We start from the raw sequence: 57,421 nt of genomic DNA on the forward strand, positions 1-57,421 counted from the left end.
ATGCCGACAGCGTGAAGAACCCGGACAAGTTCTGGGGCAAGCACGGCAAGCGCATCGACTGGTTCAAGCCTTTCACCAAGGTCAAGAACACCTCGTTCGACGGCAAGGTCTCGATCAAGTGGTTCGAGGACGGCCAGACCAATGTCTCCTACAACTGCATCGACCGGCACCTGAAGAAGCGCGGCGACCAGACCGCGATCATCTGGGAGGGCGACAACCCTTACGACGACAGGAAGATCACCTATAACGAGCTCCACGCGCATGTCTGCCGCTTCGCCAATGTCTTGAAGAAGCAAGGCGTCAAGAAGGGCGACCGCGTCACCATCTACATGCCGATGATCCCGGAAACGGCCTATGCTATGCTTGCCTGCACGCGCATCGGCGCCATCCATTCGGTCGTCTTCGGCGGCTTCTCGCCCGACGCTCTCGCCGGCCGCATCGACGACTGCAAGTCGACCGTCGTCGTCACCGCCGACGAGGGCCTGCGCGGCGGCAAGCCGATCCCGCTCAAGGACAACACCGACAAGGCGGTCGACATCGCCGCAAAGGCCGGCACCAAGGTCGAGAAGGTCGTGGTGGTGCGCCGCACCGGCGGCAAGACCGGTTGGGTGCCGGGGCGCGACGTCTGGTACCATGACGAGGCGGCAACCGTTAAGGCCGAGTGCAAGCCGGAGAAGATGAAGGCGGAGGACCCGCTGTTCATCCTCTACACCTCGGGCTCGACCGGCAAGCCGAAAGGGGTGCTGCACACCACCGCCGGCTATCTCGTCTATGTCTCGATGACGCACCAATATGTGTTCGATTACCATGACGGCGACATCTACTGGTGCACCGCCGATGTCGGCTGGGTCACGGGCCACAGCTATATCGTCTACGGGCCTCTGGCCAACGGCGCCACGACGCTGATGTTCGAAGGCGTGCCGAACTACCCGTCGCAGTCGCGTTTCTGGGAAGTCATCGACAAGCACAACGTCAACATTTTCTACACCGCGCCGACGGCGCTGCGCGCGCTGATGGGCGCCGGCGACCAGCATGTGAAAAAGACCTCGCGCAAATCGCTGCGCGTGCTGGGCACGGTCGGCGAACCGATCAATCCGGAAGCCTGGGAGTGGTATTTCAACGTCGTCGGCAACGGTAAGAGGCCGATCGTCGATACCTGGTGGCAGACCGAGACCGGCGGCATCCTGATCACGCCGCTGCCCGGCGCCACGGACCTGAAACCCGGTTCCGCCACGCGGCCCTTCTTCGGCGTTCAGCCGCAGCTGGTCGATGGCGAAGGCAAGGTGCTGGAAGGTGCCACCGACGGCAATCTCTGCATAACCGATTCCTGGCCGGGCCAGATGCGCACCGTCTATGGCGACCACGAGCGGTTCGTGCAGACCTATTTCTCGACCTACAAGGGCAAGTACTTCACCGGCGACGGCTGCCGCCGCGACGCCGACGGCTATTACTGGATCACCGGCCGCGTCGACGACGTCATCAACGTCTCCGGCCACCGCATGGGCACGGCCGAGGTCGAGTCGGCGCTGGTCAGCCACGACAAGGTTTCCGAGGCCGCGGTCGTCGGCTATCCGCACGACATCAAGGGGCAGGGGATCTACTGCTACGTCACGCTGATGGCCGGCGAGGCAGGCGGCGAGGACCTGCGCAAGGAGCTCGTCGCCCATGTCCGCAAGGAAATCGGCGCCATCGCCACGCCGGACAAGATCCAGTTCGCGCCCGGCCTGCCCAAGACCCGTTCCGGCAAGATCATGCGCCGCATCCTGCGCAAGATCGCCGAGGACGATTTCGGTTCGCTCGGCGACACCTCGACGCTTGCCGATCCGGCCGTGGTCGACGACCTCGTTGCCAACCGCCAGAACAAGAAGGGCTGATGGCCGGCGAGCTCGGCACCGTCAGCCAGCTCTGGCGCTATCCGGCGAGCTCGCTCGCCGGCGAGCGGCTTGATGCCATCTCCGTCGGCCTGAAGACCGTCGACGGCGACCGGCTGTTCGGACTGGTTGACGCTTCCGACGGCGAGATCGCCCGCCCGGATCGCGAAGCCAGATGGCACAAGGTGCCGCTGATCCGCACCCGGCTTACCGGAGACCGGCGGCTGGAAGTGGCGGTGCCCGGCGGCGGCTGGCTGCCGGCGCCCGATCCGGAAAGCGACCGGGCGGTTTCAGCCTTCCTTGGCTTCGAGGCCTCCATCCGTCCATTCGGCGCCGAGAACGCGGCGCCCGGCTACGCCGGCCCGCTGACCGATGCCCGCTATGCCAAGACGCCGATCCATCTGCTCACCACCGCTTCGCTGGCCAGGTTGAAGGCGTTGCATCCCGACGGCACACCCGATCCGCGCCGCTTCCGGCCCAACATCGTCGTTGACATGGCGCCGGTCGAAGGCGCCTTCCCTGAGACGGAATGGATCGGCAGGAAGCTCGTCGTCGGCGATCTCGAGCTCACCGTCTCCGAACCCTGCCGCCGCTGCGGCTTCACCATCATCGCCCAGGACGGCTTCGACACCGACCCCGGCATCCTGCGCAATCTGGTGCGCCACAACGCCCACAATCTCGGCGTCTACTGCACCATCGACCGGCCGGCGCGCGTCGGGATCGGCGCGCCGATGCGCTTCCTCTAACCCACCCCTTGTCTTTTGCTGCAACGCACCCCATCATTGGGGTGTGTTCAACAAACCGAAAGGAGGTGATCCGATGTCGAGTGATTTCGTTTTCCATAACGTGAGCTCAGCGGATTGCACTTCCGGGAAGCAGTCTTCCCGTTAAGGCGCGAGACGCGCGGCAGGTAGCCCGAAGGGGTTGCCGCCAGGAGCCGCGTCATGGACGGAAACACGGAAGGCCGCCGGCTTCTTGAAGAAGCGGCGGCCTTTTCCGTTTGGAGGCGGCTTTCGGTCGGCGTGACGCGCCGCTACCTAGTCACCGTGAGCTTGTCGATATTGCGCACGATATCCTGGAAGGCCTGGTTGAGCTCGGTCCCGTTGGCGGCCTGGTAGAAATGCTTGCTGGTGCCGGTGTCGGGACTGGCGCAGGACTGCAGCGTCGACTTGGCGTTCGTCTCGGTCAGCGCAAAGCCGACAGTGAATATCTCGATGCCCTGGTCGCGCATTGCCGCGCAGAGCGTTGTCGCCGCGGTTCGCGTCTGCACCTTGCCGGCGCCGTTATAGACCTGATCCGGACCGCTGGCGTCGAAATAGGACAGGTTGAATTCGCCGTCGGTCATCAGGATCACGTATTTCGCCACCTTCTTCGGATCCATCTTGGCCGGCCGTTGCGAGGCCCCCATCACGCTACCCCAGTTCTCCGAAAGCATGTACCAGGCCCATTGCACGCCGATATGGCCGGCGGTGCCGCCAGAGGCGACAAGGTCCTTGATGACATTGTTCAGGGTAGACGCATTCGCGGTCAGCGGCTGAACCGTGGCAACGGGGCAGGCTGCTGTGTTGGTCTGCTGGGCGAAGGCCGACAAATAGAGGTCGCGATTGACCATGCTGACATCCGGGCCGGCATCCGAATATTGATAGGCGCCCTTGCGCTCGGTCGCGCAATTGTCCGGCCGTGTCGACGCCGAGACATATTTCGGATCGTCATTGGCGGGCGCCTGCTTGCGCTCGCTGGGCTTGGTCTCGACAAAGACCGTGCTAGCGGCAAGCGAGCCGACATTGACCGAATTGGCATAAGGCACGATCGCCACCCGCACGCGCGGATTGGTGGCACTCTGGCCGGTCAGGAAGGAATTGACCGCGTTGCTCGCCGCCGTCCTCAAGTCCTTGATCTTCTGGCCCCCCATCGAACCGGTGACGTCGAGCATCATAGCCACCTCGACGGTCTTGTCCGAATAAAGCGCCGTGGTCGAAGCGGTCACGCGCCGCATGCTGTCGGTGCTGAACAGCGGAAAGAAGAGGCCGACATCGGCATGCGCATCCGCCTGTACGGTGTTGGCCGTCTTGTCGACCGTGAGCTTGTCCAGCACGATCTGGTTGGCCTGCAGGATGCCGGCGGTGCTGTTGGCGTCGAGGAATGCCTGCACCGTTTTGTCGGCGTCGGCTTCTGTGATGATGCCGAGGGTGAGATCGCGGGCCGTCGAGGTCACGGCGGCGTCGACGACGCCCTGCAGGCTCGACCTCGCATTGTAGAGCTGCGAGATATTGACCGCGAATCCCACCCCCAGCGCGAGGACAGATACGGCAGCTCCGAACAGAACCGCGAAATTGCCTTCGCGATTGCGGGTAAAGTCGTCCACCCCACGAACGACGCCTCTGAACTGCCGCATCCCTTCCGCCTCCATTCTATGCGGCGCCGCGCCGCTCGGCAAAGGCGTTGCAGGATTTTGGCCAGACCTGGAGAGTCCGCCGCCGAAAGATGCTTAACAGGCAGTTAACGCATTGTTTTTACTGGCGTTCGGTAGATTTATAGGTGAACCGGAAGTAAACAAAAATGCGCCGGCGAAGCGAGCTTCATGAAGCGCTTACCATGATCTCGACAGCTGCCGCGGCCGTTCTCTCTTCGGCACAATCGAACTGTGCCGAAGTGGGTCAGCAGCAGCCATGAGCCGTGATGAACGGGTGCCACGCCGGGTCGGTCGAGATTCAGATCGGGCCGAGTCGAGAATGGTGGTTTCCGAGAACTTAAAGTACGTGAGCACCGGAAGCGCAGGAAGCCTCCATTCGCAGGCCGGCCTCACCTGAATATCACCGACCTCAAGCCAGCATCTGCGCGCTGACCGTCCTGTCAACGCCGTGGTGCGGAGGATTGAAGCGGTTGCCTTCCTGCTCGTAGGTCCACACCTTGAACAGGGCGAGCCGGTGCGGACCGAAACTGTGCAGCAGCGGCACGTCGGTGGCATCGCGGCCGCGCGCGATGACGACGCGGCCGATGCGCGGCCGGTTGTGGCGCGGATCGAACGTGTACCATTTGCCGTCGAGGAAGACTTCCATCCAGGCAGAGAAATCCATCGGCGCCGGATCGACCGGCACGCCGATGTCGCCGAGATAGCCGTTCACGTAGCGCGCCGGAATGTTCATGCATCGGCAAAGCGTGATCGCTAGATGCGCGAAATCGCGGCAGACCCCGACGCGCTCCTCATGCGCCTGGGCCGCCGTGCGGTTGGCGCGCGCATAGCCGTAGCCGAAGGACAGCCGGCTGTTGACATAGTCGACGATTGCCTGGACCCGCGCCCAGCCGGGCGGCAGCTGGCCGAAACGCTGCCAGGCGACGTCGCTGAGATGATCGGTCTCGCAATAGCGGCTGCCGAGCAGGTAGACCAGCACGTCGTCGGGCAGTTCCGCGACCGGCGTTTCCCGCGCCAGCGTGTTGACCTCGTCGGTCTCGCCGCTGTCCTCGATCACTGCATCGTAGAGGATGCGGAAGCCTCCGGCCGGCGCTGTGAAGCGACGGCAGATATTGCCATAGCGGTCATGATAGGTCCGGGTCGGCACCGACGGCGAGGTCAGGACCCGCGTCTGCCGCTTGATGTCGGCATGCCGGTCGCGATGGATGTCGAGAAGCGAGATGATCGGTGTCGCCGCCGCGCATTCGATGGCAATTTCGTAGCCGAGCCGGATCAGCATCGCATGCCCCCTTTGGTGATTTTGGAAAGACAGCCCCTTCAACGCAACGAACCGGAGGTTGTTCCCGCGCGGAATCGAAATGCGCGCATCTCGCCTTCTCAGCCACCGATGGCCGGTCTAAACTGGGTACCACGTTTCGCCCTCCCCGAAAACAATTCTCCAGGAAAACCCGATGTTCGCAGGCTCAAAGTTCGCTGCCTTCCTGTTCGACATGGACGGCACGGTGCTCAACTCGATCGCGGCGGCGGAACGGGTGTGGACGAAATGGGCGGAACGCCACGGCCTCGATGTGGCAAGCTTCCTGCCGACGATCCACGGCAAGCGGGCGATCGAGACGATCGCTGGATTGAGGCTTGCGGGCGTCGATGCGGTTGCGGAGGCCGATGCGCTGCTCAAGGCCGAGGCGGACGACCTCGAAGGCATCGTCCCGATCCCCGGCGCCGTCGCCTTCCTGGAATCGCTGCCGGCGGAGCGCTGGGCCATCGTCACCTCGGCGCCGCGCGAGTTGGCGCTGCTGCGCATCCAAGCGGCCGGCATCCCGGTTCCCGCCATGATGGTGACGGCGGAAGACGTGACCCATGGCAAGCCGGCGCCGGATTGTTTTCTCCTGGCGGCAAAGCGTCTTGGCGTCGAGGCGCGCGACTGCCTGGTCTTCGAGGATGCGCCGGCAGGCATCGCGGCCGGCGAGGCTTCCGGCGCCTCGGTGATGGTGATCAGCGCCACGCACGTCCACCCGCTCGTCACACCGCACCCGACGATCCGTTCCTATGATGAAATCGGCATTGCGGTCGATGATACCGGTTTCATCGTTTTGTCGCCAACCCAGGCAGCAGCCTGAGGATGCAGGCCGGCCTGGCCTGAATATCAGCACATCCGGCTAGAAGTCGCTGGTGAGGCCCTTCACCTCCCAGTCGCCGTAGCGCCCGGGCTCCTTGCCGCCGCGGCCGCCGATTTCCTTCGGCAATTTCGCCTCGGCCTCGCGATATTCCCTGCGCCTGGCCTCGGCCTCCGCCAGCGCCCGCTGCGCTTCCGGCGTCAGCATCTTTCGCGGCCCGTCGCCTTCGCCCGCGGTTTCGGTCTTGTTGGTCAGTTCGGTCATGCGATATTCCCTGCCGATTGAAACGGGGCCCGGCCTTTCCCATCATATAGCCATGACCACGAAAGGATCGACCCCAATTCTCCATCGCCCCGGACGGATGACACGATGAACACGCTTCGCACCGCCATGCTTCTTGCCGCGATGACGGCGCTGTTCATGGGCGTCGGCTATCTGATCGGCGGCTCGGGCGGCATGGTCATCGCGCTTCTGATCGCCGCCGGCACCAACCTGTTCAGCTACTGGAACGCCGACAAAATGGTGCTGTCGATGAACCGCGCGGTCGAGGTCGACGAGAAGAATGCGCCCGAATATTACGCGATCGTCCAGGCGCTGGCCAAGCAGGCCGGCCTGCCGATGCCGAAGACCTATCTGATCGACAACCCGCAGCCCAACGCTTTCGCCACCGGCCGCAATCCGGAGAATGCCGCCGTGGCCGCGTCCGCCGGCCTGCTCGAGCGGCTCTCCCATGAAGAGGTCGCGGCGGTGATGGCGCATGAGCTTGCCCATGTCCAGCATCGCGACACGCTGACCATGACGATCGTGGCGACGCTCGCCGGCGCCATCTCGATGCTCGGCAATTTCGCCTTCTTCCTCGGCGGCAGCCGCGAGAACAACAACCCGTTCGGCTTCGTCGGCGTGCTGGTAGCCATGCTGGTGGCGCCCTTCGCCGCCATGATCGTGCAGATGGCGGTGAGCCGCACGCGTGAATACGAGGCCGACCGGCGCGGCGCCGAGATCTGCGGCAATCCGCTGTGGCTGGCCTCGGCGCTGAACAAGATCGCGCGTGGCGCCGAGCAGATCCCCAATGAGGACGCTGAGCGCAACCCGGCAATGGCGCATCTTTTCATCATCAATCCTCTGCATGGCGAGCGCATGGACAATCTGTTCTCGACCCATCCGAGCACCGAGAACCGCATCGCCGCGCTGCAAGAGATGGCACGCTCGATGGGCGGCCCAGCGCCAGCCAGCCGGCGACAGGCTTCGCCGCCACCCATTCAGCCCGAGGAGGCGCCGTCCGGTCCATGGGGCAAGCCGGCGCAGCCCGCGCCGCCTGCCGAACCGCCGCAGCCGAGACCCAATCCCTGGGGCCGCAACCCGACCGGACCCCGCAACGCCGGGCGCAGGGGTCCCTGGTCGTGACGCCGCCGAGGCGCGGACATTCAGGCAATCCGCAACGCAAGGCCGGTGATGAGATAGCCGGCCTTGCCGCGCGCAAGGCGGCGGCCCGGCTGCTGGCTGCCGTCATCGATGCGCGCACGCCACTGGATGGCTTGACCGACAACGAACACGGCCACCCGCAATACAAGGCGCTGGACGGGCGCGACCGCGCGCTGGTGCGCGCCATCCTGGTGACCGCGCTGCGCCATCGCATGACCATTGCCGGCCTGCTGTCGAAGCGGCTGGAAAAGCCGCTGCCGCCCAATGCCACGGCGCTCTCGCACATCTTGCACGTCGCCGCCGCGCAGATCCTGTTCCTCGATGTTCCCGACAGCGCCGCCGTCGACCTTGCCGTCACCCACGCCAAGTCCGATCCACGCACGCTGCGTTTCTCCGGCCTCGTCAACGGCGTGCTACGTTCGCTTGCCCGCGCCAAGGAGGTCGAGCTTGACCCAGCGCTTGCCGCCACCAGCGAGGCGCCGCAATGGTTCTCCGAGCGGCTGACCGCCGCTTACGGCGCCGACAAGGCGCGTGCCATCCTTGCCGCGCATCGCAACGAGGCGCCCGTCGATTTCACCGTCAAGGCCGATCCGGTGCTCTGGGCCGAGCGTCTAAGCGGCATCGTTCTGCCGACCAGCACGGTGCGTGTCGAAAAGCTGTCGGCCAACGTCATCGACCTGCCCGGTTTCGCCGAAGGCGCCTGGTGGGTGCAGGATACCGCGGCCAGCCTGCCGGCGCGGCTGTTCGGCGACATAAGTGGACAACGCGTCGCCGATCTGTGCGCCGCGCCCGGCGGCAAGACGGCGCAGCTTATCCTCGCCGGCGCCAGCGTCACCGCGGTCGACACCTCGAAGAACCGGCTGGCGCGGCTGAAGCAGAATCTCGACCGCCTCGGCCTGACGGCCGAACTGGTCCAGACCGACCTCCTCGACTACCGGCCGGCGCAATCGTTCGACGCCGTGCTGCTCGACGCGCCCTGCTCTTCGACCGGCACGGTGCGCCGTCACCCCGATGTGCCGTGGACCAAGACCATGGCCGATGTCGAGAAGCTCGCCGCCCTCCAGCGCACGCTGCTTGCCCACGCCTTCACGCTGGTCAGGCCCGGCGGCCGCATCGTCTTTTCCAACTGCTCGCTCGACCCGATCGAAGGCGAGGAACTTTACCGCGCCTTCCTTGCCGAAATCCCAGGGGTGATCGATGACCCGATCCGCCCGGGCGAGTTCGCCGACATCGATCCGTTCCTTACATCCGCGGGCACGCTGCGCACGACGCCCGCCGACCTGACGCTTGAATCGCGAGGGATTTCCGGTCTGGACGGCTTCTTCGCGGCACGGATGAGACGGGCCGGTTGAATCGTTATCTCGCAAAAACTTGCTGACTTTTTTAGGGATCGGTACCGGCAAAGCGGCGTGAAGCGGTTCACTTAGGCGAATTCCGCCTTCGCATAAGTTCTTGAATCGCATAAGCTTGTGCTTGGGTTACGGGACATCAGGAGGGCTTTTGGCACTTGTTGCCGGCAACACGACGCGTCTATGGACGCTCGTCGCGAAGGAGTTCTGGCGCAAGACGCGCCGGCGTTTGCGCGCCGGTCCGGTCTATCGCTGGCGCTATTCCGGCCGCACGCCTGAACGCGTCCTGATCGCCCCGCCGGATTTGCGGCTCGCCGATCCGCAAATCGCGCTGGAGATCTATTACGGCCGCTACCCGCTGTCCGGCCATCTGGTCGAGACCGGCGGCACCTCCCCCTTTCAGCTCGACGTGCCCAATCGCGGCTGGCAGAAGTCGCTGCATGGCTTCCGCTGGCTGCGCCATATGCGCGCCGCCGGCACCGAGCTCGCCGCCGCCAATGCGAGAGCCCTGGTGACCGACTGGATTGCCATGCACGGCAACCAGATTTCCGGCGTCGCCTGGGAGCCGGGAACGACGGCCAAGCGGGTCATCGCCTGGCTGCAGCATTCCTCGGTGGTGCTGCAGGGCGCGGAATTCCCGTTCTATCGCGCCTTCCTCAAATCGCTCGCCGTGCAGATCCGCTACCTGCGCTCGATGGCGCGTGAGATGCCGGATGGCGAGGCCAGGCTGCGCGCCCGCATCGCGCTCGCCTTCGCCGCGCTGTCCCTGCCGGCGCCGGCCTCGGCGCTGCGTTCCGCGACGCGCAACCTGGCTGAGGAGCTGGAGCATCAGATCCTGCCCGATGGCGGCCACATCTCGCGCAAACCGATGGCGGTGCTGGAGCTGCTGGCCGATCTCCTGCCGCTGCGCCAGACCTATGCCAACCAGGCCGAGGCGCCGCCGGCGGCTTTGATCGGCGCCATCGACCGCATGTTGCCGGCGCTGCGCTTCTTCCGCCACCAGGACGGCAGCCTTGCCCGCTTCAACGGCATGGGCGCGACCATCCATGACCGCATTGCCACCATCATGCGCCATGACGACACGGTGGGCGCGCCGCTGCTGCACGCGCCGCATTCCGGCTATGAGCGCCTTTCGATGGGCGGCGTGACGGTGATCGCCGACACCGGCCTGCCGCCGCCGATCGATGTCTCCAACGCCGCGCATGCCGGCTGTCTCGCCTTCGAGCTCTCGTCCGGTCGCCAGCACTTCATCGTCAATGCCGGCATCGACACGTACGGCGCCCCGGAATTCCGGCCGCTCGCGCGCGCCACCGCCGCGCATTCGACCGCGACGATCAACGATACCTCGTCGGCGCGCTTCAGCCATTCGCTGCGGGTCAGCGACCTTTTGGGCTCGCCGCTGATCGGCGGCCCGCAGCACGTGCCCTGCAAGCGCCTCGACCAGAAGGGCATGCAGGGGTTTGTCGCCCGCCATGACGGCTATGTCCAGCAATTCGGCTTCCTGCATGAGCGCGAGCTGAAGCTCGACACGAACGGCAACGTGCTTGCCGGCCGCGACCGGTTCCTGCGCCCGGGCAATGCCGCGATCCGCAACAATGGCCGCGACTTCGTCACGGTGCGCTTCCATGTCCACCCCGACATCACCCTTCTGCAGGATGACCACGACCGGCTGACGCTTGCCGCCGCGCAGGGCGACAGCTGGGTCTTCACCTGCGCCGAAGTGGTACCGGAGGTCGAGGAATCGATCTACTTCGCCGGCCTGAGCGGCCCGCGCCGCAGCCGGCAGATCGTGCTCGCCTTCAAGGCCTCGGAGATTGCCGAGGTCCACTGGCAGCTGACCCGCACCGATATCGCCGGCTATCCCGAAAACAACTGAGCCTGCCTGGCAAACGCGGCTGAGCGCCTGACCCCGGATTCACTTGATTTCCGGGGCTCATATGCTAGGGCCGGCCAACGTCCCTTCCAACAGCTCTGAAAGGCCGCCCGCCATGGCCGTGCCCACAAAAAACATTCCGGCGCCGGATCTCGTTCCGGTGCGCCGCGCCCTGCTTTCCGTCTTCGATAAGACCGGGCTGGTCGACTTTGCCAAGGCGCTCGCCGCCGCCGGCGTCGAACTGGTTTCGACGGGCGGCACGGCAAAGACCATCGCCGAGGCCGGCCTTGCGGTGCGCGATGTTTCCGAGCTCACCGGCTTTCCCGAGATCATGGACGGCCGGGTAAAGACCTTGCATCCTTCCGTGCATGGCGCGCTGCTCGGCATCCGCGACGATGCCGAGCATGCCAAGGCCATGCGCGATCATCACATCGAGCCGATCGACCTCGTCGTCTCGAACCTCTACCCGTTCGAGGAGGTCCGCCGCTCCGGCGCCGGCTATGCCTCGATCGTCGAGAACATCGACATCGGCGGTCCGGCGATGATCCGCGCGTCGGCCAAGAACCACGCTTACGTCGCCATCGTCACCGACCCGGCCGACTATGCTCCCGTCATCAACGCGCTGGAGATGAATCTCGGCTCGCTGTCGCTCGATTTCCGCAAGAAGCTAGCGGCCAAGGCCTTTGCCCGCACCGCAACTTACGACGCGGCGATCTCCAGTTGGTTCGCCGAGGAACTCCAGATCGAGCACCCGACATGGCGCGCTTTCGGCGGCCGTCTCGACCAGGTGATGCGCTATGGCGAGAACCCGCATCAGAATGCGGGCTTCTATCTCTCGGGCGACAAGCGGCCGGGTGTCGCCACCGCCAGGCAATTGCAGGGCAAGCAGCTCTCCTACAACAACATCAACGACACCGATGCCGCCTTCGAGTTGGTCGGCGAGTTCGATCCGGCCCGCTCGGCGGCGATCGCCATCATCAAGCACGCCAACCCTTGCGGTGTCGCCGAAGGCTCGTCGCTGAAGGCAGCCTACGCCAAGGCGCTGGCCTGCGACCCGGTCTCGGCCTTCGGCGGCATCGTCGCCATGAACCGCATCCTCGACGCCGAGGCGGCGGAGGAGATCGTGAAAACCTTCACCGAGGTGATCATCGCGCCGGACGCCACCGACGAAGCCGCCGCCATCGTCGCGGCCAAGAAGAATTTGCGACTGCTGGTCACCGGCGGCCTGCCCGACCCGCGCGCCGCCGGCACGACGGTGAAGTCGGTCGCCGGCGGATTGCTTGTGCAAAGCCGCGACAATGCTGTGGTCGACGACCTCGAATTGAAAGTGGTGACCAAGCGCGCGCCGACATCGGCCGAACTGGCCGATCTCAAATTTGCCTTCCGCGTCGCCAAGCACGTGAAGTCCAACGCCATCGTCTATGCCAGGGACGGCGCAACGGTCGGCATCGGCGCCGGCCAGATGAGCCGCGTCGATTCCTCGCGCATCGCCGCCCGCAAGGCGCTCGACGCGGCGGAAGCGGCGGGCCTCGCCGAACCACTGACCAAGGGTTCGGTGGTTGCCTCGGACGCCTTCTTCCCCTTCGCCGACGGGCTGTTGTCGGCGATCGAGGCCGGCGCCACGGCTGTCATCCAGCCCGGCGGCTCTATGCGCGACGACGACGTCATCGCCGCCGCCGACGAGCATGGCATCGCCATGGTGTTCACCGGAGTCAGGCATTTCAGGCATTGATGCTCGACACGGAGATGCTTCAAGAATTCGCTCCGCTGAGTCGATTGGTGCGGTTTTCGAGAACCGGAGCGGAGCGGACATTCAGTCCGTGAGCACCGGAAGCGCAGAAAACCGCGGCAAGCGGCCGGCGGAGTAGAATTATCGAAGCATCTCCTTCGGCTTGTCCGCCGGGTAAGGCGTCCCTGCCAGGATCGCCATGCCGATACCGAGGAACAGGATGATCGCCGCCATGCCGAGCCGTGGCGAATCGCTCATCGTGGTGATGGTCGCCACCATGAACGGCGCCAGGAAGCTGGTCGCCCGCCCCGCCAGCGCATAGATGCCGAAATAGCGCCCCGACTCCGCGGCGGTGACGCTGCGCGCCATGTAGGAGCGCGACGAGGCCTGCACCGGTCCGAAGGCGAGGCCGATCAGCAAGCCATAGAGGATGTAGGCCTTTTCCGCCGCGGTGCCGAACAGTCCGCCGGAATCCGCTGTCGGCAGCGGGATCAGGCCGAGCAGCGTGAAGCCCGGGCCGGTCGAGACGACGCCGATCGTGGCGACCGACAGCATCACCAGCGAGATCATCACGACATGCTTCGAGCCAAACGCCGTGTCCAGCCGGGCTGCGATCCAGCAGCCGAAGATGGCGACGATGTTGAGGATGATGCCGAACAGGCCGATCTCGGTGATCGACCATTGGAACATGCCGGCTGCGAAGGTGCCGCCGAGCGCCAGCAGCGCATTGACGCCGTCCTGATAGATCATCCGGGCCAAAAGGAAGCGCAGGATGCCGCCGCGCTGGCGCACTTCGGCAAGCGTCGACTTCAGCTCCGACAGGCCCTCGCGCACCGCCGGTCCGATCGGGATGCCCTTGGTGGCGTCGGGCGTGAAGAAGAACATCGGCAGGATGAACAGGAAATACCAGCCGGCCGACATCGGCCCGGTGAAGCGCGCGTCCTCGCCGAGCTTCGGGTCGAGCCCGAACAATGGGTCAAGGCCGATGAGCGTCTTGCCGGTTTCCAGATTGCCGGCCAGGAACAGCACGACGAAGATCAGCGCCACCATGCCGCCTAGATAGCCGAGCCCCCAGGCAACGTTGGAAATGCGGCCGATCTCTTCCTTCGGCACCAGCCGCGGCATCATGGAATCGTTGAACACGGTCGAAAATTCCGCCGCCACCGAAGCCAGCGAGAACAACAGCACAACCAGGAACAGATTCGAGCCGGGTGCGGCGAACCACAGCAAGGTGAGGCTGACGATCTTGATCGTCGCGAAGAAGGCGATCCATGGCTTGCGCGGCCCGGTCTGGTCAGCGATCGAGCCGAGCACCGGTGACAGTACCGCGATGACCAGGCCCGCCGCGGCAATGCCGTAACCCCAGGCAGCCTGTCCGGCGGTCGGGTCGCTCGCCATGCGCGAGACGAAATAGGGGCCGAAGATGAAGGTGGTGACGACGGTGAAGAAAGGCTGCGCCGCCCAGTCGAAGAACATCCAGCCCCAGATGCCGCGCCCCGATGCCCGTTGCACTGTCTCTACTGCCGCCATGCTGATTCCCTCGGGCCGTCCGCGTCGGGCGTCATGTCTGCATGTTTTGAGGCAGCGATGCAAATGAACAAGCGCTAGCCGGCGCGCCTGGGTTCCTCGCCCCACGAAGTGGGGAGAGGTGGCTCGGCGAAGCCGAGACGGAGAGGGGAATGCGGCGACCTCCGGCAGACCGGTCAAAGAAGGTCTCCGCCCTACGAAGTCCCCTCTCCGGCCGCTTCGCGGCCACCTCTCCCCAGTCTGTACACCTTGGCGGGGCGAGGAACCCAAGCGTATTCACATCCCCGTCAGGTCGGTCATCAGGCCGGACGCCACCGACAGCCGCGACACGGTGATGTCGCCGCCTTCGGTCAGCGCCTGAAGCCGCTCGCGGATGCGGGCGACGCGCTCGCCACCGGCCTCCAGCCACGCCGCGACCGGATCCGCCGCCGTGCCGTGTGCGGTCAGAGCCGCCACCGCGATGCCGCGCCGCGCGACGCCGATCGTGTCGGTGGCGCGCGACAGCGCCAGCTGGTCGTAATAGTCGGGCGGCATGATCGAGCGCGCAGCTTCCTCGACGCGCGGGATGCGGAAGGCATCGCTGACGGCGAAGAAGGCCTTGGCGGCGCTGACGATGTCGGCGTTGGCGGTGCGCGCGGTGAGCGCGACGTCGGGGATCAACTCGGCCACCTCGGCCAGGGCAAGTTGCCCGGCGAGCTTCTCCGGCGCGCCGCCCTTGAACAGGCCGTGCCGCCGCTCCTCGATCCGCTCGCGCGAGAAAGCCGGCAGCAGCGAGGCCAGCTTCGGTTCCAGCGCCTTGCGGGCCTCCTGCAGCTCGGCGATGCGCTGGCCGAGCGGCTCGGCGCCGGCTTCGTTCTTCAGGTACCAGCCGCTGGTCACAAAGATGAGCCGGCTGACGGATTGGTAGAGATCGAGCTGGGTCTGCCCGTCGATCTGGTTGTCGAGCGCGTCGATCTCGCGATAAAGCGCGGGCAACGCAAAGCCGTCGCGGACCACGGCGAAGGTGCGCACGACATCGGCCGCCGGCCGCCCGGTGGCTTCCTGCAGCCGGTTGACGAAGGATGGTCCACCGCGATTGACGAGATCGTTGGCGACGACCCGCGCGATGATCTCGCGCCGCAGCCTGTGGTCGCGGATCTCGCCGCCAAATTTCTTGGCCATGCGCTCCGGGAAATAGCCCATCAGGTCGCGGTCGAAATGCGGATCGTCCGGCACGTCGCTGGCGACGATGTCGGAGAACAGCACGATCTTGGCATAGGCGAGCAGCACGCCGAGCTCGGCCCTGGTCAGCGGCTCGCCGCGCGCCTCGCGCTCGGCAAGCGCCGCCGGCGAAGGCAGCGTCTCGACGGCGCGGTCGAGCAGGCCGCGCGCCTCCAGCGCCGTCATGAAGCGGGCCTGGTGCGCGATGTCAGCCAGCCCCCGCTTGCGCGCCAGCGACAGCGCCAGCGTCTGCTGGTAGTTGTTGGAGAGCACCAGCGCGCTCACCTCGTCGGTCATCTCGGCCAGCAGCTTGTTGCGCGCCGGCCGCGTCAGCGAGCCTTTGCGCATCGCCGAGGCCAGCGCGATCTTGATGTTGACCTCGACGTCGGAGCAGTTGACGCCGCCGGAATTGTCGATGGCGTCGGAGTTGCAGCGACCGCCATTCAGGCCGAACTCGATGCGCGCCCGCTGCGTGACGCCGAGATTGGCGCCCTCGCCGATCACCTTCGCGCGCACATCGAGTGCGGTGACGCGGATGGCGTCGTTGGCGCGGTCGCCGACATCCTGATTGCTTTCGCCGGAAGCCCGCACATAGGTGCCGATCCCGCCGAACCACAGGAGGTCGACCGGGGCCTTCAGGATGGCGTTCATGATCTCGACCGGCGTCGCCGTGGTCTTGGATAAGCCGATCGCGGCGGCGGCCGCTTGGGGCAGCGTGATCGATTTCTGGCTGCGCGAGACGATGACGCCGCCTTCCGACAGCTTCGACTTGTCATAGTCCTGCCAGGACGAGCGCGGCAGCGCGAACATGCGCTGGCGCTCCGCCATCGAAGCGGCCATGTCCGGATCGGGATCGATGAAGATGTCGCGATGGTCGAAGGCGGCGATCAGCCTGGTGGCCGGCGACAACAGCATGCCGTTGCCGAAAACGTCGCCCGACATGTCGCCGACGCCGACCACGCTGAAGGGCGTGGTCTGGATGTCGCGGTTGATCTCGCGGAAATGCCGCTTCACCGCTTCCCAGGCGCCCTTGGCGGTGATGCCCATCTTCTTGTGGTCGTAGCCCGCCGAGCCGCCGCTGGCGAAGGCGTCGTCCAGCCAGAAGTGGTGCTTCTCGGAAATCGCGTTGGCCGTGTCGGAGAAGGTCGCCGTGCCCTTGTCGGCGGCGACGACGAAATAGGGATCATCAGGATCGCGCCGCACCACGCCGGCCGGCGGGATGACCCCGTCGACTCCGATATTGTCGGTGATCGAAAGCAGGCTGGAGACGAAGTTCTTGTAGGCCGAGGTGCCGGCCTCGAAGATGGCGTCGCGGCTGCCGCCGGCCGGCAGGCGCTTCGGGAAGAAGCCACCCTTGGCGCCGACAGGCACGATGACCGCGTTCTTGACCTGCTGCGCCTTCACCAGCCCCAGCACCTCGGTACGGTAGTCCTGGGCGCGGTCCGACCAGCGCAGGCCGCCGCGCGCCACCGGGCCGAAGCGCAGATGCACGCCCTCGACCTCTGAGCCATAGACGAAGATCTCGCGCCATGGCCGCGGCGCCGGCAGGCCTTCGACACCTTGCGAGTCCAGCTTGATCGCCAGCGACTGCCCCTTTGCTTTCGTATCGGCTACGAAATGATTGGTGCGCAGCGAGGCTTCGATGAGGTTGAGGTAGCGGCGGATGATGGTGTCGTCATCGATATTGGGCACCTCTTCCAGCGCATCCTTGATCTTGGCCTTGAGGTGCTTGGCCGCGACCGCGCCGTCGCCTTCCGCCGTCGGCCCGAGCCGGGCGACGAAGAGCGAATGCAGGCCGCGCGCGATCTCCGGATAGCGGTTGAGCGCCGCGGCGATGAAATCCTGGCTCTGTGGAATGCCGGCCTGCTGCAGATAGCGGCCATAGGCGCGCAGGATGGTGATCTCGGCCGACCAGAGGCCGGCGGTCTGCGCCAGGACGTTATAGCCGTCATTGTCGACATCGCCGCGCCAGACGGAGAGGAAGGCGTCCTCGAACAGCGCCCCACCATCGGCGAGGTTGATTGCGGTGCCGTAGCTGTTCTCCAGCTCCATGTCGTGAATGAACACCCGATCGGCCGGATCGCCGCTGACCTCGAAGGTGCGCTCGCTGATGACGCGGAAGCCGATATTCTCCAGCACCGGCACGCGCCGCGACAGCGCCACCGGGCTGCCATGGTGGTAGATCTTCAGCGCCGCCTGGTTCGTCTTCTGCCCGGCATGGCGGTAATAGTCGATCGCGATCGGATTATCCGCGCTGATCTTGGCGATGCGCCCGGCATCGGCCAGCGCCACGGCGGCGGAGAAGGTGTCGCGATAGCTTTCGGGGAACCGCGCCGCGATCGCCTTCAGCGCCGGATCGCTGCCGGCCGCTTCCGCGGCTTCGGACAGTGCGTCCTCCCAGGTCCGCACGATGTCGCGGATCGCCGCCTCGATCGTCGACTGCTCGACCTTCGGCGTTTTGCCGCCGGAGCGGCCGATGATGAAATGCACGCGCGCCAGCCCGCCTTCCGGGAAGGCCGGGTAATAGGCCGACAGCCGGCCCTCGAACACGGTCTTGAGATAGGCGCCGATCTTCTCGCGCACGACGCTGTCATAGCGGTCGCGCGGCACGAAGACGAGGATCGAAACGAAACGATCGAACTGGTCGACGCGCACCAGCGCCCTGATCCGCGGCCGCTCGACCAGGCCGAGGATGGCGTTGGCATGCTTTCTGAGGACCGGCACCGGAACCTGGAAGAACTCATCGCGCGGATAGCTTTCCAGCACATTGATCAGCGCCTTGCCCGAATGGTCGTTCGGATTGAAACCCGACTTGGCAATGATCGTCTCGGCCTTTGAGCGCAGATAGGGGATCTTCATCACCGAGCGCGTGTACGCGGTCGAGGTGAACAGGCCGACGATGCGCAGTTCGCCCGCGAGCGCGCCTTTTGGCGTGTAGGTCTTGATGCCGACATAGTCGAGATAGATGCGGCGGTGCACCAGCGACTTGGCGTTCGCCTTGGTGACGATCAACGGCTCCGGTCCGTGCAGGAAGGCGCGGATCTCCGGCGTCGTCGTCACCGCCTCGGTGCCGCGCCGCAACACCAGCACATCGGGATCCGACAGGATGCCGAGGCCCGGCTTGTCGGCGCGCTCCAGCGTGCCGCTCTCCTCGCCGCCGACATATTTGAACTCGCGCATGCCGAGGAAGGTGAAATTGTCGTCGCGCAGCCATTCGAGGAAGGCGATCGCCTCGGCAACGCTCTTCTTGTCGAGCGGCACCGCGGAATAGCGGAACTCGGAAATCGCCTGGTCGAGGCGGGCGAGCATACGCTTCCAGTCGACGACCGCGGCCCGGACCTGGGAGAGCATCTTGCGCAGCCGCTCGGTAAGGCTCTTCGCCTCTTCGGCGGTCAGCCTTGGAATGTGGACGTGGACGACGCTCAGCCTGTCGTGCTCGTCATCCTCCTTGCCGCCATCGCCAAGCACCTCGACCACACCGTTCTTGCCGTGGCGTACGGTAACGATCGGATGGGTGACCAGCGTCGGCTCGCCGCTTGTCTCGGTGATCTCGCCGAGGATGGAATCGAACAGGAACGGCATGTTGTCGTTGACGACGGTGACGACGGTGACCGGCCGGCCGTCGCAGGCAACGCCCGAATCGGCCTCGACGGCGACGACGCTTTCGCCCTTCCTGTGCCTGGCCACCGCTTGGGCGGCGAGCGCGCCGGCGCGTTCCAGGTCGGCCGCGTCATAGGCCGCGATATCCTCGGCGGGTGCCCGCGCAAGCAGATAGTCGGCAAGCCTTGCGGGCTTCTCCTCCGCTTTCGCGGCGGCTGCCGCTTTCTTCCTCGGCTTGGATTTCACGCTGGCCATGACGCTTATTCCTCCCGTCTTATGCTTTTGCGGCTATCGTAGCAGATGACCGCCGTTTCGCGACAAAGGTTTGACGACGCATTAAAAAATTCGAACCGACGCCGTTGGCTTGCAAGGAGAAACCATATGACCGGCAAAATAACCGCGCTCGACCTCGTCCAGGCGGAGCTCAGCGAGGCGACGAAAGCCTATTTCGCCAAGTGCGAAGAGAAGCTCGGTCTCGTGCCCAACGTGCTGCTCGCCTACGCCTTCGACGAGAAGAAACTGCGTGCCTTCACCGACATGTACAACGATCTGATGCTGGGCGATTCGGGCCTGTCCAAGCTGGAGCGCGAGATGATCGCGGTCGCCGTCTCCTCGATCAACCATTGCTATTATTGCCTGACCGCGCATGGCGCGGCGGTGCGTCAGCTGTCGGGCGAGCCGGCGCTGGGCGAGATGATGGTGATGAATTTCCGCGCCGCCGACTTGTCGGACCGCCAGCGCGCCATGCTCGAATTCGCGGTCAAGCTGACGGAAGAGCCGGCCAGGATCGTGGAAGCCGACCGCGCCACCTTGCGCCAGGCCGGCTTTTCGGACCGCGATATCTGGGACATCGCCGCGACCGCCGCCTTCTTCAACATGTCCAATCGCGTGGCCGCCGCCGTCGACATGCGGCCCAACGCGGAATACCACGCCATGGCAAGGTGACGGCCACGATTATATTAGCGAGTTCGAATTTTTCGTTGCCGACCCCGCCTTTTGGTCCGATGATCAACGATTGCGGCGCGGCCGCATGCCGGTTCGACGCTGCCGACAAGGGAGAGAGAACATGGCGAAATTTCTCTATGTCTATCATGGCTCCGGCAAGATGCCGACCGATGAGGCCGAACGGAAAGCGGCTATGGATGCCTGGACCGGCTGGTACGGCAAGCTCGGCTCGGCCGTGGTCGATGGCGGCAATCCGGTCGGTATGTCGAAGACTGTGCTGCCGAGCGGCAAGGTCGAGAACAATGGCGGCAGCAATCCGACAGCCGGCTACACCGTCGTCGAAGCCAGGGACATCGACGACGCCGTCGCCAAGGCCAAGGACTGCCCGATCCTGATGGACCCCGCCTTCAGCGTCGAGATCGCGCCGATCATCGAAATGATGTGAGGTAAGAGGTTCAGGCCGCCCGCGCGCGGGCACCCTGACCTGAACATCAACTACCGAGCGGCGATCGCCGCCGCGGCGCCCGCCATCGTCGTGGCGCTGACGCGGTTGGCGATCTTCATGGCGCGCTTGCTCTTCAAGAGCCGGCGCGCCTGGGAAGCGGCCAGCACCCAGGCAAGATCGATGACCACCAGCACGATCGCCATCGTGAGCGTCAGTTCGACCCAGCCGAACACACTGACCGAGGCAAGATCGATGATGGTCGGCAGCAGCGCCAGGTAGAACATCATGATCTTCGGGTTGCCTAATGTCACCGCCATGCCGGCAAAGAATAGCTTCACGGGCGAATCTTCGCGCGGCATCTCGCCTTCCTTGGCCTCGACCGGCGCCGTCCACATTTTGAACGCCAGATAGGTGAGATAGGCAACGCCGACCCATTTCACGACGACGAAGGCGTAGTGAAAGGTCTGCGCCACGACGGCCAGCCCGAATACCGCCAGCGACAGCCAGATCGCCTCGCCGATCCACATCGCCAGCAGGAACGGGAAGACGTCGCGAAACCCCTTTGAGATCACCCGTGCCACGAGTGCGGCGATCGACGGCCCGGGCGAGCCGGCGGCGACGAACAAAGCGGCGGCGAAGATCAGCAGCGAGGCGAGATGCATGGGGGCGTTTCCTACGGGATAGAAAGAAACGATAGCCGATCGGAGTAGATTTGGCACGCCCAGCAAGGCGCGATCATCGATCAAGGCGACAATAACTGCCAACGCCGGCGCCGCCCCTCATCCGCCCTTGTCCCCGTAAACGGGGCGAAGGACACTCTCATGGCTGCTTTCGCCAATCGCCACCGTTGCAAGAAAGCGCCGGCGTCGCGGCCAGCCTTCTTCTCCCCGTTCACGGGGAGAAGGTGCCGGCAGGCGGATGAGGGGCAGCGCCAACGCCGACAATTGCTGCTCTTGCCGTTCCCTTGAGCCTTGGCTAGAAGATCCGCCCGACATCTATTTTCGAGCATCGCTTTGCCTCAGTAACCGCCGGTCTCGCCAACTCCTCCGAATGCATCGCAGGCGCAGCTTTAGCGGCCCTGCATCTATTCACGTGTTCTTCAGGCGGCGGTTCGAGACCGGTTTGGCATTGCTGAGCCGCCGCGCGTAATCCGCGCCGACGCCTGACTTCCGAACAGAACAGTCTTCGCCACGCCGTGCCCATGAAGGGCATCTCGGACATTGCCGGCCTGACGGACTTCCCGGCGGGAAGGGCCTACCGGCATGTCTTCTACCTTGCGTGTCCGCTGGACGATCGCACCCGCAATCGCGCCACGACCTCTGATCAACTGCAACCGTTGCGGCGACATCAAACCCTATCGATGCAGCGAAAAATTCCGCGTCAATGCCAATGGCAAGCGCATCGACGTCTGGTTGATCTATCGCTGCGTGAGCTGCGACAACTCCTGGAATTTCACCATCCTGGAACGGCGAAACCGCCGCGATATCGAGCCGGCGCTGCTGACGGCGCTTGAAAGCAACGATCCGGCGCTTGCTCGCTGCTTTGCCTTCGATGCCGCCGCGTTGCGCAACCGGGCCGGGCGGGTCGAGGAATCTCCTGATGTCACGGTCCGAAAGAGGCTGATGGACGGAGAGCCGGGACACGCCGACGCGCTCGCGCTCGAGCTTCGGCTGGAGGGGACGACGCCTTTGCGGCTGGACCGCCTGCTTGCCGGCGAGCTGGGCCTTTCGCGGTCAAGGCTCCAGACCCTGGACGACCGAGGGCTACTGACCATCGAACCGGATGGCGCGAAAGCCTTGCGCAAGCCGGTTCGCGACGGCCTGGCGGTGCGCATCGATCTGGCCGAGGAGGCGGATTGCCCCGCTATCCTGTCGGCAGCGTGCCGCTAGATCGTGATGGCGTTTCGTTGAATCGCCATCACGATCCAGCTCTTTGTTGGAGCATGATCTTTGTCCGAAAACCGGTTCCCAAGTTTCGCCGACGCGGACCTTCGGTTCGGGATCATGCTCTGAAACGAAAAGAGGGAGCCGATGCTCCCTCTTTTGAACCCTTGGCTGAAAAGCTTACGCCGCGCCCATGACCTTGGCGGCCTTCTCGAAACGCTTGCGCTCGTTCGGGTCGAGATAGAGCTTGCGGAGCCGAATGGTCTTGGGCGTCACCTCGACCAGCTCGTCGTCCTGGATCCAGGCCAGCGCCCGCTCCAGCGTCATGCGGATCGGCGGCGTCAGCTTCACCGCCTCGTCCTTGCCGGCGGCGCGGATGTTGGTGAGCTTCTTGCCCTTGAGCACATTCACTTCGAGGTCGTTGTCGCGGCTATGGATGCCGATGATCATGCCCTGATACACCTTGACGCCCGGATCGATGATCATCGGGCCGCGGTCTTCCAGGTTCCACATGGCGTAGGCCACCGACTCGCCCTGCTCGTTGGAGATCAAGACGCCATTGGTGCGGCCGGGCAACTCGCCTTTGTAAGGCTCATAGGCGAAGAACAGCCGGTTCATCACTGCGGTGCCGCGCGTGTCGGTCAAAAGCTCCGACTGGTAGCCGATCAGGCCGCGCGTCGGCGCATGGAAGACGAGGCGCTGGCGATTGCCGCCGGACGGACGCAGCTCGACCATCTCGGCCTTGCGCTCCGACATTTTCTGCACGACGACGCCGGCATGCTCCTCGTCGACGTCGATGACGACTTCCTCCACCGGCTCGAGCAGCTGGCCGTCATCGCCCTTCTGCATGACGACGCGCGGACGCGACACGGCAAGCTCGAAACCCTCGCGGCGCATCGTCTCGATCAGCACCGCAAGCTGCAATTCGCCGCGGCCGGAGACGAAGAAGGAGTCCTTTTCGGCCGATTCCTCGATCTTCAGCGCGACATTGCCTTCGGCCTCGCGCAGCAGGCGATCGCGGATGACGCGGCTGGTCACCTTGTCGCCCTCGGTGCCGGCAAGCGGGCTGTCATTGACGAGGAAGGACATGGTGACCGTCGGCGGGTCGATCGGCTGCGCGTGCAGCGGCTCGTTCACCGCCGGGTCGCAGAACGTGTCGGCGACCGTGCCCTTCGACAGGCCGGCGATCGCCACGATGTCGCCCGCCTGGGCCTCGTCGATCGGCTGGCGCTCGAGGCCGCGGAAAGCGAGGATTTTGGAGACGCGGCCGGTCTCGATCTGGGTGCCGTCATGGTGCAGCACCTTGACCGCCTGATTGGCCTTCAGCGTGCCGGACTCGATGCGGCCGGTGATGATGCGGCCGAGGAACGGATTGGCTTCCAGGATGGTGCCGATCATGCGGAACGGGCCGGGATGCACCGTCGGCGCCGGCACATGCTTGACGACGAGGTCGAACAGCGGCGCCAGGCCCTGGTCCTTCGGACCTTCGGGATTCTCGGAAACCCAGCCGTCGCGGCCCGAGCCGTAGAGGATCGGGAAGTCGAGCTGCTCGTCGGTGGCGTCAAGCGCGGCGAAGAGGTCGAACACCTCGTTGACCACCTCGACATGGCGGGCGTCCGGACGGTCGATCTTGTTGATGACGACGATGGGCCGCAAGCCCACCTTCAGCGCCTTGCCGACGACGAACTTGGTCTGCGGCATCGGGCCTTCGGCGGCATCGACGAGCACGATCGCCGAATCCACCATCGACAGGATGCGCTCGACCTCGCCGCCGAAATCGGCGTGTCCGGGGGTGTCGACGATGTTGATGCGGGTGCCGTGCCAGTCGACCGAGGTCGCCTTGGCCAGGATGGTGATGCCGCGCTCTTTTTCGAGGTCGTTGGAATCCATGGCGCGTTCGGCCACGCGCTGGTTGTCGCGGAAGGCGCCGGACTGTTTCAGAAGCTGGTCGACCAGCGTGGTTTTGCCATGGTCGACGTGCGCGATGATCGCGATATTGCGGAGGTTCATTTTTCTGGTCTCGGGAACGTTGCAGGCAGCAGGCTTAAAAAGCGCCGCCTTTTTCGGTTGCGCGGCTCATACAAGGTTTTTCGCAATTGCGAAAGGGGAGGCCCGACCCCAAATAAATGGTCACTGATTCTTAAACGTCTTGGTGTGAAATGATTCTGTTAACCAAGGCGGAACCTTTGAGGGGCCGGGCGATTTGATGTTTATGACCGATCAGATGTCCAGATTGCGTCCGGTTTTCGCGTGGGCGGCGCTTGGACTGCTCGTCGCGGCGGGCGCCGCGCAGTCGGCGGCCGCGCTCAGGCAAGCCGATCCGATCTCGCCGCCCGATGCCCAAACGGCGCAGCAGATGTTCGCCGATGCCCCCGATGGCGTCGACCCGATCGTCACCGGCCCGGTCAGCGCTGCCTTCAAGCAGCGCCAGAAGGATGCCAACTGCGACGCTGCGGTTTGGCCGAACATTCCCCGGGCTTGCTATCCGGACTGACGCCCTTCATCGCATTCCGAATTAAGATCGCCACGGCGCTTGACGCCACGGGATGTATCGACGCGGGCCGGCGGCCCAGGGTGCGTTGAGATTCAGGTCAGGCCGAGCCGAGAACGCTGGTTGCCGAGAACCGGAGCGGAGCGTACTCGAAGTACGTGAGCACCGGAAGCGCAGGAAACCAGCGTTCGGAGGCCGGCGTCACCTGAATATTAACGCAGCCTAAGCCGATCGCACCGGATCCAGCGTCACCTTGTAAAGCTCATTATCGTCGCGATCCATCAGCCGCACCGTCAGCTGTTCCGTGGCACCCGAAATATCGACCAGCCCGAAAAACTGCAGGCCTGCCGACGGCGGCAGGTTCTGGCCCTGCTCGGCGGTCGGCGCCTTGATGAACTTCAGCTCCGGCCCGAAGGTCATGTCGAGGTCGTTCGGGCCGAACGTGCCGGCATGGATCGGGCCGGAGACGAATTCCCAGAACGGGTTGAAATCCTGGAACTGCGCCTTGTCGGGGTTGTAGTAATGCGCCGCCGTGTAGTGCACGTCGGCGGTGAGCCACACCGTGTTGGTGATGCCGGCAGTCTTGATGAAGCGCAGCACATCGGCGAATTCGAGCTCGCGCCCCTTCGGCTTGCCGTTGTCGTTGTTGCTGACGGCCTCGAAGCCGACCTTCTTCGCCGCATCGTCCCATACGACGAGGCTGAGCGGCATGTCGGCGGCGATGATCTTCCAGGTCGCCTTGGAGTTCGCCAGCTCCCGCTTCAGCCACTTCGACTGCTCTTCGCCGATCATGCGCGACCTCGGCGTCAGCGTTTCATCCAGGTTGGCGCCGTTCGGGCCGCGATAGGAGCGCATGTCGAGGAAGAACACGTCGAGCAGCGGCCCATGCGAGATCTTGCGGTAGACACGGCCCGGCTCCGACGGCTCGTAGCGGATGGTGGTCATCTCATGGAAGGCGCGCGCGGCCCTGGCCGCCAGCACATGGATGGACTTTTCCTTGTAGCGGTCGTCCTTGCTGAGGTCCTTCGAGTCCGACCAGTTGTTCAGCACCTCGTGGTCGTCCCACTGGTAGAAGGTCGGGCAGATGGCGGAGAGGGCAAGCACATGCTTGTCCATCATGTTGTATTTCCACTGGTCGCGATACTCGTCCAGAGTCTCGGCGACCTTGCGCTTGCCGTCGAGCATGACGACGTTCTTCCACTTGCCGCCGCCAGGCAGGTCGACCTCGTCCTTCAAGGCGCCGTCAGCATAGATCGTGTCGCCGGAATGCAGGAAGAAGTCCGGCGTGTGCTTGGCGATGGTCGAATAGGTCTTCATGCCGGTCTCGTCGATGCCCCAGCCCTGGCCGGCGGTGTCGCCCGACCAGGCGAAGCGCACGTCGCGCTTCGACGACGGCGCGGTGCGGAAACGCCCGACGATCGGCTCGGAGACGGCATTGATGTCGGAAAGATCGGCCGCGACCATGCGGTAGAAGATGTCCTGGTCGGAGGCGAGATCGGTGAGCAGCCGCTTCGCCGTGTAGTCGCTGGCCGGCGAGGTATCGAGCGCAGCCAGCCTTGTGGCGTTTGCAAAACTTTCGGTGGTCGACACTTCATACATCACGCGCGCCGGCCGGTCGGTACGCGTCCACACCATGCCGGAGGTGGCGTCGACATCCCCGGACTGCACGCCATGGGTGAAGGCCGGCCGCTGGCTGGCGCGGGAATAATAGGGCAGCGCCAGACCGGAGGCGCCGACAAGGCCGAAGGCGCTGGCCGAGGTGACGAAAGCGCGGCGGGTGAAGGAAAGCTTGTTCATGGCTGTCTCCGGATGGCATTGAACGGGACCGCCAAGCTCTCGCCTCAATGTTTCAGGCGTGTCTCGGAACCATGAAGTTTTGATAACAGGTGCACAGCGGAACTGCTGATCTCCCCCCTTGTGGGGGAGATTGGCAGCTCAGACCATCTGCGGCTCCGGCTCGAACGCCGGCTTGGTCGTGTTGATCAACAGCGAAATACAGGCCGCCGCGATGCCCGTCATGCCGGCGATGAGGAAGGCGAGCTCATAATTGCCCTGCAGCTCGCGCATCGTTCCGCCAAAGGCAGCGGCCGCCGCGGCGCCTACCTGGTGGCCGGCGACGATCCAGCCGAACACGATCGGCCCGCTGCGGTCACCGAAGGCCTCGTTGGCAAGCCTGAGCGTCGGCGGCACGGTGGCGATCCAGTCCAGTCCGTAGAGCACGGCAAAGATGATCAGGCTGATTCCCGAAAAGCCGGAATAGGGCAGGTAGATCAGCGACAGGCCACGGATGGCATAGTAGACGCCGAGCAGCTTGCGCGGATCGAAGCGGTCGGTGAGCCAGCCGGACAACGTCGTGCCGATCAGGTCGAAGATGCCCATCAGCGACAGCAGACCGGCCGCCTGGACTTCGGGAATGCCCATGTCGCCGCAAAACGCGATGAGATGCGTGCCGACGAGACCGTTGGTGGTGAAGCCGCAGATGAAGAAAGTGGCGAACAGGTACCAGAACACCCTGGTGCCGGCGGCGCGGCGCAGCGTGGAGAGCGTATGCGCCAGGAAATTGCCCTGCGATGCCGGCGACACCGGCGGCACGTCGTCGGCATCGGCGCCGTAGCGCACCTGGCCGATCGAGGCCGGACGCTCCGGCACCATCAAATACACCAGCGGGATCAACGCGGCGGTGGCGATCGCGATAGCGATGGCGACAGGCTTCCAGCCGCCCGCTTGAGCGAGCGAAGCGAGCAGCGGTAGGAACACCAGCAGACCGGTTGCGCTGGAGGCCGACATCAGCCCCATCACGAGCCCGCGATTGGTCTTGAACCAGCGGTTGACGATGGTCGCGCCGAGCACGGTTGCGACGGCGCCCGAGCCAATGCCGGAAAACACACCCCACGTGATCAGCAGATGCCACGGCTTGGTCATCAGCAGGCTGAGCGCGGTCGAACCCGACATCACCAGCAGTGACGCAAGCAAGGTGCGGCGCAGACCGATCCGCTCCATCAGCGCTGCGGCAAACGGGCCCGTCAGGCCATACAGGAAGATACCGATCGCGGCAGCGAGCGAGACGACGTCGCGACGCCAGCCGAAGCTCTCTTCCAGCGGCAGCATCATGACGGAGGGCGCGGAGCGCAGCCCGGCGGCGATCAGCAGGCAGAGAAAAATGACGGCGACGACGACGAAGGCGTAGCGCTGGCCAAACGGACGGGATTGAGCTATCATGTTACTGACCGGTACGTTGCAATGGGATCGCGCCATACATACGTACCGGTCAGTAACATTGTCAAGCGAGTTGTTTGCATGCCGTCGGACAAAAAAATTGAAACGTCGATCAGCGAGACCCCGGCTCCAAGGGCGGCGGACAAGATCCTCGACGTGGCGCGCGACCTTTTTTATCGCGAGGGCATCAGGGCGATCGGCGTCGACGAGATCGTCAGGCGCGCCGGCGTCACCAAGCCCAGCCTCTACCGCAGCTTCCCGTCCAAGGATGAGCTCGCCGCCTCCTATCTGCGCAAATACGACCTGGAATTCTGGGAACGCTTCGACGAGGCTGTCGACGCGCATCCGGGCAATCCGCGCGCGCAGATCGTCGCCTTCCTGACCCGTGTCGGCAAACGCACGCAGAAGCCGGATTACCGCGGTTGCGGCATGACCAACGCCGCTGTGGAATATCCCGAGCGCGGGCATCCCGCGCGCATCGTCAGCGAGAACAACAAGCAGGAATTGCGCCGGCGCCTGCGCGCCATGGCCGCCGCGATGGGCGCCAGCGATTCCGACACGCTGGGCGACGGCCTGCTGCTCCTCATCGAGGGCGCCTATATCAGCGGCCAGCTTTTCGGCCGTGGCGGACCGGCGGCGGCGGTCGCCCGCAACGCCGACCTCTTGATCGAAGCCAGCTTGAAGAAATAGCGAGCGGCGTTACGCTTCCGGCAACTCGAAACGGAGTTGCCCGCGATGCGTGCCCTTCTGATCCCGTTTGCCCTCGCCGGTTTCTGCCAGGCGGCCCAGGCCGGCGAAATCTCCAGCGCCTACACCGATCTCGACTCGAAGAAGGACTGCGTGACCTATGCGCAGGCCGCGGAAGGCGACGGCGACTGGGCGGACCTCGTCTGCTCCGGCTATCGCGGCTACCCGGTGCTTATCGGCTACGACGACGCTCGCGAATCCGTCTATTACGGCTTTCCGTCGGACGACATGACCGCGATCTGGGAGAGCTTCACCGCCTTCAACGGATCCGGCCCGAAAGTGGAATGGCGCATCGAGACCAATGGCGACATCGCAATCCCCTTCGCCGCCATCCATCGCCGCTCCGTCAGCAATCCCGAGGACGACAAGAAATCGACCGATGTGCTGGTTGTCGCCAAGGTCGCGCAACCGGAAGAGCATCAGGGCTGCACCGTCGGCCTGGTTTTGGCCACCGGCAACCCACAGGCCAACGATCAGGCGCGCAAGCTGGCAGATGAGAAAGCCAAGACCTTCGTCTGCGGCAAGGACAAGCGCGAAGTGATCGGCGACGTGCCTCCCTTCGGCCGGGTGGATAACTGACAGGCGGCCAATCATTGGGCCAACACCGGATTGGGTTCCCATTCGCCGGCGTGGCTAGTAAACCCTTGCGCGGTCGCAGGTTTTCGGGAGGTCCGCTTGTCCAGTTCTGTCAGCGTCGCGAACGACAACGGCGTGGCGGTGGTCACCATCGACAACCCGCCAGTCAACGCGCTGAGCTTTCATGTCCGCAAGCCGCTTTACGAGGCGCTCACCGCTTTGCGCGACGATCCCGCCGCCAGAGCGATCGTTATCGCCTGCGCCGGGCGGACTTTCGTGGCCGGCGCCGACATCACCGAATTCGGCAAGCCTGTAGAGCAGCCGGAACTGCGAGCCATTATCGCTTTGCTTGAAACCATCGCCAAGCCGACGGTCGCCGCCATTCACGGCACGGCGCTGGGTGGTGGGCTGGAGCTGGCATTGGGCTGCCATTTTCGCGTCGCGGAAAAGAGCGCCAAGCTCGGCCTGCCGGAAGTTAAGCTCGGCCTCTTGCCGGGCGGCGGTGGCACGGTGCGCTTGCCACGCTTGGTCAGCGCCGCGAAGGCGCTCGCCATGATCGTTTCCGGCACGCCGATCTCGGCCGGCGAGGCGAAGGCGGCCGGTCTTGTCGACGATGTTGTCGACAGTGACCTCTTAGTGGAGGCAGTTCGTTTCGCCAGCGAAATGGCCGACCGAGGCGGGCCGTTCGTGCCGGTGCGCGACCGCAATGACCGCCTTGCCGGAACGGATCTCGCCGCCTTCGACGCCCAGGCGGCCGATCTGGCCAAAAAGGTGCGCGGACTGGAAGCGCCGCTTGCCTGCGCCGAAGCCGTGCGCAACGCTATCACCTTGCCCTTCGACGAGGCGCTGGCCGCCGAGCGGCAGCTTTTCCTGAAACTCGTTTCGGGCGACCAGTCGCGGGCGCAGCGGCATCTGTTCTTCGCCGAGCGCGAGGCGGCAAAAATTCCTGGCAAGGACCTGCAGAAGCGCCAAATCGCCCGGGTCGGCATCATCGGCGCCGGCACGATGGGTGGCGGCATCGCCATGGCCTTCGCCAATGGCGGCCTTCCGGTGACGTTGCTCGAGACCAGCGAGGAAGCGCTGCGGCGCGGGCTGGCGACAATCGAAAAGAACTATGCGGTCTCCGTTAGCCGCGGTTCGTTGACGGAGGAGGCCAGGCGGAAGCGCCTCGAACTGTTCAAGGGCAGCACCGACTATGCCGACCTTGCCGGTTGCGACCTTATCATCGAGGCCGTGTTCGAGGATATGGCGGTGAAGAAGGACGTCTTCGGTAGGCTCGACGCAGTCGCCAGGCCCGGCGCCATCCTCGCCACCAACACCTCCTATCTCGACGTGAACGAAATCGCCGCCTCGACCTCGCGGCCGCAAGACGTGCTCGGCATGCATTTCTTTTCGCCGGCAAACGTCATGAAGCTCCTGGAAATCGTGCGCGCCGAAAAGACCGCGCCGGAGGTGCTGGCGACGGTCACCGATCTCGCCCGGCGCATCGGCAAGGTGGCGGTCGTCGTCGGCGTCTGCCACGGTTTTGTTGGCAACCGGATGCTCTCCGCGCGGGGCGCCGAAAACGAGGCGCTCTTGCTTGAAGGTGCCACTCCTGCCCAGGTCGACAAGGCGTTTACCGATTTCGGCTGGCCGATGGGACCGTTCCAGATGGGCGACCTCGCCGGCCTCGACATCGGCTGGCGCAACCGCAAGGCGCGCGGCCAGACAGCCCTGATCGCCGACAAACTGTGCGAACAGGGTCATTTCGGCCAGAAGACCGGAAGTGGGTGGTACCGCTATGAGAGCGGCGCGAGAGAGCCGATCGCCGACCCGGAAGTCGAGGCGCTGATCCGCGCTAAGGCGGCGGAACTCGGAATCGCCCGGCGTGAGATCGGCGCGGAGGAAATCATCGAGCGCACGCTCTATCCGTTGGTCAACGAAGGCGCGAAGATCCTCGCTGAGGGCATCGCCGCGCGGGCTTCCGACATCGATGTCGTCTGGGTCAACGGCTACGGCTTTCCCATCGGCAAGGGCGGACCGATGTTCTGGGCCGGGCTTGCGGGCGCGGGCAAGATCGTCGAGCGGCTGGAGTATTGGCACCGGCGGACCGGACGGGCGATTTTCGAGCCGGCGCCGGCGTTGAGGCGGTTTGCGGAGACTGGAGCTTGGGAAGGCGCGGGCGGTGCCCCGTAACTTCGTCATTCCAGGGCGAAGCGAAGCGTAGACCCTGGAATCCATGCCGTAACTTCAAGCGAAGAATGCCACGGTGCAGAACAGGCATTGGCGCAGCCGTTGCTGGTTCTGCACCGTTGAGGAGCGTCGAGGTCACGGCATGGATCCTCGGGTCTGCGCGCGTCGCTTCGCTCCTTGCTCCGCCCGTGGATGACGAACACGGTAGCGACAAGCCAAATTTGACCATGTGGACAAAACTCAGACGCCGTTCCATAGTCCTCAGCGTCTGACATTTTTGGAACGGCCGGCTCGACACGGCTGTCGAACAGAGGGGCACTTCAATGGAAAACGACCGTAGCAAAACGCAACGCGCCGGCCTGTCGCGGCGCAACCTGCTGGAGCTTGGCGCGCTCGGCCTCGCGGCCACCGTGCTGCCCGGCGCGGCCTTCGCCAAGGACAAGAAGCTGAAGGTGGCGGCGATCTTCGCCACGCCGATCGAGGAGCCGTGGGACAACCAGATCCATGTCGCGCTGCAGAAAGCCGAGAAGGAACTGGGCATCGAATACAAATGGTCGGAAAAGGTGCAGACCGCCGACTTCAGCCGCGTCATGCGCGAATATGCGCAAGGCGGCTACCAGCTGGTGCTGGGCGACGCCTTCGCCGCCGAGCGCGAATCGCGAAAGACCGCCAAGCAGTTCCCCAAGACGGCCTTCCTGTTCGGCTCCGGCGCTGGCCCGGCCGAGCCGAATTTCGGCGTCTTCGACAACTGGATCCATGAACCGGCCTATCTCTCCGGCATGATCGCCGGAAAGATGTCGAAATCGGGCACGGTCGGCGCGGTCGCGGCGATGGGCATTCCGGAAGTGAACCGGTTGGTCAACGCCTTCTTTGCCGGCGCCAAGGAGGTCAATCCGAACGTCAAGAAGAAGGTCGCCTTCATTGGCTCCTTCTTCGATCCGCCCAAGGCCAAGGAAGCCGCGGTGGCGCAGATCGATGCCGGCGTCGACGTCATCTATGCCGAGCGCTTCGGCGTCATCGAGGCGGCGGTCGAGAAGAAGATCCTTGCCATCTCCAACATGTCAGACCAGGCGAGCCTCGGCCCGGATACGGTCATCACCGGCCCGGTCTGGGACATGTATCCGACGGTCGAGCAGGCGATCAAGCTGGTCAAGGCCGGCGTCTTCACCGCGCAGGACTATGGCGACTTCTCGCGCATGGCCAAGGGCGGCTCGTATCTCGCGCCCTACCACAAGTTCGACAAGACGCTGCCTGCGGAAGTCAAGGACTTGGTCGAGAAGAAGAAGGCCGAGATCCTCGAAGGCAATTTCCGCGTCGACGTCGACGAGAACACGCCGGTTTCGGATTGATGCATTGTTGAGGGGTGGCGCGAGGCCCCCCCTCTCTGTCCTGCCGGACATCTCCCCCTCAAGGGGGGAGATTGGCAGTTCCGTTGACGGCGCTCGATCTTTCAACGCTCGATCTTTTCAACGTTGGAAGGTGGCGAAGGGCGGCGTGACATCTGATCTCCCCCCTTGAGGGGGGGATGGCCGGCAGGCCAGAGAGGGGGGCCTCGCGCTGCCCTCGGCGGTTAGCCGGATCACAAATCCAGGGAGCACCCTTGTCCGCCCCACTCATCGAAATGCGCGGCATCACCAAGAGCTTCGGCGCCGTCAAGGCGAATGAGGCCGTCGACCTCAGCGTGGCGCCCGGCGAGATCCTCGGCCTGCTGGGCGAGAATGGTGCCGGCAAGACGACGCTGATGAATGTGCTGTTCGGCGCCTATGCGCCGGATGCCGGCGACATCCTGGTCGAAGGCAGGCCGGTCGCCATCCACAATTCCGCCGATGCATTGGCCGCCGGCATCGGCATGGTGCACCAGCATTTTCACCTCGCCCCGCGCCTCACGGTGCTGGAAAACCTGCTGATCGGCATTCCCGGCAAGTCCGGCCGCATCGACCGCGCGCGCGGGCTTGCCCGGCTCACCGAGATCAGCCGGCAGTATGGGCTGAGCCTCGACCCGAACCTGCCGGTGTCGGCTCTGTCGGTCGGCGAGCAGCAGCGGCTGGAGATCATCAAGGCGCTGTTTCGCGGCGCGAAGCTTCTGCTCCTCGACGAGCCGACGGCAGTGCTGGCGCCAAGCGAAGTAGACGGCCTGTTCGCCGCCCTGCGCTCGATGGCGGCGCAAGGGCTAGGCATCATCTTCATCTCACACAAGCTCAACGAGGTCAGGGCGCTCACCCATCGCTGCGTCGTGCTGCGCCACGGCAAGGTCGCCGGCCGCGTCGACCACCCGGCAAGCACCACATCGGCGGAAATGGCGAAGCTGATGTGCGGCCACGAAATCGTGCCGCCGGTCAGGGAGGCTTCGACGCCAGGCGCTTCGGTGCTGACGCTGGATGGCATATCCACTTCGGGTCACGCCGGCACCCCGTTGCGCGATGTCTCGCTTTTCGTCCGCGCGGGCGAGATTCTCGGCATCGCCGGCGTCTCCGGCAACGGCCAGCGGGCGCTGGCCGACGTCATTTCCGGCATGCTGCAACCCAGGGCCGGCACCATGACGATAGCCGGCAAAACAGTCACGCAATTCTCGCCGCGCGAGCTGCAGGCGCTTGGCCTCGGCCGCATTCCGGAAGACCGGATGACGACCGGCCTGGTGACCGACCTGCCTTTGGCCGATTCCATGGTGCTGCCGCGCATCGGCACCGAGGCCTTCAGCCGCAACGGGTTGCTCCACTCGGCAGCGATCCGCGCCTTCGCCGAAGCGCAGATCAAGGCTTACGACATACGCTGTCCTGGCCCGATGGTCCGCGCCGGCGCGCTGTCCGGCGGCAATCTGCAGAAGGCGCTTTTGGCGCGGGAACTCGCCTTCGACCCAAAAGTGCTGATCGTCTCGCAGCCGACGCGCGGCCTCGACATCGGCGCCGCCCGCTTCATCCACGAGAAATTCCTCGCCATGCGGGCGAAAGGCTGCGGCATCATTGTCGTCGGTGAGGATCTCGAGGAATTGCTGATGCTCTCGGACCGCATCGCGGTGATGTATGAGGGCCGCATCGCCGGCACGCTTCCCAGCGCGGACGCCACCGTCGCAAGGCTCGGCCTGATGATGACCGGCGCAGGACACCGCGAGGAGGCGGCCTGATGTTTCGCCTCGAAGCCCGCACGTCGACACCGGCCTGGTTCAACCTGGCCCTCCCGCTCATCGCCATCGGCGTCACGCTGGTGCTCTGCAGTGGGCTCATTGCCGTGGCCGGCGCCGGCGTGAACGAGGCCTATGGCGTGATGCTGTCGGCCTCGCTCGGCGACAGCTACGCCATCACCGAGACGCTGGTGCGCGCGGCACCCATGATCTTCACCGGTCTTGCCGTGGCGATCGCCTTCCGCGCCAAATTCTGGAACATCGGCGCCGAAGGCCAGTTGCTCGCCGGCGCGGTGGCGAGCTGCTTCGTCGGCGCGATCCCCATGCCGGGCTATCTCGCCATGCTTCTGATGGGGCTGGCGGGCGCCGCCGCCGGCGCGCTCGTCGCGCTGGTGCCGGCGACATTGCGCGTCAAGTTCAAGGTCGACGACGTAGTCAGCTCGCTGCTGCTCAACTCGGTCATCTATTACGCGCTGATGGCGCTGATCGAAGGGCCGTGGAAGGACACCTTTTCCGGCTACCCGATCTCGCCGCCGATCGAGGATTCCGCCAACTTCCCGGTGCTGATCGAAGGCACCCGCCTCCATCTCGGCGTCGTCGTGGCGCTGATCGCAGCACCCCTTTGCTGGTTCCTGATCGCGCGCACCACGCTCGGCTTCCGCATCCGCGTCACCGGGGAAAATCCGGAAGCCGCCCGCTATGGCGGCATCAACGTGCAGCGCGTGCTGCTCTCGACAGCCCTGCTCTCCGGCGCGCTGGCGGGCTTGGCCGGCGTCGGCGAGGTCGGCGGCGTGCACTTCCAGGTGATGAGCGACATCTCGCCGGGTTATGGCTATTCCGGCATCGTCGTCGCGATGCTCGCCAGGCTCAACCCGCTCGGCGTGGTGCCGGCGGCGATCTTCCTCGCCGCCGTCATGACCGGCGCCGAGGCGATGTCGCGCGCGACCGGCGTGCCGGCTTTCCTCAGCGACGTCATCCAGGGCACGGCGCTGCTTGCCATGCTGGTGGCGCTGCTCTTCACCGCCTATCGCATCCGCCGCGTGGGAGCGCAGACATGAGCGCGGTGTTCGAGCAGATCTTCCAGGTCGGCTTCCTCGCCGCCATCATCCGCATTGCCACGCCTCTGGCCTTCGCGACGCTCGGCGAAATGTTTTCCGAGCGCGCCGGCGTGCTCAATCTCGGCATCGAGGGCATCATGCTGCTCTGTGCCATGGCCGGCTTCACCGCCGCCAGCCTGAGCGGCAGCCTGTGGCTTGGCGTGCTGGTGGCCGTGCTCACCGGCGCGCTGATGGGCGCGCTGCATGCGCTGTTCACGGTCGCGCTGGGGCTCAGCCAGCATGTCTGCGGCATCGGCGTGACCTTGTTTTCCTCCGGCCTTGCCTATTTCCTCTACCGGCTGATCTTCGGCCAGCAATCGGTGCCGCCCAGCATCGACGGCTTCAAGCCCATGCCCATCCCGCTGCTCTCGGACATCCCGATCCTGGGGCCGGCCGTGTTCAACCAGTTCACGCTGGTCTATATGGCGATCATCGCCGTCCCGCTCGCCGCCTTCGTGCTCTACCGCACGCCATGGGGGCTGTCGGTGCGCATGGTCGGAGAAAACCCGCGCGCGGCGGATTCCGCCGGCGTCAGCGTGATTGCCACGCGCTTCCAGGCGGTGATCCTGGGCGGCGCGCTGATGGGTCTTGCCGGCGCTTTCCTCACCATGGCGCAATTCAACGCCTTCACCTTCGGCGTTGTCTCGGGCCGTGGCTGGGTGGCGATCGCGCTGGTCGTGTTCGGACGCTGGGACCCCTGGCGCTCGGCGGGTGCCGCGCTGCTCTTCGCCTTCGTCGACGCGCTGCAGCTCCGGATGCAGGCGAGCGGCCTCGGCCACATCCCTTACGAAACCTTCCTGATGCTGCCCTTCATCTTCACCATCGTCGCCATGGCCTTCATGTCGCGCAATGCGGTGGCGCCCTCGGCGCTACTGAAACCGTTCAGAAGGGAAGAGCGGTAGGCTCGGATTTCCTCGCCCCCGCAAAGCGGGGGAGAGGTGGCCGCGAAGCGGCCGGAGAGGGCGCTGCGCCGACGGTCGAATGGTTGCTCTTTCTGCGCCGCGTTTGCGCCAAATTCTCAGCCGGTTCTGGCTTCACGCAGGGCGTCCCCTCTCCGTCTCGGCTTCGCCGAGCCACCTCTCCCCACTTTCGTGGGGCGAGGAAAAGCCTCAAATCGCCGTGAACGCGTTGTCGACAAACAGATGCGCGCCGTTGACGAAGCTCGACTCGTCGCTGGCCAGGAACAGCGCGGCCTTCGCCACCTCCTCCGGCTCGCCGATGCGCCCTTGCTGTGCGGCCATGGCGGCATCGGAGACGTCGACGCCGAGCTTGCCGAGATCGGCCACTTCGCGAAGTCCGTGCGGCGTGCGGATGAAGCCGGGGCAGACGGCGTTGCAGCGGATGTTGCGGTCGCGGAACTCCACCGCGATGGCGCGGGCGAACATGTGGCAGGCGCCCTTGGTGGTGTCGTAGAGCACCTCGTTCGGCGTCGCCGCCACCGCCGAGATCGACGAGGTGCAGACGATCGAGCCGCCGCCGGCGGCGATCATGCCGGGCAGCACCGCGCGCGTCATCAAAAACATCGAGCGGACATTGACGGCGTGCAGCCAGTCCCATTCCTGCAGCGTCGTCTCCAGGAACGGCTTTATCACGATTGTGCCGGCGTGGTTGAAAAGCACCGTGACCGGGCCGAGCCTATCCGTCGCCGCCGTCACCGCCGCCTCGACCTGCGCCTCGTCGGAAACATCGGCCACAAAATGCTCCGCCACATGGCCCCGCGCCCGGATCGCCGCGGCGGTCTTGCCGGCCGCCTCGCCATTGCGGTCGATGATCGCCACCTTGGCGCCCTCAGCGGCGAACAGCTCGGAGGCCGCCCCGCCCATGCCCGTCGCGCCGCCCGAGATGATGGCGACCTTGCCCGCCAGCCTTCCACCCATTTTCGTCTCCCTGGATTCGGTGAGGTGTCTTTGATGCTACCGCGTCGTGCGGGGGATGGCCAAGCGCTCGAACGATGCCTTTTGCCGCTGAAAGCCCGTGGTCCCGGGCATTTGCCGGGCAGCCCATGCTCCGCCTGCTCCCTGGATGCTCCGCTCCGCAGGAGCATGAGTTACCTGGATTGCGCCCTCTATGAGAACATTCTCCCAAAAATCCTTGAAAAATAGCAATCGACAAAGTCTACTAACTTTATAGATTAAGCCCTGAGACGGAGGCCGATATGTCCTATATCCAGAACGCTCAGACCGCCCGCAAGGGCCAAAGGTTGACCGCCGACCAGAGCTGGAGGCCCGCCTATGGCGGTACCTTCGCCTATCTCGTCTTCGCGCTTGCATTCGTGTTCACCGGCGCGGTGGTGCTGGGGCTGATCCCCTGATTTCAAGGCGGGCCGAGACCTGCCGTCAAACAAGCTGAGTTGCGTAACCGGAGTGGAAAGCTGGCCGAGCGCCGGGGCGCCGTCGCGCGCCCGCGGATTTGGTTCGAAGGCTTTGGAGCGGGGCAAGCCGACGTGATGGAGGAGATGGCAATGCCGATCGAGTTCACGCATGTTCCCGGTAAGGCTGCCAATGGCAGCTTCTTCTATGATTTCGCCGAGACGGCGACCAAACTGTCGCTGATCGAGGACGCCGGTTTTCGCAGGCTGGTGGTGGACGATCCGGCCGGCCTGCTCAACAATATGGACATCGCCGCGCAGACGCTCGACCGCACCGGCTCGCTGGAGGTGGTGCTGACGCATTGGGCCGGCGTGATCGAACCGACAGTGGCGGCAAGGCAGCTCGCCGCGCTCGATCGCAGGGGTGGCGGCCGCCTGTCGCTTCGCATGCTGAGCGAGCCGCTGGAAGACAGCGATGCCGAGGCGCGGCCGGTCGGCCATAGCGTGGTTTGGCAGCGCATCGACGAATATCTGGTGCTGCTGAAGCGCCTCTGGTCGAACGACAGGCCGTTCGACCATGAAGGCGCCTTCTACAGCGTCCGGGGCGGCTTCGTGCCGCGCAAGGGCCCGCATGGCGCCGATCTCGTCATCCGGCTCGGCGGCCAATCTGGCACCGCGCTGAAGGTCGCCGGCAAACATGCCGATGTCTTCGAGCTGGCCGCCGGTTCGCCGGACGAGGTGCGGCAATTGATCGAGCGCGCGCGCGGCGCCGCGGCGGAACATGGCCGCGCCGGCAGGTTGCGCTTCGCGCTGCCGGTGCGCATCCACGCGGATGGCTGGAGCGGAACCCCGGATCACAAGGCGGTCGAGCTCGCCGGGCCGCCGGCGCGACTTGCTCTGGCGCTTTTGCCCTATGCGGCGCTCGGCATCGAGGAATTCATGATCAGCGGCATCGACCGTCCGGGCGACATTGCCCGCATTGGGCGCGAAACCATCACGCTGCTCGCCAACTCGCTGGCGCGCCGCGAGCCGGAGGTTCCGCAACCGGGTGCGTTTGCCTCATCCCCCTTTGCGGAACACCGTATAGGTTGAAGTCACGGCGCGCCGGAGTACTCCAGGCCGTCCATCACGTAATCCGCGAACAGGAAATCGCGGATGCCGGCGATCCGGCCGTCCTCCCAATCGATGAGGATGAAGTAGCGCGGCGGTCCATCCGGACGCTCCGGGCTGGTGACCAGGATGGCGGGCCGGCCTTCGACAAGTCCGGTCGCGAAATGCCAATGCGTTTCGTCGCCATAGCGGCCGAAATAATTGCCGACAAATTCCTTGCCGTCGGCGCGTAGGCGATTGACCAGCTCCAGCTTGACGTCCTCGGCCAAAAGACCGCGCAGCGTATCGAAATCCCTGGCGTTGAAGGCGGCCACATAGTCGCCCAAGCGGCGCATGTCCTGCCGGTCGAGCGCCGGACGGGGCGGCGCCATGCGCGGCGCGGCCGCCAGCTTGCGCAAGCTTTCGCGCCCGCGCTGCAGCGCGCCCTTGATCGCCGTGTCGGATGTGTCGAGGATTTCGCCGATCTCCTCCAGGCTGTGGCCGAGCACGTCCTTCAGCACGACCGCGCATCTTTGCGCCGGCGGCAGCTGCATCAGCTCGGCTAGGCTCGCCTCGGCGGCGATGCGAGCGTCCTGCGCCGAATTCTCGTCGGCGATCGTGTCGAGCTCGACCTCGCTCTCGCGGCCCCGTAACCGGGCGCGCTTGCGCAGGAAATCGAGCGCCGCGTTGTGCGCGATGCGAAACAGCCAGGGTTCGGTCCTGTCGGGCATGTCGCCATTCCTGATCGCCACGAAGCCTTTGGCCAGGGTCTCCTGGACGATGTCCTCGCCATCGATGACCGATCCGACCATGCGCGACGCGTAGCGGTGCAGCTTGGCCCTCAGGCCGGCGGCCTCGCGCTCGAAGGCGCGAAGCCGGGCCTCGGTCGTCGCGGCGGACTGATCGTGCAAACCGGTCACGCAACCTCCTGGTCTTCGATCCCGCCCGTATGCGAATAGGTCGTGTGACCCATCATGCTCTCGCCAGCTGCGAGCCCGACGATGCACTTCATGTAGTCGGCGAAACGCGGATCGGCACGAAAGGCCGCGATATCCTCGGCCGAACGCCATTGCGAGATGTTGGCGACCTTGCTGCCGTCGCCGCCGACGACCACGGATGATGACAACGAGCCCGGCTGCTTGCTGAAGAAGTTTCGCGTGCCCTCGGCGAGCGTCGTGGCGAGTTCCTGCTGCTTGCCCGGCTTGGCGGTGAAGACGTTGATCAAGGTCACTGTGGTCGACATGGCTCGGCTCCGTTTGTCCTGCGGGCGGAGGCCGTCGCGGCGCTCGCCCCTGTCACGACCCTCAAGACGAAGGCGGAACCGGAAACGGAACGGTGCGGCGGAAAAATTTCGATGACACCGCAAATAACTTTCAGCGCACGGCGCCCGCGAGCTGCCGCAAAGCCGCAATGACGGTTTGCGAGTCGGCGAGCGCGCCGAAGATCCCGTCCTCGACGGTCACCATGTGCAGCGCTGCTTCATGCGCATACTGGTCGCCGCTGGCGCAGGCGTCCGAAATCGTCAGGCACTGGAAATTGCGGTCGCAGGCCTCGCGCAAGGTGGTGTGCACGCACACATCCGTCGTGCACCCGGTGAAAAGCAGATGCGTTATGTCTCGCGCGCGCAGCACCATCTCCAGATCCGTATAGGTGAAGGCGCTGTTGCAGGTCTTGTCGATGATGACGTCCTGCGGCGCGACGTCGACTTCCGCGGAGATCTGGAAGCCCGGACCCGAGCGCAGCAGGACATCGGTACCGTCGAGGCCAGCTCGCTTGCGGCGCCATTTTTCGTATGGCGTCATGTCGGCGATGTCGGCGCGGTAGCCTTGCCTTGTGTGGATGATGACGAGGCCAGCGGCGCGCGCCGCGGCAATCAGCCGGTTGACCGCCGGCAGGATGGCTCTCAGCGGCGACGGATCATAACCTTTCCTGGCGAAATAGCCGGTCGGAGACAGGAAATCCTCCTGCAGATCGATAACCAGCAGCGCGGTGTGTTGCGGCACCAGCCTGTCGTCATAAGGGAAGTCGAATGGTATCGCCTTGATCATCGGTCGCCTGCTTTGGAGCAATTCCAGGAAAAGTGCGCGGCGGTTTCGGTTCGGTGCCTTCGCCGCAGCCTCCGTCCGCAATCGCACGATGAATAAAGCTCGCTTGCTCATGCGCATCGTGCCCGGCAACTGCCTTGCGGTCCAGACCTGCAGCATGCGCTGGTGGGACAACGGGTCCGTGATAAATTGTTGAGCAGTACAGTCATCTTTATAGTTGACTCGTGATGTCATGTTTCATAGTCAACCGGCGTGACTGCCTGGCGTCTGTGTGGACGGCGGCCGCCGCGTTGCAATGATGAAGCGAGGACGAGCCTTGTCCCGAAACGGCCTCTTAGCGGCGCTGGCAGCGTCGCTCCTTCTTTCGGCAAGTATCGCTGCGGCGCAGGAACGATCGGCGGCGCCTGCGCCGGTTGAGCAGGCGCCGGCCACAACGACCCCGCAAACACCCGCGGCAGAGACGCCGGCCGCGCCGGGGAGCGCCCAGCCGGCTCCAAACGCAGCCGTTAGCGCAGAGCCTTCCATCTCGCTGACACTGCCGCATGACCTCTCGCCCTGGGGCATGTTCATGAATGCCGACATCATCGTGAAGGCGGTCATGGTCGGGCTGGCCTTCGCGTCTCTCGTCACCTGGACGATCGGGCTTGCCAAGTCGCTGGAGGTCTTCGGCGGCAAGCTGAGGGCCCGCCGCGCTGCCGATGCGATCGGCAACGCCGCGACGCTCATGCAGGCCGGCCGCGAGCTTGGCCACAGCGGCGGTCCGGGCGCCCTGCTGGTGCGGGCAGCCGAAGAAGAACGGGCGCTCTCGGCCGGCGCGCTCGACCACGTTTCCGGCGACGGCCTGAAGGAACGCGTCGCTTCCAGGCTCTCGCGCATCGAGGCGGCGGCGGCGCGGCGCATGTCGTGCGGCACCGGGCTGCTTGCCACCATCGGCTCGACCGCGCCCTTCGTCGGCCTGTTCGGCACCGTCTGGGGCATCATGAACGCCTTCATCGGCATCTCGCAGGCGCAGACCACCAACCTCGCCGTCGTGGCGCCGGGCATCGCCGAGGCGCTGCTTGCGACCGCGATGGGCCTGGTGGCGGCCATTCCGGCGGTCGTCGTCTACAACGTCTTCGCGCGCTCGATAGCCGGCTACAGGCAGATCCTCGCCGACGCCTCCGCCGGCGTCGAGCGGCTGGTCAGCCGCGATCTCGATTTCCGCACGGTGCCGCCGGCGACGGCCATGGCGGCGGAGTAACGGCGATGGCGGCGCGCATTCGCGAGACGGCCGGCGACGATCTCGAGGAAAGCCACGACATCAACGTCACACCGTTCATCGACGTCATCCTGGTGCTTCTAATCATCTTCATGGTCGCGGCACCGCTCGCGACCGTCGACGTCAATGTCGACCTTCCCGGATCGACGGCGACGCCCGCGCCGCGCCCCGAAACGCCGCTGTTCCTCACGCTGAAAAGTGACCTCACGCTGGCGATCGGCAATGACAGCGTGCCGCGTCCGGCCTTCGCCGGGATGCTCGACAGCCGCACCAAAGGCGACAGGCAGACGCGCATCTTCCTGCGCGCCGACAAGACGGTCGGCTATGGCGACCTGATGGAGGTGATGAACCTGCTGCGGAGCGCCGGCTATCTGAAGGTGGCGCTGGTCGGCCTCGAAGCCACGGGCGGCGGCGGACAGGCTGCGCCAGGAACTCCTGCGGCCGGCGCGAGCCCTGCTCCGACACCGGGCGGAAGCGCGGCGCGATGACGGCCGCCACCCTTTCCCGCATGTCCCAGCCGCGCTTCGGTCCGCGCGAGGCCGGCCTGTGGACGAGCGCCGCCGCGATCATTCTGGCCGTCCATGTCGTGGCCGGCTATGGCCTGCAGCGCTTGAGCTTCGCCGACGCACAGGACGGCGGTTCGCTGCCCGCGCTGGCGGTGGAGTTGGCGCCGCTGCCTATCGTCCCGGTCAGCGCCGACGATGCCGCCATGCTGGACACGCTGACACCCGATCAACCCGACCCGATCGTCGAGCCAACGGACAAGCCTGTCGAGGCGCATCCCGTGACCGACCCGTCGTCCGAGCCGGTGGTGGAGGAACCCGAGCCCGTAGCGGAGCCGCCGGTCGAGACCGAGAAAGCGGAAGAGATCGAGCAAGCCGAGCCGGCGGACCAGAAGATGGCGGCGCTGAGCGGGCAGCAGCCGCTGGAAGAGGTCGTGCCGGACCCCTTGGTGGCGATCAATCCCACCGTCGTCGTCCCATTGCCGGAGCCGAGACCGGTCGAAAGGAACGTCAAGGCGGACAGGCCGATCGAAGCGAAGAAGAAGGTCGAGAAGAAGCCGTTCGACAAACCGAGGGAGCGGCCGAAGAAGGAAAAAACGGCGCCCCCGAGAGCATCCATAACAGCCAGCATCGATGCAAAGGCGCAGGGCAAGGCGGCTGCCCCCAAATCGACCGGGGCAGCCTCGCGGTCCGGCGACAGTTCCAAGTGGAATGCTCAACTGAGATCGTGGTTGGGCCGACATACGCGCTATCCGAGCGCGGCACGTTCCAGACGGGTCGAAGGTGCCGTCAATGTGACTTTTGTTGTTGGCGCTTCCGGCAACGTGAGCTCCGTCCGGCTGGCGCGTTCCTCGGGCGACCCGGATCTCGATCGGGCCGCGCTGGGTGCCCTTCAAGGAGCGACCGTGCCCGCGCCCCCGCCCGAAAAGGCCGGCACCAGCGTAACGGCGCCATTGTATTTCTATGTTCAGGATTAAGGAGATCGCCTTCGTGGATGTCATGCTATCGGCGATAGGTGCCCCAAGCGATCGGCTCTATGTTGATTTGCGCCAAGAGCCTTCTCATTCGAAAGCCCTATGACCATGCTAACCCGTCGCACTCTTCTCAAAACCGCAGCCGTCGCCGGTCTCGCCGGAACCGGTGCCGCAGCCTTCGGCAGATTGACGGGACTCGCTGCGCCCACGACCGAGCCGCTGACCCTGAAGACCGCCAGCATCGAGGCGCGGCTGATGGACGGCGCGCCGACGAAGAACGTGCTGACCTATGGCGAGGCAGGTCCGCCGCCGGTGATCCGAATGAGGAAAGGCGAGGCGTTTGCCGCGCGCTTGATCAACGGCATCGATGATCCGACGACCATTCACTGGCACGGCATCCGCGTTCCCAACAAGATGGACGGCGTGCCGTTCCTGATCCAGCCCTATGTCTATCAGGGCGACCATTTCGACTATGCCTTCACCCCGCCCGACGCCGGCACCTTCTGGTATCACCCGCATTGCAACACGCTGGTCCAGATGGGTCACGGCCTGACCGGCGTGATCGTGATCGAGAACCCGAAGGATCCCGCCTTCGACGCCGAAATGGTGATCAACCTGCGCGACTGGCGACTCGGCGACGATGGCCAGTTCATCGAGGCGTTCAGGCCGCGCGACGCCGCCAAGGCGGGCACTTTCGGCACGGTGCGCACCGCCAATTGGCTCGACCAGCCGCAATTCGACGCGCCGGCCGGCGGGCTGGTGCGCTTGCGCGCCGCCATCACCGACGTCACCCGCATCTACGCCTTCCGCGTCGACGGCGCTGAGGCGACCGTCATCGCGCTCGACGGCAATCCGGTGCCGCAACGGTTTGCGCCGGACGCCTTGCAGCTCGGGTCTGGCCAGCGGCTGGAACTAGCCATCCGCATGCCCGACAAGGAAGGCGCGATCGTCAGCCTGCGCGACGTCCGTGGTACCAAGCCGAAGGTCGTGGCGACACTGCGTTCGGTCGGCAAATCGCTCAAGCACGATCTGCGCGATCTCGGCCCGCTGGAAGTCAATCCGGTGGCGGAGCTAGACCTTTCCAGCGCCAGGCGCATCCCGCTGGCGCTGAGCGCCACGGCGGAAAACGTTTCGGCCGACAGCATCTGCGGTTCGCTCGGCTACAGTTTCTGGGCGATCAACAAGGTGCCGTGGCCGGGCGACACGCCGGACCCGACGGCGCCGCTGGCCGAATTGAAGCTCGGCCAGAGCTACATCATCGACATGGAAAATCTCACCCCGCACGCGCACCCGATCCATTTGCACGGCATGAGCTTCAAGGTGCTGTCGTCCTCGACCAGGCCAGTGCAGCCGCTCGTCTCCGACACCTACCTCATCCAGCCCGATGAGAAGGTGCAGCTAGGATTTGTCGCCGACAATCCCGGCGACTGGCTGCTGCATTGCCACATCATCGAGCACCAGAAGACAGGCATGACGAGCTATCTTCGGGTGGCGTGAGCGCGTCTCGTTTTCGTGAGGTGGGTTGACCGCGCCGCCTGATTGCCTAGGTAGGCAACTGGCAGGCGGGCGACACGCAACTCCGACCGACGGCATGACATTTTTGCGCATTCGAAAACTTGCCCTAGTCGCGGCGGGCATTCCCATCCTGTCGTCCTGCGTCATCCCCGACGACACGTCGAGCATCGCCAAGGTCGACGCCACCACGGCTGCCGCTCGCAAGGAGATGGTCGGTCTCAGTGAGGCCGATGTCCGCATGTGCGCCGGCTTTCCGACCGCGACGGCCGATGTGGGATCATCCGGCCAGATCTGGACCTATCAGCGCACCGTGCAGCGCGGCAATCTCAGCATCGCGGTGCCGACCATGGCCGTGGGCGCGATCCCCGCTGTCGGCGGGTCCGTCAATGTCGCCCCTGGGGGCTACTGCAACACGCAGATCCGCATGGTCGGCGGCCAGGTCGCCGAGGTGGCCTATGCCGGCGACAACAACCTGCCGAACAGCATCGATGCGCTCTGCGTCAGCACGGTCGACGCCTGCGTGGCCTATGCGCGCCAACACCGTCACGGCGCGCCGGTGGTCTCCAGGTGAGTGGGACCAGGCCGGTCCGAGCTCCGTTTGCGTCAGCGTCCTCCGGGGTGAATGGCGCCGGGTTCCTTTTCTGAGGCATCGGGCGAACCAGGCCGGTCCCGGTCTCTGCGGATTTGGGGCGGCGGGACATCCATCAGGTTTCTCACCTTGGCATTGTTGTGCGCGTGGATGATGGCGCGGCTGAAATGGAGCAGGGTTCCGAGCACTGACATTGGCACGTCCTCCATTGGATTGCTGATATGTCGGTGGCGGGCACCGGACAGTGCCCCTGGTCTGTTTCACGGGAATGGCTCGGAAACCGGCTGATCGTTTCCAATCCCTTTGGTTCTGGAAACACTTGCGTGCAAACCGCTTCGATCGCGATGGGCCTCGGCGAAAGAGCCGACGGGCTGCCTGGACCAGTCCGAAATTCGTCCGGCGCGCGGCTCGTGGTTCGGCAGGATTCAGTCGGGCGCCGGAAGCCTGTATGCTCGACGATACTGATTCTTCCGATCATTTTGGCTGGTCGATTTGAGAAAAATCGTCGCTGCACTCACCGTAGCTGTGGTTCTTGTCGTCGGGCTGCTCTTGCTTCTGCCCGCTCTTGTTTCGACCGACTGGGTCCGTGGCGAATTGAGCCGGCAACTGTCATCCGCGACCGGAATGACCATCCGGCTCGACGGACCTGTCAGACTGTCGCTGCTGCCAAGGCTGGCGGTGGTCGCGGATGATATCTCGCTCTCGACCGGCACTGGCGACATCGCGATATCCGCGCCGCGCTTCTCGACGTCGATAACCCTGTCATCGCTATGGTCGAAAAAGCTTGAGATTCAGTCGGTCGCGCTGGCGGACCCGACGATCGCGCTCAAAGCCTCCGCGAGCGCGGAGCCAGCTCCGGAACCGAAGGATGTTCAGGCCGATCCGTTCGCGGCGATCGTTGATACGCTCGAGCGGCTGGCGATCAACCAGCTGACCATAACGAACGGCACCCTTACCTCAAACGCGTCGACCGGCAAGGCCGTCGCGGTCACGGCAATCGACGCCGATCTGAGGGTTCCGGACCTCGACCGGGAGGTTTCGTTTTCACTGGCCGCCACCAGCGGCGACCGTCGCATCGACATGAGCGGGAGCCTTTCCGCCTTGCGGCCCATCCTGAAACGGCTGCCGGCCCAAATCGCCATCGAGGCGCGGCTCGACCCGGCGCCGGTTGCCAAATTCTCTTCCTTGCAGGCGAGCGGCGAGATCCAGCTTAACGGCAATGGCAGCTATCAGATCAAGAGCGGAAAGTTCGAGGTCGGCGACCAGAGCTTCCAGATGGACGCGCTGTTTCAACCTGGGGCGCGGCATCGCTTCTTCGCCGACCTGGCAGCCAAGCGCGTCGATATCGACGCCTTGAACGATCTTGGAAACGCCAGCGGTGGCAAGCCTCCGGCTGGCTCCGGCGAGCCCGACCTTGCCATGCTGTCCGCTTTCGATGCCGACATCAGCGTGACAATCGATGAACTGGTCGGGGGCAAGATACGGGCGTCCGACGTCCAGCTCGCCGCAACATTGCGCGACGGGCATCTCGAGGCAAAGCTGGAGCATTTCGGCCTCGATGCGGGAAACCTCACCGCGAATGCCTCGACCAATGTCGCTGAAACGCCTCCCACCATACGGGGCAATGTTGCGAGTTCAGGGCTGGACATCGACTCGATTGCGAAGCTGGCCGGACAATCCGTGCCGTTGTCCGGCAAGCTCACGGCCGATATGGGCTTCGCTTTTCGCGGGCTCACCGCGCAACGCATCCGCGGCAGCGCAAATCTGCAGGGAACGGTCGGGATTCGCGAGGGCAAGCTTCCGCTTGCGGCGCCTGCCGATGCCCGCACGGCCAACGACATCACCGGCCTCAATCTTGATGCGAAGGTTCGCGACATCGGCGAGCCGGTCGATGTGACGGGCAAGCTCGCCTGGCGGGGGCAAGCCGTGACGTTCAAGTCTCAGGTCGCGCCCGCATCCTTTCTGGCCGGCGGCTCCGTTGCCGACGCGTCCGGGGCCGATCAGCCTTTCGGTCTCCTCCAAATATCTCGAAGGCAGCATAAGCGGTACCGTCGGGGGCGGCACGTTCAAGGGCCAAGTCTCGGCCACATCGCCCTCGGTCGACAGGCTGATGCAATGGCTGGGACAAGGCGCTTCCCGCAGCCTGCAGGACTTTGCCTTCAAGGGCGATGTCGATGCCGGCCCGAAGCAATTCTCCTTCCAGAAAGCCGCCATCGCTTTGAACGGCGTCAAGGCGTCAGGGCAAGGCTCGGTGAAGCTGGGAGAGCCTCTCACCATCCGGACGTCGCTTAATTTCGCGAAGCTTGACCTTGCGGCGCTCGCCGGCGGCGGCGGAGCCGCGGCCGGCGGCAAGCAGAAACCGGGCGCGGCAACCGACGCGCCGATCGATCTCTCCTTCCTCAAGGGACTTGATGCCAAGGTAGATATCCAGGCCGACAAGCTTGGCTATGGAAAGGTCTTTGCAGGGCCGGTGGCGACCAGCCTGACGGTGACCGACGGCAAGGCTCACCTGAATGTGCCGCAAAGCCCCTTCTACGGCGGCATGATTGCCGCGGAAATGACCGCCGACGGTTCCGGCGACGCCGCCTCCCTGGCTCTCAACACCGCGATCACCGGCGCGGCCGCTGCGCCCTTGCTTCATGACGCGGCGAATTTCGACCGTATCGAAGGAACGCTCGATGCGACGGTCGCGGTCTCAGGCTCGGGAAAGACCACGAAATCGCTTGCCCGCTCCCTCGCCGGCAAGGCGGCGACCAAATTCAGCGACGGCGCCTTCCGCGGCATCGACATAGCGGAGGTCTACAACAACCTCGTCGGACTGCTCGCCGGCGGCTTCAAGCAGGATCAGGCCAAGAAGACGACGTTCACGGAACTTGGTGCCTCATTCGCGATCGAGAATGGCGTCGCGCAGACGACGGATATCAGCCTGCTGGGCCTGCTGGTGCGGATGGACGGCTCGGGCAAGATGGACCTCGCCGAACAGACGCTCGACATGCGGCTCAACCCTCGCGTCGTCGCTTCACTCGCCGGGCAGGGTGGCGACGTTGCCGTGAAGGGCATCGGGGTGCCGGTCGTGGTCCAGGGCCCGCTCTCAGCGCCCCGTGCCTATCCGGACCTCAGCGCGTTGGCCAAGGACCCGCAGGGTGCGCTGGACATGTTGAGCCACCTCGGTCTGCCGACCGGAAAACTCAATCTCGACAAGCTGATCCCGGGCCAGACAGGCTCGAACGCAGACGGCTCCGGCAAGGGACCGGCGGATCTGATCGGCGACCTTCTGCGCAACGCCGCGCCCCGGCCCAAGGCGCCGCCCGCCGCTCCGGAGGCAGCCGCGGCGCCCGACAATGGCAATACGGAAAACGCGACGCCGCCGACAAGTTCGGACACCAGCAGCGAGACCGAAGCCGCCGCGCCGGCGGCGGAATCCGCCCCCGTCGATCCGCAAGCCGACCCCCAACCCGCCCCTGCTTCGCCCGAAGCTCCGAAGAAAGGCGAAATAGACACGCTTCTCGATCAGCTGGCGAACTAGCGTTAGGGGTGCGCCGGGATCGCTAGTGGCACTGCATAGGGATTTTGACTGGTCGGCTCGGCTCGCATTGGCAAGTGGCATGCGTGGGAGATTGGCCGAAACGCCCATCGCGAAAGACAGCGCTCGCTCTCGTCACCTCAGGCTGACGCCGGCGCGGTACATGATCTGACGCTCATATGTGCGGCCGAAAATCAAAGTGATCTCGGGCGCCCCAAATCGCCCCCAATCGGGACGTTCTTCCAGCCTTATTCTGAAGACGTTGGAGAGGCCTATGAAACTGTCTGTTCTTGCCCTTGCCGGGACCATGCTGGCGGTGATGCCGGCGGTCGAGGCGGCGCCGATATTCGGCGTGCCGGCCGGAAATAGTCTGGTGCAGGAGGCGCATGTCACATGCGCTTATCTGACCGAGGACGGCTACTGCGTGCGGTCGTACAAGAAGCACTGGAAGCCGAAGCACTACTACCGGCCCGTCTATCGCACCTATGAGCCGCAGCCGCCGGACGAATATTACTGGCGCTATCAGCGTCCGCGGCCGATTATCCGGGTCGTTCCCAACTACCCGCGGGATGAAGACAATTGGGATGATTGGGACGATTGAGCCCGCCTGGAGCAATTCCAGGAAAAGTGTGAAGCGGTTAAAGCATGTCTCCCGAAAGTGGGAGCCGGTTTCGGGATAAAAGACATGCGTAAAGTCAAAAACCTAAAGCGCATGGAGCGAATCTGAAAGATTGCGACGCGCTTTAGGCTCGGCGACTTCGCCGTAGCCTTCCTCCTGGAAATTGCGACAAAACAAAGAGACGGCGCGGTTCGCCGTTTCCGTGGAACGGTGAAACGCTCTAAGGCCAGAGCCACGCTTCGTGCCTGCGTGTCTTTATGCCTCCAGCGGCCGGCATTCGGCGCCCAGGCAGCGCCTTTGCCGGCCCTTCCGGGAGCTGCGTCTTCTACCGCTTCAGCGCGATGCTGATGCCGCTGAGATCGGCGTTGACCTGCAGGCCGACCTGCCTGCCGGTGAGCTCGAGCTGGGCGCCCTTGTCATTGGTCATGACGATCACCTGGGCGCCTTTGCCGACCGCGCCGCCGCCGCCGGCAGCGCCGTAGACTCCTGTCACGTCGCTGGCGCGGCGGATGCGGCGCACCGTGCCCTGGAAATAGGTCTTGGAGGCGCCGAAGGCGAGGCCGCCCGAGACGCCGCCGACGGAGATCGGATAGCGCTTGCCATGAAAGGTCAGCGTGCCCTCGCCGCCGGAGCCGCCGATGAAGAAGGCCGCCTTGTAGACGGAAAAGCGGATCGTGCCGGTGTCGGCATGCGCCGCGCTGGCAATGCTCACGCCCGCGGCGGCGATTGCCGCGACCGCGACCGAACGGAACCTGGATGAAATCTGCATGATGGAACTCCTCAAGATCGCCGCTTGCCCAACCGGCCGCGCACGTCGGCTTCAAATGTATAGCTGAACCGAATTGCCCCGCCATTGGTTCCAGGCACGCGGCCCGAAATCCGGCGGTCACGAAATGGCGAGCGAGGAAGGCGTAAGCGACGAGAGCACATGCTTGTGCTGGCTGGTGGAGCTGAGGGGGATCGAACCCCTGACCTCATCATTGCGAACGATGCGCTCTCCCAGCTGAGCTACAGCCCCGTTCCAGCGGATCGGCTTGTATCGGTCGCGGCCGTTTGATGTCAAGGCGAAAGACCGGCCCGGCCACAAGCGCTGTGACCGGGCGGGCCTTGCCCCTCACGCCAAGCCCGCGGGCCTTGCCCACAAGCCAAGCAATGGCTACATGTCGGCGACAATTTGGAGACCGGCATGATCGCCCTTATTCAGACCATCGTCATGGCGCTTGATATCTACTGGTGGATCATCATCGCCTCGGCGATCTTCTCCTGGCTCTACGCCTTCAATGTCGTCAATTCGCGCAACCAGTTCGTCGGCAGCGTCGGCAACATGCTCTATCGATTGACCGATCCGGCCTTGCGCCCGATCCGCCGCTTCATGCCCGATCTCGGCGGCATCGATATTTCGCCGATCATCCTGCTGCTGATCCTTTTCTTCATCCGGCAGTTCCTGGTCACCACGGTCTGGTCCTGGGTCGTGACCGGCGGCTGATGAGCTCGCCATTCCGGTTGCGCGAGAACGGCATCGACCTCTTCGTGCGATTGACGCCGAAGGCGGCGCTCGACCGGATCGAGGGCGTCGAGACCGCCGCCGACGGGCGCAGTCACCTCAAAGCCCGCGTGCGCGCCGTGCCGGAGAACGGCGCCGCCAATCAAGCGCTGGAACGGATGATGGCCAAGGCGCTGGGTGTGCCGGTCTCGGCCGTTTCCGTGGTCGCCGGTGGCACCTCGCGGCTGAAGACTCTGCGGGTGGTGGGGGATGCGGCTGAATTGGCGAAAAGCGTTGAGGCACTGATCGAGTAATCCAAGATTCGAGATGCTGGCGGGACAGCGCCGCCCTCTGTCCTGCCGGACATCTCCCCCACAAGGGGGGAGATTGGCAGCTTCGGCGCCCCGTTTTGTTCTGCAACGTTGGAGATTGACGAAAGCCGGCGTGACATCTGATCTCCCCCCTTGTGGGGGAGATGGCCGGCAGGCCAGAGGGGGGCGCGAAGGATCGCCAGCTTTGACGGCGCAAGCTGCTGCATCGCTCAATCCCCCAGCGGCAGCTTCGGATCGTCCACCTTGAGCGTGTTCACGCTCTGCTTGATGCGGCGCAGATTCTCCAGCACTTTCGGCCCGCGCGATTCCGCCACCGTGGTGGCGATCATGTCGACGATGGCCAGAAGCGCGTAGCGCGACGATGTCGGCTTGTAGATGTTGCCGTCCTCGACCGACTGCAGAAGGATCACCGTGTCTGCTGCCTTGGCCAGCGCTGAGTCCGGCGCGGTGATGGCGACGGTGGCGGCGCCATATTGCTGCGCGACCTCGACCGCTTCGATCACCGAGCGCGCATAGCCGGAGACCGAGAAGGCAAGCAGCGTGGTCTCGGGCGTGGCGACGGCGGCATACATGCGCTGCAGCTGGCCATCGGTCTGGGCGAGCGCCGAGAGACCCAGCCGGAACAGCCGGTTCTGCATCTCCGTCGCCATCATCGAGGAGATGCCGCCGGAGCCGATGCAGAGCACATTGCCGGAGCTTGCAATCCGGGCGGCGACTTCCATCAGCGTCGTCATGTCGAGGTTTTCGCTTGCCCGCTGGATGGCGGCGATCGCCGCCTCGGTGATGGCGGACGCAATGCGCTGCTCGCGCGCATCGCGGCTGAGCGGCTCCGGCGACAGATACTGGCCGCCGATAGCGATCGCCTGCGCCAAGTAGAACTTGAAGTCGCGCAGCCCCTCGCAGCCGAGATTGCGGCAGAAGCGCGTGACCGTCGGCTCGCTGACACCGACGCGCGCGGCGATTTCGGAGATGGCCGCCTTGGAGGCGAAATCGAGATCGGAAAGCACCAGTCCCGCCAGCCGGCGGTCCGATCTGGTGCCGTCCTGCGATATCAGTTGCAGGCGGGTGATGATGTCGGCCGGGCTCTTCATCGTCTTCTCACAGCGGCAGGCCTGTCGCCTTGTCGAACAGGTGGATGTTGCGCGGGTCGACGCTCACCGGCAGCCGGTCGCCGGGCTTGACCTGCAGCCGGTCGCGAAACACCGCGCGCACCGTGTCGTCGCCGACCGAACCATAGACATGCGTTTCCGAGCCGGTCGGCTCGACGACATCGACCTTAATGGCGATGGCCTCGTCACCGGCGCCGACCACGAAATGCTCGGGCCGGATGCCGGCCTCGACCGTGTCGCTGCCGGAAGCCGCGCCGCCGGCAAGCGCCAGCCGGCCGCCGCCCTTTGTCTCGAACCAGGACTTGGCCCCCGCAGTCCTCAGCGCGCCCGAGACAAAGCTCATCGAGGGTGAGCCGATGAAGCCGGCGACGAATTTGTTGGCCGGCCGGTCATAGAGGTCCAGCGGCTGCCCGACCTGCTGGATGCGGCCGCGATCCATCACCACGATGCGGTCGGCCATGGTCATCGCCTCGATCTGGTCGTGGGTGACGTAGACGATGGTCGATTTCAGCCGCTGGTGCAGCGCCTTGATCTCGGTACGCATCTGCACGCGCAATTGCGCGTCGAGATTGGAGAGCGGCTCGTCGAACAGAAACACTGAAGGCTCGCGCACGATGGCGCGACCCATGGCGACGCGCTGACGCTGGCCGCCCGACAATTGCCTCGGATAGCGGTCGAGATAGGAGAAGAGGTTGAGCACGCCGGACGCCTTCTTCACCTTGTCGTCGATCGCCGCGCGTTTCTCGCCGCGGATCTTCGGGCCGAAGCCGATATTTTCCGATGCCTTCAGATGCGGGAACAGCGCGTAGGACTGGAACACCATAGCGATGTTGCGCTTCTGCGGCGGCAGGTCGTTGGCGCGTATGCCGCCGATGACGAGATCGCCGGAGGTGATCGTCTCAAGTCCCGCCAGCATGCGCAAAAGCGTGGACTTGCCGCAGCCGGACGGCCCGACCAGCACGACGAACTCGCCGGTCCGGATGTCAAGGTTGATGTCTTCCAGGATTTTGTGCTGGCCGAAGGATTTCGACAGATTGCGGAACTGGACGTCGGTCATGGTCACGCTCCCAATATGTCGTCGATGAAAGGCAGGTAGCCGGCCGTCAGTCCGGCGTCCACGGGCACCACGGCGCCAGTTATGCCGGAAGCGCGATGGGAGGCAAGGAACGCCACCGCTTCCGCCACTTCCGAAGCATTGACGATGCGGCCGAGCGGATAGAGCCGCTGCAGCCGGCCGAGGATCTCCGGATCCTTGGCCAGGCGATGGTCCCAAGCGGCGGTGCGGATCGAGCCTGGGCAGACGACATTGGCGCGCAACCCGCTGCGGCCGAGCTCGACGGCGACCGATTTAGCATAGGCGTTGATGCCGGCCTTGGCCGCCGCATAGGCCGGATTGCCGAAATGCGCGATAGCGTTGACCGAAGAGATGAAGACGACGCTGCCCGCGCCTCGCCCGGCCATCGCCTTGATCAGCGGATCGGCGAAACTCATCACGCCGGTCAAATTGAGGTCGAGCTCCTGCTCGATCTTCTCCGCCGTCAGTGCCTTCAGCGTTTCGGCGCGCGTCCAGCCGGCATTGTTGATCAGGATGTCGGGAACGCCGTCCTTGTCGAGCAGCGCAGGGATGGCCGCTTCGATCGAGGCCCGGTCGAGCAGGTCGAAGACATGACGCGAGGCGATATACGGGCTGGCCAGCGCCTCCGTCGACTGGTCGCAGCCGACGATGCGCGCGCCGCGCTCGGCCATGAGCTCGACGATCGCCGAGCCGAGGCCGCCGCCGGCGCCGGTGACGACCACGGTCTTGCCTTCGAACTCGGCTGTCGAACCCACGCTGCGCCCTCCTCCACGCCCTTATTTTGAGCCAATAAGCTAGCCAAGCAAATGTAATTAAGCAACACGATAATCCGCTTGCGCGGCGTGAAATCCTGGATAATGTAGGAAAGTAACATAAATCCTGTGCTCCTAAGGGCCAGGCGCCAACGTGCATCAATGGGAGAAATCGAGATGAGCCTTGCGAAATGGACTGTCGGCCTGTTGGCCGGAATGAGCATGCTGGCTTTTGCAGCGCCGGCCGATGCCGGCGAGGTGCGCGTCACCGTCGCCGAATACAGCGCCAAGACCGGCCCCTATTTCGAAGCGGTGAAAAAGGAATTCGAGGCCGCCAATCCCGGCATCACCATCAAATATGAAGTGGTGCCGTGGGATGTGCTGTTGCAGAAGCTCACCACCGACATCACCGCCGGCACCAATGCCGACCTCTCGATCATTGGCACCCGCTGGCTGATCGATTTCGTCCAGCAGGATGTCGCCGAGCCGCTCGACAGCTACATCAAGCCCGAATTCAAGGACCGCTTCATCGACACCTTCCTGCAGCCCTCGATCATGAATGGCCACACCTATGGCCTGCCGATCGCCGCCTCGGCGCGCGCCATGTATTACAACAAGGAGCTGTTCGAGAAGGCCGGCATCGCCAAGCCGCCGGCGACCTGGACCGAACTGCAGGAAGACGCCCGCAAGATCAAGGCCGTCGGCGCCTTCGGCTACGGCCTGCAGGGCAAGGAGATCGAGACCGACGTCTATTACTACTATGCGATGTGGTCCTTCGGCACCGAGATCCTCAACAAGGACGGCACATCGGGCCTCGGAACGCCCGGCGCACTGGAAGCCGCCAAGCTCTACAAGTCGATGATCGACGAGGGCCTGACGGAACCGGGTGTCACCTCCAACAACCGCGAGGACGTGCAGAACCTGTTCAAGCAGGGCAAGGTCGGCATGATGATCACCGCGCCCTTCCTGTCCAACCAGATCAAGGAAGAAGCGCCCAACCTGAAATATGGCGTCGCCGCCATTCCCGCCGGCCCGACCGGCGCGCGCGGCACCTATGGCGTCACCGACTCGATCATCATGTTCAAGAATTCCAAGAACAAGGACGAGGCCTGGAAGCTGCTCGACTTCCTGTTCACCAAGGAGCAGCGCGCCAAGTTCACCCAAGGCGAAGGCTTCCTGCCGGTGAACAAGGAAGAGGCCAAGATGGACTATTACGTCAACAACGCTGATCTTGCCGCCTTTACAGCACTTCTGCCCGACGCCCGCTTCGCGCCGGTCATCCCGGGCTGGGAGGAGATCGCCCAGATCACCTCGGACGCCATGCAGAAGATCTATCTCGGCGGCGACCCCGAGGCCGGCCTGAAGGAAGCGGCGGCCAAGGCCAACGCGGTGTTCAAGAAATAAGGGCGTATCTCCCTGCGCCCGTGGCGCGCCCTACCCCCGCGGGGCGCGCCACACCTCTTAGAAGAGGCTGCAACGGCCGCGGAAATAGCTGAACCGATAGGGCGTTCACCTCGGACCAGAGGATAGATTGCCAAAGTCCGCGCCGCCCCTCATTGCCCTGCCGGGCATTTCTCCCCGTATAGTGACGGGGAGAAATGGCATGCTGCAGCGCTGGCGCATTGCCTGCCAGGTTGGCGATTGGCGAAATCGCCGGCGACAGCGTTCCTCTCCCCGTCACTATACGGGGAGAGGATGCCGGCAGGCAGGTGAGGGCAGCGCAGACGCTGGGAAAGAATTTGAACTGAGCCCTCAGAACGAACGCGTCGAGATTAGGCTAGCTGGCAAACTAGCGCTGCCGATGCCTCGCAACATGGTCCCAACCAGCCGATGCAAAATCGCTTCCTGCCCTATCTGCTGACGCTACCCAGCCTGCTCTTGGCGGCGGTGGTGATCTTCTGGCCGGTCTGGGACCTGATCCAGATATCGACGCATGACGTCAACCGCTTCGGTCAGTTGCGCGAGTTCAGCGGCCTTGCCAACTTCACCGAACTGTTCGCCGACCCAGATTTCGTCGCAGCACTTTGGCGCACCGGGCTCTGGACCGTGCTGGTGGTCGGCGGCGCGCTGCTTTTGTCGATCCCGGTGGCGATGATCCTCAACATGGATTTCTACGGACGCGGCCTCGCCCGCGTCATCATCATGCTGCCCTGGGCGGTGTCGCTGACGATGACGGCCGTGGTCTGGCGCTGGGCGCTCAACGGCGAAAGCGGCATGCTGAATTCGGCGCTGATGAAGCTCGGCCTGATCAGCCAGAACATCCAGTGGCTGGCCAGCGCCGAGACGGCCTTTCCGATGCAGGTGCTGATCGGCATTCTCGTCACGGTGCCGTTCACCACCACGATCTTCCTCGGCGGCCTGTCCTCGATCCCCGACGACCTCTACGAGGCGGCCGCGCTCGAAGGCGCGACGCATTTCCAGCAGTTCCGCGAGATCACCTTCCCGCTCCTGAAACCCTT

General features: G+C 64.8%; 50 protein-coding genes and 1 tRNA gene (2 of these 51 running past the window's edge). 32 read left to right on the top strand and 19 right to left on the bottom strand.

The genetic code is table 11. From position 1 onward, the window contains the following. Positions 1–1,874: the 3' portion of an acetate--CoA ligase gene (gene acs / locus EN852_RS19100; protein WP_127876442.1), read on the top strand. The gene continues 82 nt to the left of window position 1, outside the view; the window shows 1,874 of its 1,956 coding nt (coding positions 83–1,956); the start codon falls outside the window, past its left edge; its stop codon occupies positions 1,872–1,874. Next, on the top strand, positions 1,874–2,617 hold the full coding sequence (locus EN852_RS19105; RefSeq protein ID WP_127876443.1) for an MOSC domain-containing protein: 744 nt from the start codon (positions 1,874–1,876) through the stop codon (positions 2,615–2,617). The genes acs and EN852_RS19105 overlap by 1 nt, the downstream gene beginning before the upstream one ends. Positions 2,618–2,904: 287 nt before the next feature. Here EN852_RS19105 and EN852_RS19110 read toward each other — a convergent pair whose 3' ends face one another. Then, positions 2,905–4,266, bottom strand: a complete 1,362-nt coding sequence (locus tag EN852_RS19110) for a pilus assembly protein (protein WP_127876444.1) — start codon at positions 4,264–4,266, stop codon at positions 2,905–2,907. Positions 4,267–4,693: 427 nt separating this feature from the next. Further along, positions 4,694–5,563 carry a transglutaminase family protein gene (locus EN852_RS19120; protein WP_127876446.1) on the bottom strand — a complete coding sequence of 290 codons (870 nt, stop codon included), beginning with the start codon at positions 5,561–5,563 and terminating at the stop codon, positions 4,694–4,696. 172 nt (positions 5,564–5,735) lie between these two features. Between EN852_RS19120 and EN852_RS19125 the strand changes: the two genes are divergently transcribed. Further along, on the top strand, positions 5,736–6,401 hold the full coding sequence (locus EN852_RS19125; RefSeq protein ID WP_127876447.1) for an HAD-IA family hydrolase: 666 nt from the start codon (positions 5,736–5,738) through the stop codon (positions 6,399–6,401). 39 nt (positions 6,402–6,440) lie between these two features. Here the strand turns inward: EN852_RS19125 and EN852_RS19130 are convergent, their stop codons facing one another. Continuing rightward, a complete protein-coding gene (locus tag EN852_RS19130; protein WP_127876448.1) occupies positions 6,441–6,662 on the bottom strand; it encodes a DUF1674 domain-containing protein in 222 nt (73 codons plus the stop codon). 105 nt (positions 6,663–6,767) lie between these two features. On the opposite strand from EN852_RS19130, the gene htpX reads away from it, so the two are divergent. From htpX to purH, 4 genes are all read left to right on the top strand, one after another. Next, entirely contained in the window at positions 6,768–7,802 is a 1,035-nt protein-coding gene (htpX, locus tag EN852_RS19135; RefSeq protein ID WP_127876449.1) for a zinc metalloprotease HtpX, read from the top strand. Next, entirely contained in the window at positions 7,793–9,172 is a 1,380-nt protein-coding gene (locus EN852_RS19140; protein ID WP_246694333.1) for an RsmB/NOP family class I SAM-dependent RNA methyltransferase, read from the top strand. Before htpX ends, EN852_RS19140 begins: the two co-directional genes overlap by 10 nt. 148 nt (positions 9,173–9,320) lie before the next feature. Next, positions 9,321–11,045 (top strand): heparinase II/III family protein, encoded by a 1,725-nt coding sequence (locus tag EN852_RS19145; RefSeq protein ID WP_127876451.1) that lies wholly within the window; start codon positions 9,321–9,323, stop codon positions 11,043–11,045. A 112-nt stretch (positions 11,046–11,157) separates the two neighbouring features. After that, entirely contained in the window at positions 11,158–12,774 is a 1,617-nt protein-coding gene (gene purH, locus EN852_RS19150) for a bifunctional phosphoribosylaminoimidazolecarboxamide formyltransferase/IMP cyclohydrolase (protein WP_127876452.1), read from the top strand. A gap of 138 nt (positions 12,775–12,912) precedes the next feature. Here the strand turns inward: purH and EN852_RS19155 are convergent, their stop codons facing one another. Both EN852_RS19155 and EN852_RS19165 read right to left on the bottom strand, forming a co-directional pair. Beyond that, on the bottom strand, positions 12,913–14,301 hold the full coding sequence (locus EN852_RS19155; RefSeq protein WP_127876453.1) for an MFS transporter: 1,389 nt from the start codon (positions 14,299–14,301) through the stop codon (positions 12,913–12,915). 273 nt (positions 14,302–14,574) lie between these two features. Beyond that, positions 14,575–19,353 (bottom strand): NAD-glutamate dehydrogenase, encoded by a 4,779-nt coding sequence (locus tag EN852_RS19165; RefSeq protein WP_127876454.1) that lies wholly within the window; start codon positions 19,351–19,353, stop codon positions 14,575–14,577. Positions 19,354–19,479: 126 nt separating this feature from the next. Here EN852_RS19165 and EN852_RS19170 point away from each other — a divergent pair, with 126 nt between their 5' ends. Then, on the top strand, positions 19,480–20,043 hold the full coding sequence (locus EN852_RS19170; protein WP_127865905.1) for a peroxidase-related enzyme: 564 nt from the start codon (positions 19,480–19,482) through the stop codon (positions 20,041–20,043). Positions 20,044–20,164: 121 nt separating this feature from the next. Beyond that, on the top strand, positions 20,165–20,488 hold the full coding sequence (locus EN852_RS19175; RefSeq protein WP_127865906.1) for a YciI family protein: 324 nt from the start codon (positions 20,165–20,167) through the stop codon (positions 20,486–20,488). A gap of 50 nt (positions 20,489–20,538) precedes the next feature. On the opposite strand, the gene EN852_RS19180 is transcribed toward EN852_RS19175, so the two are convergent. Further along, positions 20,539–21,150 carry a LysE family translocator gene (locus EN852_RS19180; protein ID WP_127876455.1) on the bottom strand — a complete coding sequence of 204 codons (612 nt, stop codon included), beginning with the start codon at positions 21,148–21,150 and terminating at the stop codon, positions 20,539–20,541. A 600-nt stretch (positions 21,151–21,750) separates the two neighbouring features. Here EN852_RS19180 and EN852_RS19185 point away from each other — a divergent pair. Beyond that, complete coding sequence (locus tag EN852_RS19185) at positions 21,751–22,377, top strand: DUF1062 domain-containing protein (RefSeq protein ID WP_127876456.1); 627 nt, start codon at positions 21,751–21,753, stop codon at positions 22,375–22,377. A 174-nt stretch (positions 22,378–22,551) separates the two neighbouring features. On the opposite strand, the gene typA is transcribed toward EN852_RS19185, so the two are convergent. After that, entirely contained in the window at positions 22,552–24,381 is a 1,830-nt protein-coding gene (gene typA, locus EN852_RS19190) for a translational GTPase TypA (RefSeq protein ID WP_127876457.1), read from the bottom strand. A gap of 214 nt (positions 24,382–24,595) precedes the next feature. Here typA and EN852_RS19195 point away from each other — a divergent pair, with 214 nt between their 5' ends. After that, positions 24,596–24,865 carry a hypothetical protein gene (locus tag EN852_RS19195; RefSeq protein WP_246694328.1) on the top strand — a complete coding sequence of 90 codons (270 nt, stop codon included), beginning with the start codon at positions 24,596–24,598 and terminating at the stop codon, positions 24,863–24,865. 219 nt (positions 24,866–25,084) lie between these two features. Here EN852_RS19195 and EN852_RS19200 read toward each other — a convergent pair whose 3' ends face one another. Both EN852_RS19200 and EN852_RS19205 read right to left on the bottom strand, forming a co-directional pair. Then, positions 25,085–26,659: an alkaline phosphatase gene (locus EN852_RS19200; protein ID WP_127876459.1), complete on the bottom strand. Its 1,575-nt coding sequence runs from the start codon at positions 26,657–26,659 to the stop codon at positions 25,085–25,087. Positions 26,660–26,797: 138 nt separating this feature from the next. Next, a complete protein-coding gene (locus tag EN852_RS19205) occupies positions 26,798–28,081 on the bottom strand; it encodes an MFS transporter (protein ID WP_127876460.1) in 1,284 nt (427 codons plus the stop codon). Positions 28,082–28,159: 78 nt separating this feature from the next. On the opposite strand from EN852_RS19205, the gene EN852_RS19210 reads away from it, so the two are divergent. The 7 genes from EN852_RS19210 (at position 28,160) to EN852_RS19245 (ending at position 36,690) form a co-directional block, all read left to right on the top strand. Then, on the top strand, positions 28,160–28,768 hold the full coding sequence (locus EN852_RS19210) for a TetR/AcrR family transcriptional regulator (RefSeq protein WP_127876461.1): 609 nt from the start codon (positions 28,160–28,162) through the stop codon (positions 28,766–28,768). Positions 28,769–28,813: 45 nt separating this feature from the next. Further along, positions 28,814–29,404 (top strand): hypothetical protein, encoded by a 591-nt coding sequence (locus tag EN852_RS19215; protein WP_127876462.1) that lies wholly within the window; start codon positions 28,814–28,816, stop codon positions 29,402–29,404. A gap of 96 nt (positions 29,405–29,500) precedes the next feature. Then, on the top strand, positions 29,501–31,576 hold the full coding sequence (locus tag EN852_RS19220; protein WP_127876463.1) for a 3-hydroxyacyl-CoA dehydrogenase NAD-binding domain-containing protein: 2,076 nt from the start codon (positions 29,501–29,503) through the stop codon (positions 31,574–31,576). 320 nt (positions 31,577–31,896) lie between these two features. Then, positions 31,897–32,922 carry a BMP family protein gene (locus EN852_RS19225; RefSeq protein ID WP_127876464.1) on the top strand — a complete coding sequence of 342 codons (1,026 nt, stop codon included), beginning with the start codon at positions 31,897–31,899 and terminating at the stop codon, positions 32,920–32,922. A gap of 251 nt (positions 32,923–33,173) precedes the next feature. Continuing rightward, positions 33,174–34,694 (top strand): ABC transporter ATP-binding protein, encoded by a 1,521-nt coding sequence (locus tag EN852_RS19235; RefSeq protein ID WP_127876465.1) that lies wholly within the window; start codon positions 33,174–33,176, stop codon positions 34,692–34,694. After that, positions 34,694–35,749: an ABC transporter permease gene (locus tag EN852_RS19240; protein WP_127876466.1), complete on the top strand. Its 1,056-nt coding sequence runs from the start codon at positions 34,694–34,696 to the stop codon at positions 35,747–35,749. The genes EN852_RS19235 and EN852_RS19240 overlap by 1 nt, the downstream gene beginning before the upstream one ends. Continuing rightward, positions 35,746–36,690, top strand: a complete 945-nt coding sequence (locus tag EN852_RS19245; protein WP_127876467.1) for an ABC transporter permease — start codon at positions 35,746–35,748, stop codon at positions 36,688–36,690. The genes EN852_RS19240 and EN852_RS19245 overlap by 4 nt, the downstream gene beginning before the upstream one ends. 207 nt (positions 36,691–36,897) lie before the next feature. Here the strand turns inward: EN852_RS19245 and EN852_RS19250 are convergent, their stop codons facing one another. Beyond that, on the bottom strand, positions 36,898–37,665 hold the full coding sequence (locus EN852_RS19250) for an SDR family oxidoreductase (RefSeq protein WP_127876468.1): 768 nt from the start codon (positions 37,663–37,665) through the stop codon (positions 36,898–36,900). Positions 37,666–37,943: 278 nt separating this feature from the next. Between EN852_RS19250 and EN852_RS19255 the strand changes: the two genes are divergently transcribed. Both EN852_RS19255 and EN852_RS19260 read left to right on the top strand, forming a co-directional pair. After that, positions 37,944–38,099 carry a hypothetical protein gene (locus tag EN852_RS19255; RefSeq protein WP_095816548.1) on the top strand — a complete coding sequence of 52 codons (156 nt, stop codon included), beginning with the start codon at positions 37,944–37,946 and terminating at the stop codon, positions 38,097–38,099. Between the two features lie 150 nt (positions 38,100–38,249). Continuing rightward, a complete protein-coding gene (locus EN852_RS19260) occupies positions 38,250–39,188 on the top strand; it encodes an LLM class flavin-dependent oxidoreductase (RefSeq protein WP_127876469.1) in 939 nt (312 codons plus the stop codon). A 2-nt stretch (positions 39,189–39,190) separates the two neighbouring features. On the opposite strand, the gene EN852_RS19265 is transcribed toward EN852_RS19260, so the two are convergent. From EN852_RS19265 to EN852_RS19275, 3 genes are all read right to left on the bottom strand, one after another. Beyond that, positions 39,191–40,105, bottom strand: coding sequence for a sigma-70 family RNA polymerase sigma factor (locus EN852_RS19265; protein WP_348643452.1), 915 nt, complete (start codon positions 40,103–40,105; stop codon positions 39,191–39,193). Further along, positions 40,102–40,428 (bottom strand): antibiotic biosynthesis monooxygenase, encoded by a 327-nt coding sequence (locus EN852_RS42415; RefSeq protein ID WP_127865923.1) that lies wholly within the window; start codon positions 40,426–40,428, stop codon positions 40,102–40,104. Before EN852_RS42415 ends, EN852_RS19265 begins: the two co-directional genes overlap by 4 nt. A 130-nt stretch (positions 40,429–40,558) precedes the next feature. After that, positions 40,559–41,233, bottom strand: a complete 675-nt coding sequence (locus EN852_RS19275; RefSeq protein ID WP_127876471.1) for an isochorismatase family cysteine hydrolase — start codon at positions 41,231–41,233, stop codon at positions 40,559–40,561. 313 nt (positions 41,234–41,546) lie between these two features. Here EN852_RS19275 and exbB point away from each other — a divergent pair, with 313 nt between their 5' ends. The 5 genes from exbB to EN852_RS19300 all read left to right on the top strand — a co-directional run bounded on the left by exbB (position 41,547) and on the right by EN852_RS19300 (position 46,051). Then, positions 41,547–42,470, top strand: a complete 924-nt coding sequence (gene exbB, locus EN852_RS19280) for a tonB-system energizer ExbB (protein ID WP_127876472.1) — start codon at positions 41,547–41,549, stop codon at positions 42,468–42,470. Between the two features lie 5 nt (positions 42,471–42,475). Then, entirely contained in the window at positions 42,476–42,976 is a 501-nt protein-coding gene (exbD, locus tag EN852_RS19285) for a TonB system transport protein ExbD (RefSeq protein WP_127876473.1), read from the top strand. Continuing rightward, positions 42,973–43,968 (top strand): energy transducer TonB, encoded by a 996-nt coding sequence (locus EN852_RS19290; protein ID WP_127876474.1) that lies wholly within the window; start codon positions 42,973–42,975, stop codon positions 43,966–43,968. The genes exbD and EN852_RS19290 overlap by 4 nt, the downstream gene beginning before the upstream one ends. Before the next feature lie 99 nt (positions 43,969–44,067). Next, on the top strand, positions 44,068–45,462 hold the full coding sequence (locus tag EN852_RS19295) for a multicopper oxidase family protein (protein ID WP_127876475.1): 1,395 nt from the start codon (positions 44,068–44,070) through the stop codon (positions 45,460–45,462). A gap of 94 nt (positions 45,463–45,556) precedes the next feature. Continuing rightward, a complete protein-coding gene (locus EN852_RS19300) occupies positions 45,557–46,051 on the top strand; it encodes a hypothetical protein (protein ID WP_127876476.1) in 495 nt (164 codons plus the stop codon). Between the two features lie 32 nt (positions 46,052–46,083). Here the strand turns inward: EN852_RS19300 and EN852_RS19305 are convergent, their stop codons facing one another. After that, positions 46,084–46,263, bottom strand: coding sequence for a hypothetical protein (locus EN852_RS19305; protein ID WP_127876477.1), 180 nt, complete (start codon positions 46,261–46,263; stop codon positions 46,084–46,086). A 298-nt stretch (positions 46,264–46,561) separates the two neighbouring features. Here EN852_RS19305 and EN852_RS19310 point away from each other — a divergent pair, with 298 nt between their 5' ends. The 3 genes from EN852_RS19310 (at position 46,562) to EN852_RS19320 (ending at position 50,193) form a co-directional block, all read left to right on the top strand. Beyond that, on the top strand, positions 46,562–48,361 hold the full coding sequence (locus EN852_RS19310) for an AsmA family protein (RefSeq protein WP_127876478.1): 1,800 nt from the start codon (positions 46,562–46,564) through the stop codon (positions 48,359–48,361). Further along, the gene (locus EN852_RS19315; protein ID WP_189546053.1) at positions 48,321–49,595 is read left to right on the top strand and encodes an AsmA family protein; all 1,275 of its coding nucleotides are present in this window, start codon (positions 48,321–48,323) and stop codon (positions 49,593–49,595) included. The genes EN852_RS19310 and EN852_RS19315 overlap by 41 nt, the downstream gene beginning before the upstream one ends. A 271-nt stretch (positions 49,596–49,866) precedes the next feature. After that, on the top strand, positions 49,867–50,193 hold the full coding sequence (locus EN852_RS19320) for a hypothetical protein (RefSeq protein ID WP_127876480.1): 327 nt from the start codon (positions 49,867–49,869) through the stop codon (positions 50,191–50,193). Positions 50,194–50,536: 343 nt separating this feature from the next. On the opposite strand, the gene EN852_RS19325 is transcribed toward EN852_RS19320, so the two are convergent. Then, positions 50,537–50,980 carry a hypothetical protein gene (locus tag EN852_RS19325; RefSeq protein ID WP_095816539.1) on the bottom strand — a complete coding sequence of 148 codons (444 nt, stop codon included), beginning with the start codon at positions 50,978–50,980 and terminating at the stop codon, positions 50,537–50,539. A 173-nt stretch (positions 50,981–51,153) separates the two neighbouring features. Beyond that, positions 51,154–51,229, bottom strand: a tRNA-Ala gene (locus tag EN852_RS19330). Positions 51,230–51,397: 168 nt separating this feature from the next. Between EN852_RS19330 and EN852_RS19335 the strand changes: the two genes are divergently transcribed. Both EN852_RS19335 and EN852_RS19340 read left to right on the top strand, forming a co-directional pair. After that, entirely contained in the window at positions 51,398–51,697 is a 300-nt protein-coding gene (locus EN852_RS19335) for a YggT family protein (protein WP_127876481.1), read from the top strand. Next, positions 51,697–52,008 carry a DUF167 family protein gene (locus tag EN852_RS19340; protein WP_127876482.1) on the top strand — a complete coding sequence of 104 codons (312 nt, stop codon included), beginning with the start codon at positions 51,697–51,699 and terminating at the stop codon, positions 52,006–52,008. Before EN852_RS19335 ends, EN852_RS19340 begins: the two co-directional genes overlap by 1 nt. 227 nt (positions 52,009–52,235) lie before the next feature. Here the strand turns inward: EN852_RS19340 and EN852_RS19350 are convergent, their stop codons facing one another. Genes EN852_RS19350 through EN852_RS19360 form a run of 3 tightly spaced genes read right to left on the bottom strand, consistent with a single transcriptional unit; the run spans position 52,236 to position 54,965 of the window. Continuing rightward, positions 52,236–53,117, bottom strand: a complete 882-nt coding sequence (locus tag EN852_RS19350; RefSeq protein ID WP_127876483.1) for a MurR/RpiR family transcriptional regulator — start codon at positions 53,115–53,117, stop codon at positions 52,236–52,238. Between the two features lie 7 nt (positions 53,118–53,124). Beyond that, positions 53,125–54,192: a sn-glycerol-3-phosphate ABC transporter ATP-binding protein UgpC gene (ugpC, locus tag EN852_RS19355; protein ID WP_127876484.1), complete on the bottom strand. Its 1,068-nt coding sequence runs from the start codon at positions 54,190–54,192 to the stop codon at positions 53,125–53,127. Positions 54,193–54,194: 2 nt separating this feature from the next. Next, positions 54,195–54,965 (bottom strand): SDR family oxidoreductase, encoded by a 771-nt coding sequence (locus EN852_RS19360; RefSeq protein WP_127876485.1) that lies wholly within the window; start codon positions 54,963–54,965, stop codon positions 54,195–54,197. 174 nt (positions 54,966–55,139) lie between these two features. On the opposite strand from EN852_RS19360, the gene EN852_RS19365 reads away from it, so the two are divergent. Together EN852_RS19365 and EN852_RS19375 are read left to right on the top strand one after the other, a co-directional pair. Beyond that, positions 55,140–56,366 carry a sugar ABC transporter substrate-binding protein gene (locus EN852_RS19365; RefSeq protein WP_127876486.1) on the top strand — a complete coding sequence of 409 codons (1,227 nt, stop codon included), beginning with the start codon at positions 55,140–55,142 and terminating at the stop codon, positions 56,364–56,366. Positions 56,367–56,792: 426 nt separating this feature from the next. Beyond that, on the top strand, positions 56,793–57,421 hold the 5' portion of the coding sequence (locus tag EN852_RS19375; RefSeq protein WP_127876487.1) for a sugar ABC transporter permease. Its footprint extends 241 nt past the window's final position; only the first 629 of its 870 coding nucleotides appear in the window; it begins with the start codon at positions 56,793–56,795; its stop codon lies beyond the right edge, outside the window.

Source organism: Mesorhizobium sp. M2E.F.Ca.ET.209.01.1.1, assembly GCF_004010375.2.
In the GTDB taxonomy this organism is placed as follows: domain Bacteria; phylum Pseudomonadota; class Alphaproteobacteria; order Rhizobiales; family Rhizobiaceae; genus Mesorhizobium.

Bases quoted from the DNA above. Each gene is read 5' to 3' on its own strand.
- EN852_RS19105 (WP_127876443.1), top strand. From the start codon at position 1,874: ATGGCCGGCGAGCTCGGCACCGTCAGCCAGCTCTGGCGCTATCCGGCG.
- EN852_RS19225 (WP_127876464.1), top strand. From the start codon at position 31,897: ATGGAAAACGACCGTAGCAAAACGCAACGCGCCGGCCTGTCGCGGCGC.
- EN852_RS19205 (WP_127876460.1), bottom strand. From the start codon at position 28,081: ATGATAGCTCAATCCCGTCCGTTTGGCCAGCGCTACGCCTTCGTCGTC.
- EN852_RS19300 (WP_127876476.1), top strand. From the start codon at position 45,557: ATGACATTTTTGCGCATTCGAAAACTTGCCCTAGTCGCGGCGGGCATT.
- EN852_RS19180 (WP_127876455.1), bottom strand. From the start codon at position 21,150: ATGCATCTCGCCTCGCTGCTGATCTTCGCCGCCGCTTTGTTCGTCGCC.
- EN852_RS19215 (WP_127876462.1), top strand. From the start codon at position 28,814: ATGCGTGCCCTTCTGATCCCGTTTGCCCTCGCCGGTTTCTGCCAGGCG.
- EN852_RS19240 (WP_127876466.1), top strand. From the start codon at position 34,694: ATGTTTCGCCTCGAAGCCCGCACGTCGACACCGGCCTGGTTCAACCTG.
- EN852_RS42415 (WP_127865923.1), bottom strand. From the start codon at position 40,428: ATGTCGACCACAGTGACCTTGATCAACGTCTTCACCGCCAAGCCGGGC.
- EN852_RS19250 (WP_127876468.1), bottom strand. From the start codon at position 37,665: ATGGGTGGAAGGCTGGCGGGCAAGGTCGCCATCATCTCGGGCGGCGCG.
- EN852_RS19175 (WP_127865906.1), top strand. From the start codon at position 20,165: ATGGCGAAATTTCTCTATGTCTATCATGGCTCCGGCAAGATGCCGACC.
- EN852_RS19200 (WP_127876459.1), bottom strand. From the start codon at position 26,659: ATGAACAAGCTTTCCTTCACCCGCCGCGCTTTCGTCACCTCGGCCAGC.
- EN852_RS19165 (WP_127876454.1), bottom strand. From the start codon at position 19,353: ATGGCCAGCGTGAAATCCAAGCCGAGGAAGAAAGCGGCAGCCGCCGCG.
- EN852_RS19195 (WP_246694328.1), top strand. From the start codon at position 24,596: ATGTCCAGATTGCGTCCGGTTTTCGCGTGGGCGGCGCTTGGACTGCTC.
- EN852_RS19365 (WP_127876486.1), top strand. From the start codon at position 55,140: ATGAGCCTTGCGAAATGGACTGTCGGCCTGTTGGCCGGAATGAGCATG.
- EN852_RS19260 (WP_127876469.1), top strand. From the start codon at position 38,250: ATGCCGATCGAGTTCACGCATGTTCCCGGTAAGGCTGCCAATGGCAGC.
- EN852_RS19340 (WP_127876482.1), top strand. From the start codon at position 51,697: ATGAGCTCGCCATTCCGGTTGCGCGAGAACGGCATCGACCTCTTCGTG.
- EN852_RS19120 (WP_127876446.1), bottom strand. From the start codon at position 5,563: ATGCTGATCCGGCTCGGCTACGAAATTGCCATCGAATGCGCGGCGGCG.
- exbD (WP_127876473.1), top strand. From the start codon at position 42,476: ATGGCGGCGCGCATTCGCGAGACGGCCGGCGACGATCTCGAGGAAAGC.
- EN852_RS19350 (WP_127876483.1), bottom strand. From the start codon at position 53,117: ATGAAGAGCCCGGCCGACATCATCACCCGCCTGCAACTGATATCGCAG.
- purH (WP_127876452.1), top strand. From the start codon at position 11,158: ATGGCCGTGCCCACAAAAAACATTCCGGCGCCGGATCTCGTTCCGGTG.
- EN852_RS19110 (WP_127876444.1), bottom strand. From the start codon at position 4,266: ATGCGGCAGTTCAGAGGCGTCGTTCGTGGGGTGGACGACTTTACCCGC.
- EN852_RS19170 (WP_127865905.1), top strand. From the start codon at position 19,480: ATGACCGGCAAAATAACCGCGCTCGACCTCGTCCAGGCGGAGCTCAGC.
- EN852_RS19185 (WP_127876456.1), top strand. From the start codon at position 21,751: ATGTCTTCTACCTTGCGTGTCCGCTGGACGATCGCACCCGCAATCGCG.
- EN852_RS19275 (WP_127876471.1), bottom strand. From the start codon at position 41,233: ATGATCAAGGCGATACCATTCGACTTCCCTTATGACGACAGGCTGGTG.
- EN852_RS19325 (WP_095816539.1), bottom strand. From the start codon at position 50,980: ATGCAGATTTCATCCAGGTTCCGTTCGGTCGCGGTCGCGGCAATCGCC.
- EN852_RS19295 (WP_127876475.1), top strand. From the start codon at position 44,068: ATGACCATGCTAACCCGTCGCACTCTTCTCAAAACCGCAGCCGTCGCC.
- EN852_RS19130 (WP_127876448.1), bottom strand. From the start codon at position 6,662: ATGACCGAACTGACCAACAAGACCGAAACCGCGGGCGAAGGCGACGGG.
- EN852_RS19305 (WP_127876477.1), bottom strand. From the start codon at position 46,263: ATGTCAGTGCTCGGAACCCTGCTCCATTTCAGCCGCGCCATCATCCAC.
- EN852_RS19255 (WP_095816548.1), top strand. From the start codon at position 37,944: ATGTCCTATATCCAGAACGCTCAGACCGCCCGCAAGGGCCAAAGGTTG.
- EN852_RS19210 (WP_127876461.1), top strand. From the start codon at position 28,160: ATGCCGTCGGACAAAAAAATTGAAACGTCGATCAGCGAGACCCCGGCT.
- EN852_RS19155 (WP_127876453.1), bottom strand. From the start codon at position 14,301: ATGGCGGCAGTAGAGACAGTGCAACGGGCATCGGGGCGCGGCATCTGG.
- EN852_RS19245 (WP_127876467.1), top strand. From the start codon at position 35,746: ATGAGCGCGGTGTTCGAGCAGATCTTCCAGGTCGGCTTCCTCGCCGCC.
- ugpC (WP_127876484.1), bottom strand. From the start codon at position 54,192: ATGACCGACGTCCAGTTCCGCAATCTGTCGAAATCCTTCGGCCAGCAC.
- EN852_RS19125 (WP_127876447.1), top strand. From the start codon at position 5,736: ATGTTCGCAGGCTCAAAGTTCGCTGCCTTCCTGTTCGACATGGACGGC.
- EN852_RS19290 (WP_127876474.1), top strand. From the start codon at position 42,973: ATGACGGCCGCCACCCTTTCCCGCATGTCCCAGCCGCGCTTCGGTCCG.
- EN852_RS19335 (WP_127876481.1), top strand. From the start codon at position 51,398: ATGATCGCCCTTATTCAGACCATCGTCATGGCGCTTGATATCTACTGG.
- typA (WP_127876457.1), bottom strand. From the start codon at position 24,381: ATGAACCTCCGCAATATCGCGATCATCGCGCACGTCGACCATGGCAAA.
- htpX (WP_127876449.1), top strand. From the start codon at position 6,768: ATGAACACGCTTCGCACCGCCATGCTTCTTGCCGCGATGACGGCGCTG.
- EN852_RS19320 (WP_127876480.1), top strand. From the start codon at position 49,867: ATGAAACTGTCTGTTCTTGCCCTTGCCGGGACCATGCTGGCGGTGATG.